Raw genomic sequence first — 57671 nt, 5'->3', positions numbered from 1 at the left:
TCCGCGACCACCCGCGCGGGCCCGTCCTCACCGGCCCGCCACCCCACCGGATCGTGACCAGGAGGCGCGGCGAATCGGCACCGCCCGCGCCCGCGCCGAGCGCTTTGCGCACCCGCAGGGGGGCAGCTCGGCAGCACGATCCCCACCCGACGGGGGTGGACCGGCCTGCGGCGGCCCGGTCCACCCCCGTCCGGCTTTCCCGCCTGGCTTGTCTCATCAGGCTTGTCCCGCCTGATTTGTCCCGCCTGACTTGTTCCCCGGAGGATTCCTCAGACCAGGTCCTCGGCGTGCAGCTGGGTCCGCGAGCCCACCCCGAGCTTGCGCAGCACCCGGGCGGCGTGCTGCTCCACCGTCCGCGGCGACAGGAACAGGACCTCGGCGATCTCCCGGTTCGTGTGCCCGCCCGCCAGCAGCCGGGCCACCTCCAGCTCCCGGGGCGAGAGCTCGTTGCCGTATCCGCGGCGCCCGCGCCGCGACGGCTTCCCGCCGCCGACGCCGCGCAGGTGGTGGCGGCAGCGGGCGGCGTCGCGGGTGGCGCCGAGGACGTCGAAGGCGTCCACCTGGGCGGAGAGCAGGTCGGTGGCGGCCTCGGGGTCGGTCGTCAGCAGGCACATGGCCTCGCGCTCGGCGACGCCCGCGGCCAGGTAGGGCGCGGGCAGGCCCTGGTAGCGCTCGCGGGCCTCCCGGTAGTGGGCCACGGCCAGGGCGAGGTCGCCGTCGTGCTCGGCCAGGCGGCCGCGGCACTGGGCCAGGGCGGCGTCGGCCATCGGGGTGTCGAGGCCCTCGATGCCCGCGGCGATCTCCCCGACGAGCCGCACGGCGTCCTCAACCCGCCCCGAGGCCAGGTACGCGCCCACCGCGATGGGGCCGATCTCGCCGCTCCAGGCCCAGATCCCCTTGGTGCGCAGGATGTCCAGGCCGCGGTCGACGTCCACGCAGGCGCGCTCGGCGTCGTCCTGGGACAGCAGGTTCCACGCCAGGCCCGCGCACCCGGCGATGGCCACCTGGGTGATGGCCTCCTCCGGCGCGAACGCCCCGGTCTCGGTGAACCAGCTCGTCGCCTCCGCCCACTCGCCCCTGGCCACGGCCAGGCAGCCCAGCACCAGGGCCAGCTCGCTGGCCACCGGGTAGAGGTCGCGGTACTCGTCGAGCAGCCTGGTGGTGCGCTCGGCCAGGCCGTTCCACTGGCCGGTGAACCAGTCCACCCTGGCCTGGGTCGCCCGCGCGGTGCTGACGACGAAGGTGGCCCCGCAGTCCGCGGCCAGCCGCAGGCCCGAGCGCAGCAGGTCGTTCGCCAGGCGCAGGTGCCCGGCCGAGGTGGCCGCGTCGCTGAGGTTGCACCGGGCGCGGGCGAGCTGGCGCTGCTCGCCGACGGTCTCGACCACCTCGGGCAGCTCCGTCATCCGCGCCAGCACCGTCGGGTCGCCGATGTGCAGCTTGGAGCCGTACTCGTTGGCCGTCAGCGACAGCCACAGCTCCCGGTCCACGCAGGCCGCCCGCATGGCGTCGGCGCGGGCGAGCCACGGCCGCACCTCCGCCAGCGGCACCATCCCCATGAACGGCTGGGCCAGCACGGCGGTGCCCTTGGCGGCCAGGTCGGGGCGCTCGGCGAGGTCGCCGACGGCCCGCTCGATCTCGGTGCGCGCCTCGCCGAGCCCGCCCGCCGCGCGCAGGAGCAGCAGGCCCCGGTACAGCCGCACCTCGCCGCGGGCCGAAGTGGACAGCCGGGCGTCGCCGAGCAGCCGCTCCAGCAGCTCCGTCGGGTCGCGCTGGTCGAGCCCGGTGTGCGCGACCTGCCCGAGCTTGATCGCCAGCCGGTCGACGTGCTCGGCGGGCAGGCTGGGCTCGCGCAGCAGCCGCTGCAGCATCGAGGTGGCCGTCGCCGCGTCGCCGACCTCGCTCGCCCGGTCGGCGGCTGCCTCGCCGTAGTGCAGCCACGCCGCGACGCGCCCGGCCCGCTCGCTGTGCTCGGCCAGCTGCACCAGCGGGCGCGGCTCAACCTGGTCGAGGGCGTCGATGGCCCGGTTGTGCAGGTGCGTGCGGTCGGGGCCGCCGAGGGTGTCGTAGACGGCCTTGCGGGCCAGGGAGTGCCGGAAGCCGTAGCGGCCACCGTCCACTTCGTAGAGCACGTGCCCGGCCAGGGCGTGGGTCAGCGCGGCCCGCAGCCGCGGCTCGGGCACCCCGGAGACCTCGCCGAGCAGTTCGGCGGGAGCGGGCGCGCCCAGCACCGCGGCGGCCTGGGCCAGGCGGGTCGCCGCGGTCGGCAGCGCGGCGAGCCGCTCGGCCATCGCGTCGCGCAGCAGCACCGGCACCTCGACGGAGTCCAGCAGCCGCCGGGCGGTGGCGCCGTCGGCGTGCACCGCGCCCGCGGGATTGCGCAGCGCGCGCAGCGTCTCCTCGATGACGAACGGGATGCCCGCGGTGCGCTCGTGCAGTTTCGCGGCGAACTCCGCCGACACCCCGTCCTCGTCCAGGATGGCCTCCGCCAGGGCCCGCACCTCGGCGACCTTGAGCGGCATGACCTCCAGCAGCACGCTGATCACCCCGGTCGGCGGCCGGTACGCGGTGCCGAGCGGCAGCCCGCCGGGCACGTCCTCGCGGCGGTAGGTGACCACTGTGGTCAGCGTCGGGGGCGGGTCGCTCATCAGGAACCGCAGCAGCTGGCGGGTGCCGTCGTCGGCCCACTGCAGGTCCTCCACCACCAGCAGCACCGGCCCGATCGCGCCCAGCAGCTCGCGGACGGCCCGGAACAGCCGGTGGCGCTCCGCGCGCGGGTCGCCGATGGCGGTCGGCTGCGGCGGCAGGAACTCGGCGATCTCGGGCAGCAGCGGGGCGAGCACGCCCGCGACCGGGCTCAGCGGCGGGTGGGCGGGCAGCCGGTGCCGGGCGCCGCGCAGCGCCTCCAGCACCGCCCCGTACGGGAACGGCTCGCCGACCTGGGCGCAGGTGCCCACCAGCGGCAGCGTGGGGCCGAGATCGCCCGCCAGCAGCTCCGCCAGCAGCCTGCTCTTGCCGACGCCCGCCTCGCCCTCGATCAGCACGACCGCCGGGTGCAGCACGGCCACCGACCGCAGCGAGGCGAACTGCTCGTCCCGGCCGACGAGCACCGGCGAGCTGGTCCGGATGCGCGGGTCGGCGGACCGGGCGGGGTGGGGCTTCGGCGTCCGCGTCATGAGCTCCCCCCGGGATCGTGGTGGCCGGGTCTCGCAGCCTAGGCGTCGGCGGCGTGATCGGGAACGCCACGAATCGAGAACGCGGAGAAGTTGATCATAATTGAAAGTCGGGTATCCCTACGTACCGATACCCGGATTGTTCGCACTGGGCTACCGCCCGATCGTGATTCCCGAGTGGCTGTCAGTAACCCAACCCTGCCCGACGGCCACCCCTCCGGTTGGTGTTCCCCAGCCGGTGGAGTGAATGGAGAAGCCCAGATGCGACATGATCGCAAGACCCGCCGGGCCGTGGCCGGTCTCGCGGCCGGTGCCTGCGCACTGGCCGCGGTGGCCGCCACGACGAGCCCGGCGACCGCCCAGCAGGCGACCGGCAGCGTCGTGGCCGCCGCCAACCCGGTCGCGGGTAGCTACATCGTCGTGCTGAAGGACGGCAACGCGAGCGCGCCCAAGACCAACAACGCCGCCTTCGGGCTGGCCAAGCAGTACGGCGGCGAGGTCAAGAACACCTACACCGCGACCATCCGCGGCTTCGCCGTGCGGCTCGACGAGGCGGCCGCCAAGCGGCTGGCCGCCAACCCCGCGGTCGCCTACGTGCAGCAGGACGGCATCGCGAGCATCTCCGACGAGCAGCTCAACCCCACCTGGGGCCTGGACCGCGTCGACCAGCGGAACCTGCCGCTGAACTCCAAGTACGCCTACGCGAACACCGGCTCCAGCGTGACCGCGTACGTCCTGGACACCGGCGTCGACAAGCGCCACACCGACTTCGAGGGCCGGGTCACCGACGGCTACGACTTCATCGACAACGACGGCGACGCCTCCGACTGCCAGGGCCACGGCACGCACGTCGCCGGCACGGTCGGGTCCAAGACCTGGGGCGTGGCCAAGAAGGTCAAGCTGGTCAGCGTCCGCGTGCTGGACTGCCAGGGCAACGGGCAGTACTCCCAGATCATCAAGGGCATCGACTGGGTCGCCCAGAACGCGGTCAAGCCCGCGGTCGCCAACATGAGCCTGGGCGGCGGCGCCGACTCCACCGTCGACAACGCCGTCAAGCGCGCCATCGCGACCGGTGTCACGTTCGCGGTCGCCTCCGGCAACAACAACGGCAACGCCTGCGGCTACAGCCCGGCCCGCGTGCCCGAGGCGATCACGGTCAACGCCACGGACAACCAGGACAACCGGTCCTCGTTCTCCAACTACGGCTCCTGCACCGACATCTTCGCCCCGGGCACCGCGATCACCTCCACCCGCAACGGCGGCGGCTCGCACTCCCTGCAGGGCACCTCGATGGCCACCCCGCACGTCGCGGGCGCCGCGGCGCTGTACCTGCAGACCAACGCGGGCGCGACCCCGCAGCAGGTCCGCGACGCGCTGGTCACCAACGGCACGACCGGGGTGGTGAAGAACGTCGGCTCCGGATCGCCGAACGTGCTGCTCTACACCGGTTTCCTCGGCGGCGGCGACCCGGGCTGCGCGGGCGGCACCAACGGCACCGACGTGTCCATCCCGGACAACAACACCGCGGTGACCTCCACCGTCACCGTCTCCGGCTGCTCGGGCAACGCCTCGGCGAGCACCCAGGTCAAGGTCGACATCAACCACAGCTACGTCGGCGACCTGGTGATCGACCTGATCGGCCCGTCCGGGGAGAGCCACAACCTGAAGAAGGCCGGTGGCGGCAAGGGCTCGGGCGTCCACGAGACCTACACCGTCAACGTCTCCGGCGAGGTCCGCAACGGCGCCTGGAAGCTGCGGGTCGTCGACATCTGGCGCTACGACGCGGGCACCATCGACTCCTGGTCGGTCACGCCCTAGCGAAACCCCGGCGCCCGCGGCGCGGTGCGATCGCGCCGCGGGCGCCGGACCCCGCAAGTCGAAACCCTGTCGGCTGTCCTCGTGGGACGGCTGTCGACCATCGCGGAAGGACTTCTCATGCAAGCAAAAGCTCGCCCGGTCGGGCGGGTGGCACTCGCCGTCGTGGGCGCCGCGTCCACGGTAGCGGCCCTGTTGGCCACGGCGACCCCCGCCGCGGCGGCGGAGGCGAACTTCGTGCCCGCCAGGAACCCGGCCCCCGGCGGCAGCTTCGTCGTCTCCCTCAAGTCAGGCGATGCCACCGCGTCGGCGGAGGCGACCCGCGCGACGTCGGCCTCGCTGGCCCAGACCTACGGCGGCTCGCTCGGCACCGTGCTCACCGCGTCCATGCGGGGCTTCATCGTCAGGGACCTGACCGCGGCCGAGGCCCGGCGCCTGGCCGCCGACCCCGCGGTGAAGCGGGTCTTCCAGGACGGCACCGCCCGCGCCCTGGACGTCCAGGACAACGCCACCTGGGGCCTGGACCGCACCGACCAGCGCAACCTGCCGCTGGACACCAAGTACAACTACGGCCAGACGGCGTCGAACGTGACGGTCTACGTCACCGACACCGGCATCAAGACCTCCCAGGCCGATTTCGAGGGCCGGGCCAGCGTCGGCGCCGACTTCGTCAGGGACGGCCAGAACGGCATCGACTGCTCCGGCCACGGCACCCACGTCGCGGGCACGATCGGCGGCAAGACCTGGGGCATCGCCAAGAAGGCCAAGCTGGTCTCGGTGCGCATGCTCGGGGAGAACTGCGGCAACAGCGCCCCGGACTCCGCGGGCGTGGAGTCCGTGGAGTGGGTGACGGCCAACGCGGTCAAGCCCGCGGTGGTCAACGCCAGCTGGACCTTCGACAACGCCGACATCGGGGACGAGGCCATCGCGGGCCTGCTCCGCTCCGGCGTGCAGTTCGTGGCGGCGTCGGGCAACTCCGGCACGACCTCGTGCAACACCGGCCCGGCCAACATCCCCGAGATCGTCACGGTGAACGCGACCAGCCGCAACGACGCCCGGGCGGGCTTCTCCAACTACGGGACGTGCACCGACATCTTCGCCCCCGGCGACGGCATCACCTCGGTGGGCCTGTCGGGCACCGGCGGCGTGAACATGTCGGGCACCTCGATGGCCTCCCCGCACGTGGCGGGCGTGGCCGCGCTGTACCTGTCGGTGAACACCGGCGCGTCCCCGCAGGCCCTGCGCGACGCCCTGGTGAACAACGCCACCGACGGCAAGGTCACCAACCCCGGTTCCGGGTCGCCGAACAAGCTGCTCTACAGCGGCTTCATCAGTGGCGGCCCCGGCCCGGACCCGTCCTGCGACGGCGGCGCCAACACCAACGACGTCGCCATCCCGGACACCAACACCGCGGTCACCTCGGAGGTGACCCTGGCCGACTGCACGGGCAACGCGACGGCGACGACCGCGGTCAAGGTGGACATCAACCACACCTACACCGCGGACCTCAACGTCGAGCTGGTCGGTCCCTCCGGCCGCGCGTACGCCCTGCACCGCGCCGCCGGGATCGGCTCCCCGGCGGGCATCCACCAGACGTTCACCGTGGATGCCTCCTCGGAGGCCAGGAACGGCACGTGGAAGCTGCGCGTGACCGACATCTACCGGCACGACACGGGCACGGTCGACGCCTGGACGCTCACCTTCTGACCGGTGGCGCGCCGATGCCCCCGGGGACGGGTTCCCCGGGGGCATCGGCGCGCGCCTTCCGGGGTTCACCAGTTCCGGGGCACACCAGTACCGGGTTCACCAGTTCAGGGCTCACCGGTTCCGGGCGCACCAGTTAGTTCGGGGACTCACCACTGCCAGCGGATTCCGACGATCGCCGACGCCGGTTCGCTGACCAGCGCGTGCACCCCGGAGAACGCCCCGATCCGCAGCACCCCGCCGCCCGTCTCCGGCGCCCAGGCGTCGGCCTGGGTGAAGGCGTGGCACCGCGTGGGCAGCGCCGCGGGGTGGAAGCTCACCTGCGCCAGGTACTCCCGGGGACCGCGCCGCATCCCCCGGCTGTAGCGGATCGCCGTCGACGTGCCGAACCACCGCACCTCGTACTCCACCAGCGCCGTCTGCCCGATCGAGAGCGTGCGGTCGAACAGGATCTCCGCCACGGTGAACCGCCCCGCCGACTGCGCCCGCACGCGTCCCACCGCGCACCCCGGCCCGGCCACCAAGACCGGTAGCGTCCGGTCGGTCTCCTCGGCCCGGTGCAGCACGACGCACGAGCGCAGCCCGTCGGCCTCGGCCCGCAGCACCATCCGCACGACGGTCCGGCTGTCGCGCCGCTCCTGGTCGACGTGGTGGTGGTCGTGGATGGTCAGGTAGGTCAGCGTTCCCGGCACCGGATCGTCCAATGCCGACAGCGCGGCCTCGACCCCGCCGCAGTCCCGCCACAGCAGCTCGGGGGTCCGCGTCGTCCCGGCCCGCGACGCCCACCGCCCCCGCGGCTTGCGCGGCCCCAGCAGGGCCGTCAGCCCGCCGGGGGGCAGCTCCAGCACGTCTTCCATGACCGACACCGCCTTCAGCGACTCCGGCCGCTCCGGGCGGGTTCGCCCCCTGCGCCAGTAGCTCAGGGTGGACAGGCTCACGCGGATGCCGTGCGCGGACAGGCGGCGCTGCAGGTGTTCCAGGCTCATGCCGCTGCGCTCGATGGTGCGGTCCAGGACAGCGGGAAAGGTGTCCGGGTTCACGGGGAACTCCCAACGCCGAAAAGCGAACGGCAGGCCCGGGGAAGTGCCCGAGCCTGCCGTTTCGCGGTGAACTGTGGATTACCAGGCCTTGGCGGTGTTGCCGCCCGCGGAGTACCCGAACCGGGTCACGGTCAGGGCGAAGGTGGTGGTGCCGGACTTGCCGTCGGCCGCGGTGGCCTTGATCGTCACGTTGTGCGTGCCGACCGGGGTCTGGAAGTTGGTGAAGAACCAGACCGCGCTGCTGCCGCCCTGGGGGATGGTGGCGGGGTTGTAGAAGACCTGGGTGCCCGCGGGGACGCCGCTGGCGCTCAGGGTCAGGTTGCCCGTGCCACCGGACGCGGTGACGCTGGTCTGGACCATCTGCCCCTGCTGGCCGGTGCCGCGGGATGGGTTGGCCGTCACCCGGACGTCGCCGACCGGGGGCTGGCCGCCTTCGACCGTGAGGGTGACCGTGGTGGTGGCGGACTTGCCGTCACCGGTGCGGCCGGTGACCGTCACCGTGTGGGTGCCCGCGGTGACGGAGCTGCCAGCGGTGAACGTCAGCTTGGCGTTGTTGCCCGTGGTGATGCTCGCGGGCTGGAACTCCGCCTGCACACCGGAAGGCTGCCCGGACGCCGACAGCGCGATGGTCTCCGAGCCGTCGCTGCCGGGGTCGCTGGTGACGGTGGTGGAGACCGCCTTGCCCGCGGCTACCGTCACCGAGCTGGGGGAGGCGCCGAGGCTGAACTCGCCGGGCACGGGGTTCTGCCCGTCGGTGACGGTCAGGCTGAACTTGCCGGACGCGCTGGCCCCGCCCGAGGCGCGGGCGGTGACGGTCACCTCGAAGGTGCCGTTGGCCGCGCTCGTCGAGGCGTCGAAGGTCAGCTTCGACTCCCCGCCGGTGGTCACGTCCGCGGGCTGGAAGACCGCCTGCACACCGGAGGGCAGGCCGGTGGCCGACAGCGTCGCCTGCTCCGGGCCGCCCGCGCCCGCGGTCGTCTTGACCTGGACGGACAGCGTGCCGCCCGCGGCGACCGAACCGGAGGCGGGGTTGACCGAGACGCCGAACTCGCCGGGGTTGGGGACCTCGCCGATCTCCTGCTTGACCCAGTCGCCCATCGCGTTGGTCAGGCGCCCGTAGATGCCGTACCAGCGGAAGTCCGACCGGCTCCAGGACGCCACACCGATGATCTTGTTGTTGACGATCAGCGGGCCGCCGGAGTCGCCGGGCAGGATGGTGACGCGGCCGTCGGAATACCCGGTGCAGATCATCGTGTCGGCCTTGAAGCCCGCGCCGACACCCTGGCAGACCGAGGCGCCGTTGACGATCGGCAGGGTGGCCTTGTCGAGGGTGACGTCGGCCGGGTTGTCGTCGTGGTTCTTCTTGCCGTAGCCGAAGCCCAGCCCGTTCTTGCCGGGGGCTTCCAGGCCCGCGTCGGCCGAGGTGGCCACCTGCGGGTAGGCGGCGCCGCCCGGCAGGGCGATGTCGCGGTCGACGGTGACGACGGCGACGTCGTAGCCCTGGTCGAAGTTGACGTACTGGGGGTGCTTCTTGTACTGGACGACCTTGGCGTGGAAGCCGGGGCCGCTGCCGCCGTTGTAGGCGTCGAGGTCGTTGAGGCCGTGGACGAAGCTCTTCTCGCCCTGGGCGTCGGCGCAGTGCGCGGCAATGAGGATCTTGCGGGGCGCGACGACCGTGCCGGTGCAGGTCTGCCCCTCGGGACGGACACCCCCGGCGCGAATGCCCGCGATGATGCCGGGGAACTCGCTGACGGTCGCGTTCTCGCCGTTGTAGAAGAACGCCCCGGCATCACCGCCGCGGGCAGGGACCGTGTCGCCCTCGAAGTTGGCCGCGGGCACGTTCGCGGGACTGTCCGCGGTCGGTTCGGCCGCCAGCGCGATGGTCGTGCCCAGCGGCACCAGCACCGTCGCCGCGGCCAGAGCCGCCAGGCCCCAGGACCGTGGTGTACGTTTCACGATGGTTCCTTTCCGGATCGGGAACAGCCGCCTCTAGGCAGGGTCGACGGCTACTCGCTGCAGGTCACTTTCGAGTGACGCCCGGTGAGGAACAATCAGGGTCGGCATCCGTAGGGGTACGGAACTTTATGGAGGCGGGCGCGACGGCCCGCCGCGGCCGGTGCGACGATCACCGCGTGGACAGCACCGACGCCACCCGGCTGCGGATGAGTCGGCAGAAGGCCCGCGACACCGGCACCGAGATCGCCCTGCGCCGGGCCCTGCACGCCCTCGGCCTGCGCTACCGGGTCCACCGCCGCCCGGTCGCCGGGGTGCGCCGCGAAGTCGACGTGGTGTTCACCCGGGTCAGGGTCGCCGTGTTCGTCGACGGCTGCTTCTGGCACGGCTGCCCCGAGCACGTCACCTGGCCGCGCCGCAACGCCGAGTTCTGGCGGGCCAAGATCGAGGGCAACCGGGCCCGCGACCGCGACACCGACGCCCGGCTGGCCGACGCGGGCTGGCGGGTGGTCCGGGTCTGGGAGCACGAGGACCCCGCGGAGGCCGCCCGGCGCGTGCGGGAAGTGATATGCACCTAGTTGCAGTGCCACGCGTTGTATAGGTAGCCTCCGGCGCATGGCGCTGGAGCACGCGATCCTGGTCTCGCTCGGGGAGCGGGCCGGGTCCGGCTATGAGCTGACCCGGCGGTTCGACAAGTCCATCGGGTTCTTCTGGCGGGCCACCCACCAGCAGATCTACCGCGTCCTCAAGCGGATGCTCGACGACGGCTGGGTCACCGTCGAGCCCGTCGCGCAGGAGGGCAAGCCGGACAAGAAGGTCTACTCCGTGGGCCGGGCGGGCCGCGTGGAACTGGCCCGCTGGCTCGCCGAGCCCGGCGAACCGGTCGAGCTGCGCACCGACCTCGCCGTGAAGATCCGCGGCGCGGCGTTCGGCGACCTCCCCGCGATCGCCGGGGAGGTGGCCCGCCACCGCGGGGTCCACGCCGAGCGGCTCGCCGCCTACCAGGCCATCGAGGCCGCCGACTTCCCCGACGGGGCCCGGCACACCGGCTCCACTCTGCACCAGTACCTGGTCCTGCGCGGCGGCATCGCCGCGGAGCGGGCCTTCGTGGACTGGTGCGACGAAGTGCTCACCGCGATGGAGTCCACATGAGCTACCCCACCCTGCTGTCCACACTGGACCTCGGTTTCACCACGCTGCGCAACCGGGTCGTCATGGGCTCCATGCACACCGGACTGGAGGACAGCGCCCGCGACACCCCCAAGCTGGCCGCGTACTTCGCCGAGCGGGCCCGCGGCGGCGTCGGCCTGATCATCACCGGCGGCTACGCCCCCAACCGCGTGGGCTGGCTCAAACCGTTCTCCGGCAAGCTGACCACGGCCGCCGAGGCCCGCCGCCACCGCGCCGTCACCGACGCGGTGCACGCGGAGGGCGGCAAGATCGCGCTGCAGATCCTGCACGCGGGCCGCTACGCCTACCACCCGTTCAGCGTCTCCGCCTCGGCGGTCAAGGCCCCGATCAACCCGTTCCGCCCGCGCGCGCTGTCCGACCGCGGGGTGCGCGCCCAGATCCGCGCCTTCGTCCGCTGCGCCGTGCTGGCCAGGCAGGCCGGGTACGACGGCGTGGAGATCATGGGGTCGGAGGGCTACTTCATCAACCAGTTCCTGGCCCCGCGCACCAACAAGCGCACCGACCGCTGGGGCGGCACGCCGGAGAACCGGCGCCGCGTCGCGGTGGAGATCGTCCGCCAGACCCGCGCGGCCGTCGGCGCGGACTTCATCATCGTCTACCGGCTGTCGATGGCCGAACTGGTGGAGGGCGGCCAGACCTGGGCGGAGATCGTCGCGCTCGGCACGGAGGTCGAGGCGGCGGGCGCGACGATCATCAACACCGGCATCGGCTGGCACGAGGCCAGGGTGCCCACCATCGTCACCTCGGTCCCGCGCGCGGCGTTCACCGACGTGACCGCCGCGTTCCGCCCGCACGTCGGCATCCCGGTGGTCGCCACCAACCGCATCAACATGCCGCAGGTGGCCGAGGAGGTCCTGGCCCGGGGGGCGGCCGACCTGGTCTCCATGGCCCGCCCCATGCTCGCCGACCCGGACTGGGTGGCCAAGGCCGCCGACGGCCGCGCCGACGAGATCAACACCTGCATCGCCTGCAACCAGGCGTGCCTCGACCACGTCTTCGCCAACCGCAAGGCGTCCTGCATGGTCAACCCGAGGGCGGCCCGCGAGACCGAGCTGGTCCTGTCCCCGGCCCGCAGGGCGAAGCGGGTCGCGGTGGTGGGCGCGGGTCCCGCCGGCCTCTCCGCGGCGGTCACTCTGGCCGGGCGCGGGCACCGGGTCGAGCTGTTCGAGGCCGCCGCGCACCTCGGCGGGCAGTTCGACATCGCCCGGCGCATCCCGGGCAAGGAGGAGTTCGCCGAGACGATCCGCTACTACGAGCGGCAGCTGGCGCTGACCGGCGTCGAGGTCCGGCTGGGAACCCGCGCCATGGCCGCGGACCTCGCCGGTTTCGACGAGGTCGTGCTGGCCACCGGCGTGGTTCCCCGGATGCCCGCCATCGCCGGGATCGACCACCCCAGTGTCCTGTCCTATGTGGACGTCGTCCGGCACGGCGCGCCGGTGGGCGCGCGGGTGGCCGTCATCGGGGCGGGCGGCATCGGGGTGGACGTCAGCGAGTTCCTCACCCACGCCGAGTCCCCCGCCCTGGACCTCGCCGCGTGGCGCGCCGAGTGGGGCGTGACGGAGAACGGGCTCACCACCGCCCGGCCTGCGAAGTCCCCGCGCCAGGTGTACCTGTTGCAGCGCAAGACCTCCCGCATCGGCGCGGGCCTCGGCAAGACCACCGGCTGGGTGCACCGCGCCGCGCTCAAGAGCAAGGGCGTCGAACAGCTCACCGGCGTCAACTACGAGCGCGTCGACGACGACGGCCTGCACATCAGCTTCGGCGAGAAGCGGGCGGACCCGCGCACGCTGGCCGTGGACACCGTGGTCGTCTGCGCGGGCCAGGAGCCCGTCCGCGACCTCGCCGACACCCTCGCCGACGCCCTGCCCGGCGTGCCTGTCCACCTCATCGGCGGGGCCGACGTGGCCGCCGAGCTCGACGCCAAGCGCGCCATCGATCAGGGAACGCGCCTGGCCACGCGCATATAGCAACGGACCCTCATGTGTTCCAGGTCACTACCAAGATCGTGCCGCCGGCCCATACTTGCCGCACTTCGACGGGCGGGAGGCTTGGATGGAACCCGGCAGGCGGCACCCTGACCGCTTCGCCACGGCGTTGTCGAGAGCGGTGGACGACAGCGGGCTGACCCTGGACCGCATCCGTGAGCGGCTGCGCGCCAAGGGCCTCGACGTCAGCCTGTCCACCCTGAGCTACTGGCGCCGCGGCCGCAGCCGTCCCGAGCGGCCCGCGTCCATCCGCGCGGTGCGCGAGCTGGAGGCGATGCTCGGGGTGCGCCCCGGCGGCCTGGTCGCCCTGCTGGGGCCCAAGCGCCCGCGCGGGCGGTGGGCGGCCGACCGCAGCGGCGTGATCGCCTTCGACCGCCTGTGGGGCGTGGAGCCCGCCGCGCTGCCCGAGGTGCTCGGCGGGCTGGTCGCGCCCGCCGTGCGCCGGGTCTCCTACCTCGCCGTGCACGACCAGCAGTTCGTCGACCGGGACGGCCTGGCCCGGCGGGTGCACAGCCGGGTGGTCGTGCGCGCGGAGGTGCCCGGGGTCGACCGGCTGCACGTGACCGCGGCCTGCGAGCCCACCGACCGCGAGTTCCCCCGCTTCGAGCGCGTCGTCTCCGGCTGGCTGGGCGCGGTCCGCACGCACGAGGACACCGGCCTGATGAACGCCCAGATCATGTTCGGCCGCCCGCTGCGCGCGGGGGAGACCGCGGTCGTGGACTACGTCATGGCCACCGCCCCCACCGAGCCGACCACCTATGTGGAGCGCCGGTTCGCCCGCAGCGCGCAGAACTACGTCCTGCAGGTCGTGTTCGACCCGGGCGCGGCCCCGGCGGCCTGCTCGGAGTACCGCGACGACGAGGAGCACGCCCTGGAGCGCACCCGCGCGCCGCACATCGTCTGCGGGGACGTGCCGCCGGGGATCACCGGCATCCGCTGGTCGTGGTGAGCCCCAAAACTGTGGAATACAGTGAAAGGCGCGCAGACGCCGGTCCACCTGCGCCGGACAATCACCGGCGCGGACGCGTTATCGCATGTGGATGACGTGTGGAGCTACAGTTCGGCGTCCGATTCGCTGGGGCTGTGCGGAGGCGGGAACTCACATGCCGGTCGATCAGCGGGAGTTCGCCGACGTCCTCGCCAAGGGGCCGTTCGAGGTGGCGCTGCGGGCGGCGATCCACCGCAGCGGGCTGAGCCTGGAGCGGATCAGGTCCCGGCTGACCGACCACGGCTGCGCGGTGAGCGTGGCCGCCCTCAGCCACTGGCAGTCCGGTCGCAGCCGCCCGGAGCGGCGGGAGTCGCTGGCCGCGCTGGGAGTCCTCGAACAGCTGGTCGGCGTGCCGCAGGGGGCGCTGGTCGGGCTGCTCGGCGCCCCGCGGCCCCGGGGCAGGCGCAGACGCGTCGACCTGTCCGTCGAGGCCGTCTGGCCGGAGGACAGCGTCATGCCGAAACTGGTCCGCCGCGTCGGCGTCGGCCACGACGAGCACCTGACCCGCATCAGCCAGCACGACCTGGTCCGCATCGGCGCGGACGGCGCCGAGCGGGTGGTGCGCGTGCGCCAGGTCCTGCGCGCCGAGCGGGCGGGCGTGCGCGAGGTGACCCTCGCCTTCGGCCTGGACACCCCGCACCACCTCGGCCCCCGCATCCGGCCCCTGCGCCACTGCGTCGTGGCCCGCTCGGTCTACGACGCCGCCCGCGGGCGCATGGTCGCCGCCCTGGCCTTCGACCGCGAGCTGGCCCGCGGCGAGGCGATCCTCATCGAGTACGAGGTGCACAGCCCGCCCACCGCCGTCCGCTCGACCCGCTACGAGCGCAAACTGCGCTACCCGGTGCGCGACCTGCACCTCGAGGTGGTCTTCGACCGCGCCGCCCGCCCGTCGCGCTGCCATTGGGAGCACCGCACCGCGGCGGACGCCGTCGACCGCGCCGACGTCCTGCGCCTGGACGCCTCGCACAGCGCCCAGTTGACCACCGTCGACGCCGCTCCCGGGCGCTATCTTGTGTGCTGGGACTGGTAAGCGCCCACGTTGATCAGCGGCTATGGTCGGAATCGTGCTGACATATGACGATGTCGGGTCAGGGCCCGCGGTTCTGCTGGTGCACGGGCATCCCTTCGACCGCTCCATGTGGGCGCCACAGCTGGTCGCGCTCCCAGCGCTGGGCTACCGCGCCATCGCTCCCGACTTGCGCGGTTACGGCGAAAGCCCGGTGACCCCGGGGACCGTGCCGTTCTCCCAGCACACCCAGGACCTCATCGAGGTGCTGGACTACCTCGACGTCGAACGTTTCGTCCTGTGTGGACTGTCCATGGGCGGGCAGCTGGCGATGGAGCTGCACCGGGCGCACCCCGAGCGCGTCCTCGGCCTCGTCCTCGCCGACACGACCCCGCACGCGGAGACCCCCGAGTCCCGCCAGAACCGCCTCGCGCTGGCCGAGCAGTACGACCGGGAGGGGATGCGGGGCTACGCCGACGACGTCGTCTGGCGGATGGTGTCGCCGAACAACCCCGAGGTGGGGGCCGTGGTCCTGGAGATGATGTCCGGCGCACCCGCGGCGGGCGCGGCCGCCGCCCAGCGGGGCCGCGCCGACCGCCCCGACTACCTGCCCAGCCTGCGCGCGGCCACCGTCCCGGGCCTGGTCCTGGTCGGCGCCGAGGATGACTTCACCCCGGTCCCCACCGCCCGCGAGATGGCCGACGCGCTGCCGGACGGGCGGCTCGTCATCGTCGACGGCGCGGCCCACCTGCCGAACCTCGAGCGCCCGGACGTCGTCAACGCGGCCCTGGCCGAGTTCCTGCGAGGGCTGTAGGCCGCAGCGCGGACAGCCCGAGCCTGCCCGCGCCGATTCCCAGGCTGCCAGTTCCGAAGCCGCCAGTAGTTCCGAAGCGCCCGGTTCCCAGACCGCCAATGCCCAGACCGCCGGTGCCCAGCGCCTGCGCGGCGGCGGGCGCGGCGTGCAGTTCCAGGTCCTCGGGGCCGTACCGGTGGCAGTCCCGGTGCCAGTTGAGGACGGCCGCCATCCAGTCGCGCAGCTCCTGGGCGTAGGTCAACAGCGTCTCCCGGGCCTCCGGGGCGAGGTCGAAGTCGGTGAACAGGATCGGCAGCTCGGTCTCGGTCACGTGCTGGAACTCCCGCAGCCGCGAGTTGAGCAGGTCGCCGACCACGTGCAGCGCCCGCGTGCGGTCGACGCCCAGGAAGTTCTCCACCACCAGCACCGCGTTGTGGATCTCGCCCTCGTACTGGATCTCCTTCTGGTAGGAGAACACGTCGTTGACGAGCATCGCGTAGTCCATGGCGGAGTTCTCCATGGCCCGCACCGGCCTGCTCCGGTAGATCTCCGGCGGCACCCTGCGGTCGTGCCCGATGCGCGAGAGGCTCATGGTCATGTCGGAGCCGAAGGTCCTGCGCCGCATCTCGATGTAGTCCACCGGGTCCGGGATGCGGTTCTGCGCCTGGTTGGCCAGCTCCCACAGCCAGCTGTCGAGCATCACCTCCACCGACCACCGGAACGCCGCCCTGTTCGCGTCGGTCATCGGCTGGGCGGTCCGCTCCCACAGGTCCACCAGCCCGCGCTCCAGCGCGTTGGCGGGGACCGGGGCGTGCTCGGTCATGATCGCCTTGAGCCGGTCGGTGAGCGCCTTGGCCGCGCCCAGGTTCGCCGCGCGCCCGAACACCACCGGGTAGTAGTCGTCCCCGTAGGTGCCCCAGGTGAGCCAGTCGGAGGCGACGTCGAGCTCCTCGGCCGTGGCGTCCGGGTGGATGCCCGCCCCGCACAGCGGCAGGTCGTAGGCGCGCAGCTTGCTCTCGTTCCACACCCCTTCGTCCAGCACCCCCATCTCCCGCGACCACTCGACGACGTGCTCGCGCGAGTGGTCCAGGTGCCTGCTGAGCCGCAGCGGGAACGGCATCTCGATCTCCGGCAGGCCGATGTGCCCCACCGCCTCGAACGGCACGTGCTTGAACCGCGCGAACCGCTGCGCGGACAGCAGCGAGGGGACGATGCGGGCCGCGGACGTGCCCAGCCCCATCGGCCCGGCCAGCGCTGAGGACCGGGTCTCGGAGTTCATGTACCGGCTGGAGCGCAGGTGCCACTCGTGCCCGCCGGACTGCCAGTCCTGCAGGCCCTTGATGTAGGCGAGCAGCGCCAGGTGCTCGGCGGGCCCGAGCCCGGCCTCCAGCGCCATGGCGGGCACCTCGGTGACCGCGGTGTGGTCGAACTGGTGCAGCCGCGAGGTCAGCAGGTCGTTGACCGCGTCGGCGGCCTCCTGCGTGCCGATGTCGAGGAACCGCTCGAACACCAGGACCCCGTTGGACAGCTCCCCTTCGTCGTGCACCTCCCGCTCGTAGGAGAACAGGTCGTTGCGCAGGTGGATGGCGTCGGCGAAGGTGTCCCGCAGGACCTGCATCGGCCGGGACGCGGCCACCGTGGCGGGCACCTCCGCGTCGGTGACGTGCTCGATCAGGTTGGCCGACCACGGCGCGCCGCCCACCTTGCGCCGCATCTCGATGTACTCGATGGGGTTGGCCACCCGGTCGGCGTTGATGTTCGCCAGTTCCCACAGCGACTCGTCGAGCAGGTTGGTGGTGCTCTCGATGAACCGCCGCCGCCAGTCGGCGGAGCGGTGCGGCACGGTCCGGTTCCACAGGTCGGCCAGCCCCCGCTCCACCGGGTTGGTGGCCTCGGCCTCGATGTCGCCCTCCGCGGGCATGAACAGCTTCAGCCGGTCGAGGTAGGCCTTGCCGCCCTCGATGTCGCGGGGGCGCTTGTAGAGCTCGAGGAAGTGGTCGTCGAAGTAGAAGACCCAGACGTACCAGTCGGTGACGAGGTTGAGGTTGTCCGCCGAGGCGTCCGGGTGGGTGTAGCCGCACAGCAACGCGTAGTCGTGCGCGTCGAGGTCGGCCTGGTCCCAGATCCGCACCCCGTTCTGCGGGACGTCGACCATGTCCATGGCCCGGGCCCACTCCCGGCTGTGCCTGCGCGCCTCCTCCAGGTGCTGGTTCAACCGGGCCGGGTAGGGAACGTAGAACTCGGGCAACTGGAACGGCTGCGGCACGACCACCCTCACATCCCCCGCCAGGCGCAGGCGGATTCTCGTGCGCCCAGGCAACCAGCCCGCCTCCTCCGCCGCCTAGCCCCGGCCACCCGGAGCACACCTTCGAGAACCGGTTTCCCCCATATGGCCCCTCGAAGATCGACTATGGGTAAACCTCGCGCCACAGGCCGCGGTTTCTGACCGTCCGTGCCGGACCAATCGCGTATTGTCGTCCGGTTGGTCCGGAACGGCCTACTCCAGATGGGTCATGTCGAGCGGGCCTTGTAGCCTTTTCCCACTGTGTCGCAGACCACGGCGTCGCAGACCACGGCGTCGCAGACCACGGCCGAAGGCGGCCAGGACAAATCCGAGGACGGTGTGGGCCAGGACGACCAAGAAGCCGCGGCGGAGGCGCTCCGCGCCGATCGCGAGGTGCGGCTGCTCATCGACGCGGGTCGCGCCGACGAGGCGAACGCGCTGTTCGACCAGCTGCTCGCCAAAGTCCCGCCCGGCCTGGCGCCGTGGACCCGCGCGGCCATCCTGACCCGCCGAGCGGTCTCGGCGTGGCGACTGCGGCGCATCCCCCTCGCCCTGGAGCTGGCCGCCGAGGGCTGGAGCGACATCGACGCCGAGCAGCCGCGCGGCTCCTTCGCCGCGGACACCCTGCACCGGCTGGGCTACCTGCTGGAGGGCATCGGCCACCGCCGCGCGTCGCTGGACATCACCAGGGTCGCCGTCGAGGTGGCCCGCAAGGGCGACGACGTCGAGACCCTGGCGCACGCCCTGCAGAACCTCGGCGGCACGCTCAACTTCCGCGCCTGCGAGCAGGGGCGGACCGAGGCCCAGGCCACCTACCGGGAGGCCATCGCCGCCTTCGAGGAGGGCCTCGGCCTGGTCTCCGAGGGCCGCGTCCACCTGGCCCTGCTCGCCGCCTACGGCGCGTCGCTGGCGGGCATCGGCGAGCTGGCCGAGGCCGAGCGCATCGCCAACCGCACGCTGGAGCTGGCCGAGGCGGGCCCGGACCGCTGGGCGGAGTCGGTGGGCTTCTGGGTGCTGGCCCGCATCCGCTGGCACACCGGCGACCTCGCCGCCGCCACCCAGCACGGCATCTCCGCGGTCGAGGCCGCCGAGCAGATCAACGACACCGCGCTCCTGCAGCGGTACTCCGAGGACCTGGCCGACATCTGCCGTGACAACGGCGACGCCGCGGGGGAGGCGGCGGCCCTGCGCCGCACGGTCAGCGCCCACCGCACCGCCGTGGAGACCCTGCAGGAGGGGCTGGGGCAGGCGCTGGAGCAGCGCCGCCTGGCCATCCGCGCCCAGCGCCTGGCGATGGCCGCGCAGGAGGCCGCCGCCCGCGACCCGCTCACCGGCCTCGCCAACCGCCTCGGCCTGGAGCACACCGCCCCCGAACTGCTCGAACACGCCGTGGCCGGCGGCAGGGTGCCGTGGCTGGTGCTCATCGACGTCGACTGGTTCAAGGGCGTCAACGACGCCGCGGGCCACGCCGCGGGCGACGCGGCGCTGCGGGAGATCGCCCAGGTCCTGCGCGCGGAGTGCCGCGTCGGCGACCTGATCGCCCGCTGGGCGGGGGACGAGTTCGTCGTGCTGCTCGTGGACAACCCCGCCGACCACGTCCAGGAGCGGCCGGTCGGCGTCGCCGTGGCCGAGCGCGTGCGGATGGCGGTCGACCAGCACGACTGGACCGCGGTGCTGGGGATGACCCAGCGCCCCACGGTCAGCATCGGGGTGGCGACCGGCGCGCACTCCCTGGAGAAGCTGTTCGCCAACGCCGACATCGCGCTCTACCGGGCCAAGCGCCGGGGGCGCAACCGCGTCGAGGTGCACTCGCTGGTCGAGGAGACCTACGCGATCAACCCGCCGCGGTAGGCCACCAGCGCGGCCTGCACGCGGTTGCTCGCGCCGATCTTGCCGAGCGCCGCGGAGACGTACCCCTTCACCGTCGCCTCCGACAGGTGCAGCTCCTGCCCGATCTCGGCGTTGGACAGCCCGCGCCCGATCAGCGCCACGACCTCGCGCTCGCGCTCGGACAGCGAGGCCAGGCGCGCGCGGGCGGGCTCGGCGGTCCGCTCGCCGTGGGCGACCGCGCCGATCACCCGCGCGGCGACCGTCGGGTCCAGGACGACGCCGCCCGCGGCCAGGTCGTGGACGGCCTTGAGCAGGTACCCCGGGTCGACGTCCTTGAGCAGGAAGCCGGACGCGCCCAAGCGCAGCGCGCGGCGGACGTACTCGTCCATGTCGAAGGTGGTCAGCATGCACACCGCGGGCGGGTCGGGCAGCGCGGTGACCGCGCGCAGGGCGGCGATGCCGTCGGTGGCGCCCATCCGGATGTCGAGGAGGACCACGTGCGGGCGGTGCTTCCGCACGGCGTCGGCGACCAGGTTCCCGTCGGCGCACTCGGCGACGACCTCGACGTCGGGTGCGGTGGACAGGATCGTGCGCAGCCCCGATCGGACCAGGTCCTCGTCGTCGGCGACGATCACTTTCAGCACAACGCCCTCCCCGAAGGGTGTCTTTCACTGAGCTTAGCGGGCGGTTCCGGAGCGGTTGGGACGAGAAATCCGAAGGTCTTTCGCGAATGCGGCACGCGGCGGTAGCGTGACCCAACGTCACCTCCGCGAGAGGAGCCCCACGGTGCGAGTCCTTCTCCCCGCGGCGGCGTGCGTGGCGGTCCTGGCCTCCTTGCTCGCGGCGCCCCAGCCCGCGACCGCCCAGGTCCTGCCGCCCACCGCAGCCGCCGTCCCCACCGACTACTGCCTCGACCAGTGCGCCGACATCGTCCCACCCGGCCAGAACGGCAGCGCCACGCTCGCCGAGATCCTCGCCCACCAGGTCTTCGGCACCCGGCCCAAGCACGCCGCCGACCAGCTCGGCAAGTACGACGCGCTGGCCACCGGCTACCAGGGCCTGACCACCGACAAGATCGCCGCCTTCTTCAACGACTCCTCCTTCGGCGTGGCCCCCAGCCAGGTGGAGAGCACCCAGCAGCCGCGCGCGGACGTGACGATCGTGCGCGACAAGGCCACCGGCACGCCGCACATCACCGGCACCACCCGCTCCGGCACGATGTTCGGCGCGGGCTACGCCGCCGCCCAGGACCGGCTGTTCCTCATGGACGTCCTGCGCCGCGTCGGCCGCGGCCAGCTCACCCCGTTCGCGGGCGGGGCAGCGGCCAACCAGCAGCTGGAGCAGGGCTTCTTCGCCGACGCCCCGTACACCGAGGCCGACCTCCAGCGCCAGATCGATGACGCCGCCGCGGCCGGTCCGCGCGGCGCGCAGGCGATGACCGACGCCCGGGACTACGTCGAGGGCATCAACCGCTACATCACCGAGGCGTACAACGGGCGGTACTTCCCCGGGGAGTACGTGCTGCTCGGGCACATCGACCCGATCACCAACGCCGGGCGCATCGAGCCGTTCAAGCTCACCGACCTGGCCGTGATCACCGCGGTGATCGGCGCCCAGTTCGGCGCGGGCGGCGGCGGCGAGGTGCAGGCGGCGGTGGCGAAGCTGGCCATCCAGGAGCGCTACGGCCTCGTCGAGGGGGAGCGGATCTGGCGCTCCATGCGCACTGCCGACGACCCCGAGCACATCCAGACGCTCCACAACGGACAGCGCTTCCCCTACGCCCTGCCCCCCGCCGACCCGCGCGGCGCGGCGATGCCCGACCGCGGCTCCGTCGCGCGCCAGGAAATGGTGTTCGACCGCAGCGGCGCGCAGGTGGCGGCCGTCGAGCGCAAGGACCTGTCGACGCCGAAGGCGGGCCCGCTGACGACGGAGGCCGCGCGCGGCATCCTCGCCGACGGCGTCCTGCCCGGCGACCTGCTGGAGAACAAGCACGGCATGTCCAACGCGCTGCTGGTCTCCGGCGCGCACACCGCCAGCGGCCACCCGGTCGCCGTGTTCGGCCCGCAGACCGGCTACTTCGCACCGCAGCTGCTGATGCTGCAGGAACTCCAGGGACCCGGGATCAGCGCGCGCGGGGCGTCCTTCGCCGGGATCAGCTTCTACGTGCTGCTCGGCCGCGGCCAGGACTACGCCTGGAGCGCCACCACGTCCTCCCAGGACATCATCGACACCTACGCCGTCGAGCTGTGCTCGCCGACGGGCACGCCGACCACCGCGAGCAACCACTACCTGCACCGCGGCCAGTGCCTGCCGATGGAGGCCATCGAGCGCCGCAACTCCTGGTACCGCTCGGTCGCCAGCCCGGTCGACGCGGGCGCCTACACGCTGCGCGTCTACCGCACGAAGTACGGCCCGGTGACCCACCGCGCGCTGGTCGGGGGCAAGCCGGTGGCCTACACCAGGCTGCGGTCGACCTACCTGCACGAGCTGGACTCCGTGATCGGCTTCCAGGAGTTCAACGACCCCAGCGCGATCAAGTCCGCCGCGGACTTCCAGCGCGCCGCCTCGCACATCGGCTACACCTTCAACTGGTTCTACGCCGACTCCTCCGACATCGCGTACTACAACTCCGGCAGCAACCCCGTCCGCAACCCGTCGGTCGACCCCGGCATGCCGGTGCTGGCCAACGCGGGCTACGACTGGGCCAACTGGAACCCCGAGGACAACCGCGCCTCCTACACCTCCTACGAGTCGCACCCGCAGGTCGTCAACCAGGACTACCTGATCTCGTGGAACAACAACCAGGCGCCCGGCACCGCCGCGTCCGGCCTGGAGCGCGGCGCCGTGCACCGCGGCGACCTGCTCGACGCCCGGGTGCGTGCGATGATCAACAACGGCGTTCCCGTCGACCGGGCGAACCTGACCAAGGCGATGGCCGAGGCGGGCCTGGCCGACCTGCGCGCCGAGCGGGTCCTGCCGCTGCTGCTGCGCGTCATCGGCGACTCGACCGGCGACCCCGCGGTCGACCGCGCCCTCACGTCGCTGCGGGAATGGCTGGCCGCGGGTGGGTTGCGCAAACAGACCGCCCAGGGCGCGCGGACATACCAGCACGCCTTCGCCATCCAGGTGATGGACGCCTGGTGGCCGCTGCTGGTGCGCGCCCAGTTCGAGCCCGGCCTGGGCGCCTCGGCGTACACCGAGCTGACCAGGGTGCTGAAGGTGGACGAGTCGCCGTCCAACGGCAACGCCCACCAGGGCTCGTCGTACCAGGCAGGTTGGTGGGGCTACGTCCACAAGGACCTGCGCGCGGTGCTGAACGAGCCGGTCGCGGCCCCGCTCGGCGCGGAGTACTGCGGCGCGGGCGACCTCGCCCGCTGCCGCCAGGTCGTGGTCGACTCCCTGCGCGCCGCCGCCGCCACCCCGGCGACAGCGGTCTACCCCGGCGACGGCGACTGCGCCGCGGGCGACCAGTGGTGCGCCGACGCGATCATCCACAACGCCATGGGCGGCATCACCCACGAGCCGATCACCACCCAGAACCGCCCCACCTACCAGCAGGTCATCGAATTCCCGGCCCGCCGGGGCGACGTGGTGGACAACCTGGCGGGCACCGCGACCGCCTCCAGCCACGAGCGCGGCCTCTTCACCAGCTACCCACCCCGGCTGGCCGTGGACCGGGACCCGGGCACCCGCTGGGCCAGCGACCGCAGCGACAACCAGTGGCTGACGGTCGACCTGGGCGCGACGAAGCCGGTCTCCCGCGTCCGGCTGCACTGGGAATCGGCCTACGGGAAGTCCTACCGCATCGAGGTTTCCACCGACGGCACCACCTGGCGCCCGGTCTGGTCAACGACCACCGCCGACGGCGGCCTGGACACAGCGGTATTCCCCTCCACCCAAGCACGCCACGTCCGCATGCAGGGCGTCTCCCGTGGCACCGGATACGGCTACTCCGTATACGAGATGGAGGTCTACTCCCACTGATGCCTGTGTAAAGGGGGGGCAGCAGGCTCCCCCTTTACGCATCACATGAGCCCCAACGCATCCCGCAGCTCGGCCTAGGTCCGCTGCGCCCGCCGCGTTGCTGATGTTTGCCGAAAAAGGGGAGCCGGCCGGCTCCCCTTCAACGTCAAGCCGCTTTGAGCGCGTCCCGCAGCTTGACCCGGCCGCCGCTGCGCATGACCGCGTTGCGGTACACCCGCCCCGACAGCCACACCAGCGCCGGGATGAGCGCGATGGTGAGCACGACCGCGAGGATCGCCTGCCACGCGGGCACCCCGCCCATCGCCAGCCGCATCGGCATCAGCGTGGGGGAGAAGACCGGGATCAGCGAGAGCACCTCGACCAGCCGGTTGCCGGGGTCGCTCGGCAGCACGGAGATGCCCACGACGTAGCCGAGGATGACGAACATCAGCGGCGGCGTGATCACCCCGCCGACGTCCTCCTGGCGCGACACGAGCGCCGCCAGCGCCGCGAAGAGCAGCGAGTAGGCGAGGAAGCCGAGCAGGAACCACACGACCAGCCAGACGACCGTGCCGATCGCCGTGGACAGCCCGATGGTCAGCACCCCGGTGGCCAGCGCGGCGGCGAGTCCGACCCCGCCGATCACCGCCATCTGCACCAGCCCCACCACGCCGATGCCGAGCACCTTGCCCGCCATCAGCTGCCAGGGCCGGATCGTCGCCAGCAGCAGCTCCACGACCCGGCTGGACTTCTCCTCGACCACCCCTTGCGCCACCATCTGCCCGTTGAGCAGCAGCGACATGTAGATCAGCACCCCGGCGACCATCCCGATCACCAACTGCTGCCCGTCGTACTCCCGCGGCGGCTCGATCGGCCGGACCTCGACCGCGGAACCCGCCACGGCCTGGTTCACCGCCTGCGGATCGCCCCCGAGCCTGCCGATCTCGTTGTTGAACGCCACCTGCCGGGAGAGCACCGTGAGCGTGTCCTTCAACGCCCCGTCGATGTCCTGCTGCACGACGACGGCGAACCCGTCCCCACTGGGCACGAGCAGCGCGTCGACGGCCCCCGCCTCCACCTCAGCCCGCCCCGCCGCCTCATCGGCGACCACCCTGGTCTCCACCGACAGCCCGATGCTCTCCGCGGTCGCCTTGAGCGGCTGCTCCAGCCCCGCCGTAGGCCCGCTCATCGCCACCGTGGCATCAGACCCACCGCTGATCATCTTCATCAGCAGGCTGAACCCAACCAACAACAGCAACGACACCACGGTAACCGCGATGAACGCCTTGGAGCGCAGCTTGATCCGGATCTCCCTGCCCGCGACCAACCCCACCGCCTGCCAGTTCCCCAACCGCACATCCGGCAGCCCGCTCATGCCCCCACCTCCGTTACCACGCGCACATCGCGCATCCCACTCATGTCTCCGACCCGGTCCCCGCGCTGCGCGCTGGACAGCCCGCTCATGCCCGCGCCCCCGTCGCTACGCCATGGAGCGGCCAGCTTGCTCCTGCCTCCGTCTTCGTGCGCACGCCGAGCGTCGGGCAACCCGCTCATGCCCCCGCCTCCGTCACCACGCTGCGGAACAGCTCCGTCAGGGATTGCCTGTGCCTGCTGAACTCCGTGACCGGCCCGGTGGCCAGCGCGGCCCTGAGCACCGCCTGGTCGTCGGCGCCCGGACCCAGCTCCAGCACCGTGCGCCCCTGTTCGTGCTCGTGGACGGTGATCCCCGGAATCCCGTCCGCCCACCCGGCGGCCGCGTTCGGCGCCTCCACCACCAGCCGCACGGTCCCACCGGCCCGCAGCGAGTCCACGTCGTCACACGCCACCATCTGTCCACTCCGGACGATGCCGACCCGGTCGCACAGCCGTTCCACCAAGTCCAACTGGTGGCTGGAGAACACCACCGGCACCCCGTCGCGCGCCTTGTCCTTGAGCACCTGGCTCATCACGTCCACCGCCACCGGGTCCAGCCCCGAGAACGGCTCGTCCAGCACCAGGATCTCCGGGTCGTGCACCAGCGCCGCCGCCAGCTGCACCCGCTGCTGGTTCCCCAGGCTCAGCTTCTGCACCTCGTCCCCCTGCCGCCCGGCCACCCCCAACCGCTCCGTCCACTCCGCAACGGACCGCCGCGCCGCCTGCGCCGACAACCCGTGCAACCGCGCGAGGTAGACGAGCTGCTCACCCACCTTCATCTTGGGATACAGCCCCCGCTCCTCAGGCATGTACCCGATCCGCCGCCGCGTCATCGGCGTGATCGGCGCCCCATCCCACCGAACCTCCCCCGCGTCAGCCGCCAACACCCCCAACGCGATCCGCATCGTGGTGGTCTTCCCAGCCCCATTGCTCCCCACGAACCCGAACAGCTCCCCAGCCCGCACCTCGAACGTCATCCCCCGCAACGCCACAACGTCCCCATACCTCTTGGAGACCCCGTCAATCTCCAGCAGGCGACCCATGCGCCTCTCCCCTCAACCATCCCACCAGCGAGAACCCGACCACCCCATCCTGCCCGCCCCCCGCCAGGGTGACATCAGGAACACCCCCTAGTGGCCCACCCAACCCCACCCACCGGGTAAGGTTGCCCCCGCACGCCCTCGTAGCTCAGGGGATAGAGCATCGGTTTCCTAAACCGTGTGTCGCAGGTTCGATTCCTGCCGGGGGCACTCGCTCTGACCAGGCCAGACCACAGAATCATGATCACTGATCATGGTTCTGTTGAGTCACGTGTGGAGCCAACGGGCTATCTCGGCTCCGAGGACCGCTCCGCCAGACCGTGCGGGGCGAGGTGGAGACGTTGCCCGATGGGTTGCTCCAGGTGCGTGCGTACGCCGGGCAGGTCAGTCACGCTGTACTCCGGGTTGGAGACCAACGGGGAGGCACGGGTGGCTGGGGCGGAGCTTTACGACGGCATCGGTGCCGGGTACTCGTTGGGACGGCGCACTGACCCGCGGTGGATGGCCGCCATCCTCGCCGCGCTCGGGGACGCGCGGTCGGTCGTTGACGTAGGGGCGGGCACCGGGTCCTACGAGCCAGGCGGGCGGACGGTGCTCGCCATTGAGCCGTCCGCCGAGATGGTTCGCCAGCGCCCGCGCACCGCCGCGCCCGTTGTTCGGGGGGTTGCCGAGGCGCTGCCGGTTCGCGACCAAGCGGTCGACGCCGCGCTGGCCGTGCTCACCGTCCACCACTGGGGCGACTGGCGAGGCGGGCTTGCCGAGTTGCGGCGGGTGGCGCCGCGCCAGGTCGTCCTCGCCTACGACACCCGCCTGCACGCTGAGTTCTGGCTCGTCCGCGAGTACATCCCCGAGGTCGCCGACTTGGAACTGTCGCGCCCCTCCGCGGACGACATCGCTACCGAACTGGGCGCCGACAGCGTCACGCCCCTGCCGCTGCCGTGGGACTTCACCGACGGGGTGTTCCCCGCCCACTGGCGACGCCCGGCCGCCTACCTCGACCCCCAAGTCCGCCGCACGTGCTCCGCCCTCGCCCGAACCGACCCCGACGCCGTCGTCCGGGGCATCCGCCGTCTCCGCGACGACCTCGAAAGCGGCCGGTGGCACGAGCAACACCAGGACCTTCTCGCCCTCGACCAGTGGGACGCGGGCTTCCGCCTCATCGTCTCGCGAGGTCATCGAGGTCCGGTCTCCGCCGCCGGTCAGGTCCGGTAGACCCGGCCCGCCGGTTTGTAGACAGCCAAGGCGGTGGTCACGACCAGCACCAGGGCGGCGGCCACGGCGTGCACGAGATCGCGGGACGTGCCAAGGGTTTGGGTGTACAGGAGCAGGACCGCGGTGGCGAGGACGGTCAGCACCAGCTTGATGAGGACCCAGTAGTGGCGCACCAGCCCCCACGGGGTGATCAGCGAGCAGACCACGCCGCTCGCCAGGCTGGCCAGGCTCAGCGGCACGATGGTCGACCACACCGCCAGTCGCAGCACGGGGGTCAGGTCGGGGTCGGACTGGGCTGCCGCGGCGAGGGGAATGAACGCCAGGACGGCGCCCAGCCAGCCCACTGACGTCGTGATGTGCACGGTCAGGGCGAGCTTGCGTGACGAGGCCATCAGCGGTGCATGTCGGGGCCGTGGTCCACGCCGGAGGCCAGCAGGACGATGACCAGCGCGGCGCAGACGGCGGCGAACACCAGGACCCAGCGGGGGATAGGCATGGCGTCAGCTTTTACGAGACACTGTGTCGCTGTCAATACGCGGTGCCTACGCTGGTCCCGTGCCAAGGCTCTGGAACGACACGATCGACGAGCATCGCCGGGCGGTGCGGGAGGCGATCCTGGACGCCACGGGCGGGCTCGTGGTCGAGCGCGGGCTGCGGGGGGTGACCATGTCGCTGATCGCCGAGCGGGCCGGGATCGGGCGCGCGACGCTGTACAAGTACTTCCCCGACGTCGACTCGATCCTGCGCGCCTGGCACGAGCGGCAGGTCACCGCGCACCTCGCCCAGCTCACCGCGCTGCGCGAACAGCCGGGAACGCCACGTGAACGAGTGAAAGCGGTGCTCACTGGGTACGCCTTCATCGTCCGGGAGGCCGGGCGGCACGACTGGGAACGGGTCGCGGAGTTACACCGGGGCGGACACGGACAGCGGGACCTCCACGCCCTGATCCGCGACCTGGTCGCCGACGCGACCCCCCGCGTCCCGCCCGACGAGCTGGCCCGCTTCTGCGTGCACGCCCTCGGCGCCGCCGCCGAACTCGACTCGGCCGACGCGGTCCGCAGGCTGGTCGACACCATCGTGGCCTGCCTTGACGCGGGTACCCCCTAGGGGTACAAAGGTACCCATACGGGGTATCCGTGACCGCGTCGGGAGGAGTGTCGTGCGAGGCTACGCGCAGGACAAGGACGAATACCTGAAGCGGTTGCGGCGCATCGAAGGGCAGGTGCGCGGCCTGCACCGGATGGTGGCGGACGACGAGTACTGCATCGACGTGCTCACCCAGGTCTCCGCTGTCACCAAGGCATTGCGGTCCGTGTCCATCGGACTGATCGACGAGCACCTCAAGCACTGCGTCGCCGAGGCCGTTGCCGAAGGCGGCGAGACCGCCGAGGCGAAGGTCGCCGAGGCCAGCGCCGCGATCGCGCGGCTGGTGCGCTCATGAACGAGAAGGGAAACCCATGACCGAGACCACCTTCACCGTCACCGGCATGACGTGCGGGCACTGCGCCGCCTCCGTCCGCGAGGAGGTCGGGACGATCGACGGCGTGCAGAACATCGACGTCGACGTGCCGACCGGCCGGGTGACCGTGACCAGTGGCGGGCCTCTCGACCCGGAGCGCGTGCGCGCCGCGGTCGAGGAGGCGGGCTACCAGCTGAGCGCGTAGAGGACCGACATGAACACAGCAGGGAAGCTCGCCGCCTACGGTGCGGCCGTCGTCCTGGTCGCCACCGGCGCCTGGGCGGTCGGCGCGGCTGTCGGCCCCTTCCCCGGCCCGGCCGGGGTGTCCGAAGCCGAGGGCGCCGGACACGGGGGCGCTCACAGCGACACCGTCGCGGAGGCGCCCAAGGAGCCCGCAGGCCTCGCGTCGTCCAGGGGCGGTCACACCCTCACGCCCACCTCGACGACGCTGACCGCCGGGCAGCGCAAGCCGTTCGCCTTCACCATCACCGGCCCCGACGGCCACGCCATCACCGCCTTCGACACCGCCCACGACAAGCGGATGCACCTGATCGTCGTGCGCCGCGACCTCACCGGCTTCCAGCACGTCCACCCGACGATGTCCGCCGACGGCACGTGGACCGTTCCCCTGGCGGTCGCCGACCCCGGCGTCTACCGGGCTTTTGCCGACTTCGTCCCCACCGGGTCCGACCCGCTCACCCTCGGCGTCGACCTCTTCGCCGACGGCGAGACCACCCGCGTGGAGCACACCGACCAGCGAGTGGCCACTGTGGACGGCTACCAGGTGCGCCTCGACGGCGACCTGGCGGGCTCGTCGACGGTCACCGCGACGGTGACCAAGGACGGCGCGGAGGTCACCGACCTGGAGCCCTACCTCGGCGCCTACGGGCACCTGGTCGCCTTGCGCGCCGGTGACCTGGCCTATCTGCACGTCCACCCGGAGGACACCCCCGGGTCGGGGCCGCGGATCGGGTTCGGGGTGGAGGTCCCCTCGGCGGGCGCCTACCGCCTGTTCCTGGACTTCCAGCACGAGGGCAAGGTCCGCACGGCGGCGTTCACCGTCACTGTGGACGGACACCGCGAGCACGGGTGAGGACGACATGACATCGGATCTACGCGCGGCCACCGGCGAAATCGAGCTCTCCATCAGCGGGATGACCTGCGCCTCCTGCGCCAACCGAATCGAGCGCAAGCTCAACAAGCTCGACGGCGTCACCGCCACGGTCAACTACGCCACCGAGAAGGCCAAGGTCGCCTACCCGCCCGACCTGGACCCGGCGGTCCTGATCGAGCAGGTCGAGGCCGCGGGCTACTCGGCCACCGTGCCCGCTCCCCAGGAGGAGGCCGCGCCCGAGGAGCCAGACGCCACGCACGCGTTGCGCCTGCGCCTCATCGGCTCGGCCGTCCTGTCGGTCCCCGTCATCGCCATGGCGATGGTCCCCGCCCTGAAGTTCACCTACTGGCAGTGGATCTCCCTGGCGCTCGCGGGCCCGGTCGTGCTGTGGGCGGCCTGGCCGTTCCACAAGGCGGCCTGGGCGAACCTGCGCCACGGCGCGGCCACAATGGACACCCTCATCTCCATCGGCACCCTGGCGGCGCTCCTCTGGTCGCTCTACGCCCTGCTGTTTGGCACCGCGGGCGTGCCGGGGATGACCCACCCGTTCGAGCTGACCATCCAGCGTATGAGCGGTGACGCCAACATCTACCTCGAGGTCGCCGCCGGGGTCACCACGTTCATCCTCGCCGGGCGCTACTTCGAGGCCCGCTCCAAGCGCCGGGCGGGCGCGGCATTGCGCGCGCTGCTCGAACTCGGCGCGAAGGAGGTCGCGGTCCTGCGCGAGGGCCGCGAGCAGCGCGTTCCCGTCGACCAGCTCGCTGTCGGTGACGAGTTCGTGGTGCGGCCGGGGGAGAAGATCGCCACCGACGGCGTCGTCACCGACGGCTCGTCCGCGGTGGACGCGAGCATGCTCACCGGCGAGTCCGTCCCGGTCGAGGTCGCCCCGGGGGCGGCGGTCGTCGGCGCGACGGTCAACGCGGGCGGGCGCCTGGTCGTGCGGGCGACGAAGGTCGGCGGGGACACGCAGCTGGCGCGGATGGCCACGCTGGTCGAGGAGGCCCAGAACGGCAAGGCCGAGGTGCAGCGCCTCGCCGACCGCGTCTCGGGGGTCTTCGTGCCCATCGTGATCGCGCTGGCCGCCGCCACGCTGGCGTTCTGGCTGGGCGCGGGCGGTTCCGCGGCGGCGGCGTTCACCGCGGCGGTCGCGGTGCTGATCATCGCCTGCCCGTGCGCCCTGGGCCTGGCGACCCCGACCGCGCTGCTGGTCGGCACCGGCCGCGGCGCCCAGCTCGGCATCCTCATCAAGGGCCCCGAGGTCCTGGAGTCGACGCGGCGGGTGGACACCGTGGTGCTGGACAAGACCGGCACCGTCACCACCGGTCAGATGTCCCTCGTGGACGTCCACGTCGGTCAGGGCGAGGACCGCGCCGAGGTCCTGCGCCTGGCGGGCGCGCTGGAGGACGCCTCCGAGCACCCGATCGCCCAGGCCGTCGTGCGCGGCGCCCGCGATGAGGTCGGCGAGCTGCCCTCGGTCGAGGAGTTCGCCAACGTCGAGGGGCTGGGCGTGCGGGGCGCGGTCGACGGGCACGCGGTGGTCGCCGGTCGCGCGGCCCTGCTGGAGCAGTGGGGCCAGCGCCTGCCCGATGACCTGGCCGAGGCGAAGGCCGCCGCCGAGCGGCGCGGCCACACCGCCATCGCGGTCGGCTGGGACGACGTGGCCCGCGCGGTCCTCGTCGTCGCCGACACGGTCAAGCCGACCTCGGCGGAGGCCATCACCAGGCTGCGCGGCCTCGGCCTCGCCCCGGTCCTGCTCACCGGCGACAACACCGCGGTCGCGGAGTCCGTCGCCAAGGTGGTGGGCATCACCGAGGTCATCGCCGAGGTCCTGCCCGCGGACAAGGTCGACGTCATCAAGCGCCTGCAGTCCGAGGGCCGGACCGTGGCCATGGTCGGCGACGGCGTCAACGACGCGGCGGCCCTCGCCCAGGCCGACCTCGGCCTGGCCATGGGCACCGGCACCGACGCCGCCATCGAGGCCGCCGACCTGACCCTGGTCCGCGGCGACCTGCTGGCCGCCGTCGACGCCATCCGGCTGTCCCGGCGGACGCTGGCCACCATCAAGGGCAACCTGTTCTGGGCCTTCGCCTACAACGTGGCCGCCCTGCCGCTGGCCGCGGCCGGGCTGCTGAACCCGATGCTGGCGGGCGCGGCGATGGCGGTCAGCTCAGTGTTCGTCGTCACCAACAGCCTGCGGCTGCGCGGTTTCCGACCAACTCATTGATCGGCACGCGGATTAGCCCCTCACCAATGGTGAGGGGCTAATCCGAAGTTCACTCAAGAGCGAATTGCGCTACCTCAGATGAGGGTCACGCGGGTCGCCTGAGGGCCCTTGTTGCCCTGGCCGATCTCGAACTCCACGCGGGCGTTCTCGTCCAGGCTGCGGAAGCCGTTGCTCTGGATCTCCGAGTAGTGCACGAAGACGTCGGCGCCGCCGTCGTCAGGAGAGATAAAGCCGAAGCCCTTCTCGGAGTTGAACCACTTCACGGTGCCCTGGGTCATCTATATTCTCCACATCACAAATAAGTATTACCGCACGCTCATTGAGAACGTGCCAGGTTAGTCGCGGGGTATGGGGATTCAGAAGAAGACCCAGCACGTCCGCGCAGAAATCCTGCGAGCGCTGGTGACGCCACAAAACTCTCGAACCGTGATGCAAGTTCAGCACGGGCCGCCCGCCCCTGTCAACCCGGACCGCTCGCTCGTGAACACCCGGGGAAGTGACGGCGTCATCGGGCGGGGGCCCGAGGAGCCGGGGTACGGTGTTGGCACCGGGGCACGTCGAGTGGCGGCGATCCGGATGGAACGCCTGAGCCGGTGGTGGCCGCAGCACGGCCCGCAGGCAGCGTGCGGGTGCCCTTCCGAGTTCCGGCGTGGCCTGCTGGGCGCCACCTCCCACCCCCTCGGAACCACGTCCGACCTGATCTGAGGCCGTTGGAACTTTGACCCAAACACTGCGCGGCAGCGAGTACGCCGAACTGGCCAGGACCATCAAGCAGGGCGGGCTGTTGCGCCGCCGCCACGGCTACTACGCCGTGCGCATCTCGGTGAACTTCCTCATGCTGGGCGCCGGGCTGACCGCCTTCTTCCTGCTGGGCTCGTCCTGGTGGCAGATGCTCACCGCGGCCTTCCTGGCCTTCGTGCTCACCCAGTTCGCCTTCATCGGCCACGACGCGGGCCACCGGCAGATCTTCGGGTCGCGCCGGGCCAACGACGCCGTGGGGTACCTGCACGGCGCCATGGCGGGGATCAGCTACGGCTGGTGGGTCGGCAAGCACACCCGCCACCACGCGAACCCCAACCACGAGGACGCCGACCCGGACATCGACATCCCGGCCCTGTCCTTCAGCCGCGAGCAGGCCCTGGCCAAGCGCGGCCCGCTGCGCTGGGTGACGAAGTACCAGGCGTTCCTGTTCTTCCCGCTGCTGATGACCGAGGCCGTCATACTGCGCCTGGCCAGCTTCGACGCGGTGATCCGCGGCGAGGTCAAGCGGGCCCGCGCCGAGGGCGCGATGCTGGTGGCGAACACCGCCATCTACCTGACCGCGCTGTTCCTGGTGCTCACGCCGCTGCAGGCGATCGTCTTCATCGTCGTCCACCAGGGGCTGATGGGGGTCTACCTCGGCTGCGCGTTCGCGCCCAACCACAAGGGCATGCCGGTCTTCGCCAAGGAAGACGAGCTGGACTTCCTGCGCAAGCAGGTCCTGACCTCGCGCAACATCGAGGGCCGCTGGTGGGTCGACTACCTGCTCGGCGGGCTGAACTACCAGATCGAGCACCACCTGTTCCCCAGCATGCCGCGGCCGAACCTGCGCCGGGCCCAGGCGATCGTGCGCGACTTCTGCGCCGCCCGCGAGATCTCCTACACCCAGGTCGGCCTGCTGGCCTCCTACGCCTGGGTCGTGCGCTACCTCCACGAGGTCGGCGCCCCCCTGCGCCAGCCCGTGCCGCAGTCCTGAGAGTGGGATTCCTGGTCGGCCCCTCGCCTGCATCGACCCCCGTCGTGAAGCAGGTCAGGGGCGGACCCAGGTCCGCGGGTCCGCCGGGGTCTGCGCCCCGCTGCCCATGTCCTTGACCTCGTGGGGCTTGCCGTCCTCGAACGGCGGGAACCAGACGAACGGGATGCCCTTGCGGGAGGCGTAGCGGATCTGCTTGGCCAGCTTGTCGGCCTGGTGGTACAGCTCGGTGTTGAGCCCCCGGGCCCGCAGCGTCGCCGCCACGGCGGTGGCGTCGGCGCGGCGCTCGTCGGAGGGGACCACGACCAGGACCTCGCTGGGCGTGCTGGCCTTGGTCTCCAGCAGGCCCTCGGCGACCAGCTTGGCGAAGATCCGGGTCAGGCCGATCGACAGGCCGATGCCGGGCAGGTCGCGGCGGATGAACGAGCCCGCCAGGTTGGCGTAGCGCCCCCCTGAGCAGATGCTGCCGTAGCCGGGCCAGTCGAGGAACTTCCCCTCGTAGACGGTGCCGGTGTAGTAGTCCAGGCCGCGCGCGATGGACAGGTCGGCGACGAGGCTGCCCGCGGGCAGGTCCGACAGCGACTCCAGCACGAAGCCCAGCTCGTCCAGGCCCTCGGCCAGCAGGTCGGACTTGACGCCCAACCGGGTGATCTCGTCGACGACGCCCGCGTCGGTGCCGCGGATCTGGGCCAGGTCGAGGCACGCGGTGGCCTGCTCGGGGCTGAGCCCGGCCTTCGCCAGCAGCTCGCCGACGCCCGCCGTGCCGATCTTGTCCAGCTTGTCGGCGATCCGGATGACCGCCAGCGGGTCGGCGATGCCGAGGCCCTCGTAGAAGCCCTGGAGGACCTTGCGGTTGTTGATGTTCAGCGACCACGCGGGCAGGCCGAGGCCGGTCAGCACCTCGTGGATGATCCGCGGCAGCTCGGCGTCGAAGTGCAGCGGCACGCTGTCGACGTTGATCACGTCGATGTCGCACTGGGTGAACTCGCGGAAGCGGCCCTCCTGCGGGCGCTCGCCGCGCCAGACCCGCTGGATCTGGTAGCGCTTGAACGGGAAGACCAGATCGTTGAAGTGCTGGGCGACGTAGCGGGCGAAGGGCACCGTGAGGTCGAAGTGCAGCCCGAGCTTGGCGTCGCTGGTGTCGCGCGGGTCGGCCTGCAGCCGCCGCAGCGTGTACACCTCCTGCGAGGTCTCGCCCTTCGCGGTCAGCACGTCGAGTGACTCGACCGACGGCGTCTCCACCGAGGCGAAGCCGTAGCGCTCGAACGTGGCCCTGATCCGGTCCAGCCAGGCCAGCTCGACCAGCCGGACCTCTGGCAGCCACTCGCTGAAGCCGCTGATCGGAGCCGGTCGGACCACCTGCTGGTCGCTCATCTGCTGACTCTCTCCAACGTCGGGGGATATCGCAGATGGTATTAGACCCGGTCGCGGGCTCAGAGCTGCGTTGAGCCGTCTGGCGAGTCCCGCCACTGCTCGAAGGGGCGGTCCAGGTGCCAGCGCCCGCCCGCGAAGGTCAGCACCCGGTGCTCGCAGTGGGTCGGGTTGGACAGCGACTCGAACAGATCGATGCTCCAGGAGAACATCCGCCTGCACAGCAGGCGCGTGGTGAGTCCGTGCGAGACCACCAGCGCGGTCCTGGGGTGGGAGCTGTCGTACTCCACGCGCTGCTCCAGCTCGTTGAGGAAGCTGGCGACCCGGTCGTCCACGTCGGCGCCGGACTCCCCGTGGGCGAGCCGGTAGAAGAAGTGGCCGAACTCGTGGCGCTTGCGCTTCTGCACCTCCTGCTCGACCGGGTCCTGCAGGTTGCCCCAGTCCTGCTCGCGCAGCCGCGGTTCCTGAACCCGCCGTACGACGCGCTCGCCGAGGTCCAGCAGTGCCAGCGTGCGCACGGCGCGCACGTAAGGGCTCACATAGGCCGCGACGCGCTCGTCGCCCAGCAGGGCGCGCAGCTCGACGCCCGCGGCCCCGGCCTGCTCCTCGCCGCGCTCGGTCAGCGGCAGGGCGTGGTCGGGGACGCGGCAGTAGGCCAGCTCGTCGATGTTGCCGAGGCTTTCCGCGTGTCGCAGGAGAATGATCCGCACACCACCATCGTGCCGGTTGTGGGCGGCGAGTGGCCGGTCAATAGGGTGCAATGACCGGATGTACCAAAGGAGCGTCACACATTGAGACTCCCTGACACCGTCGCCGTGGTAGGTGGGGGAACGATGGGCGCGGGTATCGCCCATGTGTTCCTCGCCGCGGGCTCCCGAGTAGTCCTCGCCGAGGCCGACAGCGCCCGTGCCGAGGCCGGTGCGGCCGCCGTCGCGGCGTCCCTGCGCAAGGCCCAGGACCGCGGCAAGCTGGCCGACGCGGCCGCCGCGCTGGCCAATCTGACCACAGTGGACACCCTGGCCGCGCTGCCCGCCGACACCGGCCTGGCCGTGGAGGCCGTCCCCGAGGACCTGGCGCTCAAGCAGACCGTGCTCTCCCAGATCGCCGCCGTCTGCCCGGACGCGGTCCTGGCCTCCAACACGTCCTCGCTGTCGATCACCGCGCTGGCGTCCGCGCTGCCCGGCGACCGCGTGCTGGGCATGCACTTCTTCAACCCGGTGCCCGTGCAGGCCCTCGTGGAGCTGGTGCACCACGACGGGCTCGGCGCCGACGTGCTCGCCCGGGTCTGCGGCTGGGCCGAGGCGCTGGGCAAGACCGTGATCGAGGTCCGCGACTCGCCCGGGTTCGCCACGTCCCGGCTGGGCGTGGCCGTCGGCCTCGAAGCCATCCGGATGCTGGCCGAGGGGGTGGCCTCCGCGGAGGACATCGACACCGGGATGCGGCTGGGCTACGGCTGGCCGATGGGCCCGCTGCGGCTGACCGACCTGGTCGGGCTGGACGTGCGGCTGTCCATTGCCGAGCACTTGGCCCGCGAGCTGGGCCCGCGCTTCGAGCCGCCCGCGCTGCTGCGGGAGAAGGTCGCCCGGGGTGAGCTGGGCCGCAAGTCCGGCCAGGGCTTCTTCGCGTGGTGACCGTCCGCCCGTTCGACGCCGCCGACACCGACGCGGTGCAGCGGATGCGGCGGCTGGCCTTCGGCTCGACCGGCCCGCTCGGGCCCGCCGAGGCATGGTCGGGGCTCGTCGCCGAGGACGCGGGCGGCGTGGTGGGCGTCACGCGGGTGTGGCGGTACCAGCAGTTCTTCGGCGGGGTGGCCGTGCCGTGCGGCGGGATCGCCAGCGTGGTCGTCCTCCCGCACGCGGGCGGGCAGGGGGTCGCCGGGGAGCTGCTGCGGGCCGCGGTGGGCCTGATGCGGGAGGACGGCCAGCCGGTCTCGGCGCTGTACCCGACGCTGCCCGCGGTCTACCGGCGCCACGGCTGGGAGCACGCGGGCACGCTGGAGCGGCTTCCGGTCCCGATGGACGCCCTCGCCCGGCTGCGCGCCGACCGGCCCGTGCGCCCGGCTGTCGAGGCCGACCTGCCGCACCTGCGCGCGACCTACCTGCGCACCGCCGCCGCGGTGAACGGGATGCTCGACCGCTCCGGGCCCGCCTTCGACGTGGCCGAGGTGCTGGAGCTGGACATCGTGCACGTCGTGCCAGGCGAGGACGGCCCGCGCGGCTACCTCGGCGCCGAACGCCGCGGGGACTCGCTGGTGGTGCACGACGTCGTGGGCGACGACGCCGACACCGTCCGCGCGCTGCTGGGCAGCCTGGCGGCGTGGTCGTCGGTGGTCGGGGAGGTCACGCTGCGGCTGGCCGACCCCGCCGTCGAGCTGATCCTGCCGCGCACGGCGACCCCGGTGGACGTGCGTCCCTGGATGCTGCGGGTGGTCGACCTGCCCGCCGCCGTGGCCGCCCGCGGCTGGCCCGCCGTCGACCACGCGCGGCCGTTCAGCGTGGACATCGAGCTGGCCGACGAGGACGCGCCGTGGCACTCCGGCAGGCACCGGCTGGTGTGGGACGGCACGGCGGTCTCCTGTGAGCCCGGCGGTGGCGGCGAGGTGCGGCTGCACCCGCGCGGGCTGGCGGCCTGGTACGCCGGGAGCGCGGACTCGGCGACCCTGCGCCGGGCCGGGCTGTTGGCGGGCGGGCAGGCCAGCGGTCTGGACGCCCTGATCGGTGGGGCCCGGCCCGCCCGGCTCGCCGACGAGTTCTGACTCTCAGGTGCGTCTCAGCAGCAAGGGGAACACTGGCCTCATGCGCATTCTCGTGGTCGACGACGATCGGGCCGTGCGCGACTCGCTGCGCCGCTCGCTGCAGTTCAACGGCTACCAGGTGGACCTGGCGGGCGACGGGCAGGCGGCGCTGGAGCTGGTCTCCGACACCGGCACCAGGCCCGACGCGATGGTGCTCGACGTGATGATGCCCCGCCTCGACGGGCTGGAGGTGTGCAGGCGGCTGCGCGGCGTCGGCGACGACCTGCCGATCCTCGTGCTCACCGCCCGCGACCTGGTCTCCGACCGGGTGGCCGGGCTGGACGCGGGCGCCGACGACTACCTGCCCAAGCCGTTCGCCCTGGAGGAGCTGCTGGCCCGGCTGCGCGCGCTGCTGCGCCGCGCCACCCCCGAGCAGAGCGGCCCGTCCGAGGGCGGCCTGGCCTTCGCCGACCTGCACATGGACCCCGGCACCCGCGAGGTGCGCCGCGGCGAGCGGCCGATCAGCCTCACCCGCACCGAGTTCGCGCTGCTGGAGCTGCTGCTGTCGCACCCCAAGCAGGTGCTCACCCGCAGCCGCATCCTGGAGGAGGTGTGGGGCTACGACTTCCCGACCTCGGGCAACGCGCTGGAGGTCTATGTCGGCTACCTGCGGCGCAAGACCGAGGCCGAGGGGGAGCCGCGGCTGATCCACACCGTGCGCGGCGTCGGCTACGTCCTGCGGGAGACCCCACCCTGATGACGGCTCCGAACGGCGTCAAGCTCCGGGTCTCGATGCGCTCGCGGATCAGCCTGCTCGCCGCGTTCTGCGTGGGCGGGGCCGTGGCGCTGGTCTCCCTCGGCGCCTACATCACCGTGTACCGCGGGCTGTACCAGCAGATCGACGACAACCTGATCGAGCGGGCCAACGCGCTGCTGAACAACACCACGGTGATCACCGAGGGGCGCACCGAGATCCCGGTGTTCTTCCTGGAGCTCTCCGACATCAAGTTCGACGTGGTCGACGCCTCGGGCAAGTCGGCCATCAACATCAACCGGCCGCTGGTGCGCCCGTCCATCGGCGAGCACGAGCTGCGGGTCGCGCTGGGTTTCCAGGCCACCAGCGTCCGCACCGACCAGGCCACCGACACGCGCGTGTACGCCGTGGAGTACCCGTTCCTGCCCGGGAACGCGCTGGTGCTCTCGCAGTCGCTGGAGTCGACCAAGAGCACGCTCGCCAAGCTGTCGGTGGTGCTCATCGTGATCGGCGGCTCGGGCATCCTCGTCTCCGCGCTGGCGGGTCTCGCGGTCGCGCGCGGGAGCCTGCGGCCCGTCCAGCGGCTGACCGCGGCCACCGAGCACGTCACCTACACAGGTGATCTTCGGCCGATCCCGGTCGCCGGGGACGACGAGCTGGCCCGGCTCACCCTGAGCTTCAACACCATGCTCGGCGCGGTCGCCGAGGCCCAGGAGCGGCAGCGGCGCCTCGTCGCCGACGCCGGGCACGAGCTGCGCACCCCGCTGACCTCGTTGCGCACCAACCTCGAGCTGCTGCTGGCCTCGGAGAAGCCCGGCGCGCCGAACCTGTCGGCGCAGGACCGCGCCGAGATCCAGGACGACCTGCGCGCCCAGCTCGACGAGCTGACCCAGCTCATCGGCGACCTCGTCGAGCTGGCGCGCAGCGACGCCGCCGCCGACGTCCACGAGCACGTCGAGCTGACCGAGGTCGTCGAGCAGGCGCTCGACCGGGCCCGGCGGCGGGCCGGGGACGTGCGCTTCGAGGTCAACCTGCGCCCGTGGCACCTCATCGGCAACGCCGCGACGCTGGAGCGGGCCGTGCTGAACCTGTTGGACAACGCGGTCAAGTTCAGCCCGCCGGAAGGCACCGTCCGGGTGACACTGGACGACGCGGGCACCGGGTACGCCTTCCTCCAGGTGGCCGACCAGGGCCCCGGCATCAGCGACAGCGACCTGCCGCACGTGTTCGAGCGCTTCTACCGCTCGGAGGAGGCGCGGACCCTGCCGGGTTCGGGGCTGGGGCTGGCGATCGTCAAGCAGGCCGCCCAGCGCCACGGCGGCGCGGTGTACGCGGGGCGCTCGGTGGAGGGGGGCGCGCTGATGGCGCTCCGCCTGCCCGGTCACCCCGGGTGACAACAACAAAATCAACCGTTCGAGTGTGTAGCATTGTGTTGTGCTTGCCCGTCAGCGCCAGGAGGTGATCCTGGACGAGGTCCGCCGCAGCGGAGCTGTCCAGGTGCACGCGCTCGTCTCCAGGCTGGGTGTCTCGGACATGACCATCCGCCGCGACCTCGACGTGCTGGCCAAGCGCGGGCTGGTCGAGAAGGTCTACGGCGGCGCGACCTCGGTGGTCGGGCGCAGCACCGACGAGCCCGGCTTCGAGGCGAAGTCGGTGCGGGCGCTGGCGGAGAAGGACGCGATCTCCGCGCGCGCGGCCTCGCTGATCCGGCCCGGCACCGCGATCGGACTGTCCGCGGGCACCACCACGTGGACGTTCGCCCACCATCTGGCCGATGTGTCCGACATCACAGTGGTGACCAACTCGATCCGGGTGGCCGACGTCCTGCGCAGCACCGACCGTCCTGACCGGACCGTCGTGCTGACCGGCGGCGTGCGCACCCCCTCCGACGCGCTGGTCGGACCGGTCGCGGTGCAGTCGCTTCGGTCGCTGCACCTGGACGTGGTGTTCCTCGGCGTGCACGGCATGGCCGACGGTCCCGGCTTCACCACCCCGAACCTCAACGAGAGCGAGACCGACCGCGCCCTGGTCGAGGCGGGCAGCAGGCTGGTCGTCCTCGCCGACCACACCAAGTGGGGCACGGTCGGCATCTCCACCATCGCCGACCTCCACGAGGCGCACGTGCTGGTCACCGACGAGGGTTTGCCCGAGGACGCCAGGGAGATCCTGAGCGACCGGGTCGGTGAGCTGATCATCGCCGACGTGCCCGAGAGTGCCAGGGCCGCCGAGTGAGGCGCACGGTCCGGGCGCTGGCCGACGGCCGCGAGATCCACTACTACGACGAGCCCGGCGCCCCGCCGCGGGAGGCCGTCGACAGCCGCGACCTGCCCCCGCAGGACTCCGCCTCGGAGATCCGCCGGGACCCGCTGACCGGCGAGTGCGTGGCCTTGGCCGCGCACCGGCAGACCCGCACGTACAAGCCGCCCGCCGGGAAGTGTCCACTGTGCCCTTCCGAGCCGGGGCGCCCCAGTGAGGTGCCCGAGTCCGCTTATGACGTGGTGGTGTTCGAGAACCGCTTCCCGTCGTTCTCCGGGGGGCGCGGGCGCTGCGAGGTCATGTGCTTCACCTCCGACCACGCCACGTCGTTCGGCGAGCTGTCCCCTGAGCGCGTGCGGCTCGTCGTCGACGTGTGGGCCGACCGGACGGCCGAGCTGAGCGCGCTGCCGGGGGTGGCGCAGGTGTACCCCTTCGAGAACCGCGGCGACGAGATCGGCGTCACGCTGTCGCACCCGCACGGGCAGATCTACGCCTACCCGTTCATCACCCCGCGCACCGAGCGGATGCTGAGCACGGCGGCGGCGTACCTGGCCGAGAACGGGCGCCCGGTGATGGGCGACGTGCTCGCCGCCGAGCGGGCCTCCGGCAAGCGGGTGGTCGCGGAGTCCGCGCACTGGACGGCTTTCGTGCCCGAGGCGGCGCGCTGGCCGGTCGAGGTGCTGCTGGTGCCGCACCGCCAGGTGCCCGACCTGCCCGCCTTGACTTCCGCGGAGCGCGCCGACTTCGCCGCGCTGTACCTGCGGGTCCTCGGTCGGCTGGATGGCCTGTACGACCGCGAACTGCCCTACATCGCCGCCTGGCACCAGGCGCCGGTGTCCGAGGGGCGGGACCTCGCGTGGCTGCACCTGCAGGTGTTCTCCATACTTCGTACCGCGGACAAGCTGAAGTACCTGGCGGGCTCGGAATCCGGCATGGCGGTCTGGATCAACGACGTCACGCCGGAGAGCCTGGCGGAACGTCTCCGCTCGGCCCCGCCCCGCTATGGGCGCTAGGACTGGGTTTTCCAGACTCACGGCGGGTGCACAGGCCCATCTCAGGTGCTTCTCAGTCAGGAAGCGCAAGGTGGAGACATGACGGAGAACAGGCCCGACGAGAACCCCGCCGAAGATGGCCCGGTGTCGGGTTTTGATCGTCGGGATTCGGGGAACTTCACAGATACAGGCCACGGTTCGCTTGGGGAGCAGGGCCCCGGGCAACCGTCATCCGGCGACCGGGTGGCCGGGGAGCAGGGCCCCGGCCACCCGGAAGCCGTGAACACAGCAGCCGTGAACCCAGTCGATTCTTCCGACGGTACGTTCGAGAACGCTTCGGACAGCACTGCCTCGGACAGCACTGCCTCGGACAACAGTGCCTCGGATGACAACGCCTCGGGCATCGCCGCCAGGGAGGATGACTCCGGGAGCGACGACCAGGCCACCCCCGCGCACGGCTTTCCCGCGCGGTCGGGCAGCGAGTGGGCTCGCCCGCAGGCTCCTTCCTCGCATCAGACCCCCTTCGGCCACAACCCTTCCGGCCATACGCCTTCCGGCGGACAGGTCCTGTACGGCACGGCGGCAGGACAGGGCGCGCAGGGGGCGCCGAGGTCCTACTCCGGGTACGGGCACTACGGCCCCGGGGCGCAACCGCAGGCGGCGCAGGCGCCCAAGCGCTCCCGCGGGCTCGTCGCGGGCATGACCGTGCTGGCGCTGCTCGTCGGCGGTGGGGCGGGCGCGGCGGGCGGGTACCTGGTGGCCGACTCGCGGCCGTCATCCTCGGCCAGCGCGCTCGACCTGCCCAAGCCCGCCAAGCAGGCGTCCACCCCCGCGCCCGACGGCTCGGTGGAGGCCGTCGCGGCGAAGGTCTTACCCAGCGTCGTGCAGTTACAGGTGCGCGGGCAGAACTCCGGCGGGGAGGGCTCCGGGTTCGTGATCAGCGCTGACGGGCTGATCGTCACCAACAACCACGTCATCGAGGGCGGGGCCAAGGGCGGGCAGATCACCGCCGTGTTCCAGGACGGCCGCACCGCGCAGGCCACCGTCGTCGGGCGGGACCCGACCTCGGACCTCGCGGTGGTCAAGGCGCAGGACATCGACGGCCTCGTCGTCGCCGAACTCGGCCGCTCCGACGACCTCAAGGTCGGGCAGGCCGTGGTGGCCATCGGCTCGCCGTTCGAGCTGTCCGGCACCGTGACCTCCGGCATCGTCAGCTCGCTGCAGCGGCCCACGCGGGCGGGCGGGGAGGGCGGCAGCCAGACCACCGTCATGGACGCCATCCAGACCGACGCCGCGATCAACCCGGGCAACTCCGGTGGCCCCCTGGTCAACATGCAGGGCCAGGTCATCGGGATCAACTCGGCGATCTACAGCCCCGGCGCGGGCAGCGGCGACGCGGGCTCGGTCGGCATCGGCTTCGCCATCCCGATCGACCAGGCACGCCGCACGGCCGACGAGATCGTCAAGACCGGCAAAGCCACCCAGACCGTCCTCGGCGTGACCGTCCGCGACAACCCCCAGGGCACCGGCGCGCTGATCAACGAGGTGCTCCCCGGTGGTGCGGGGGAGAAGTCGGGCCTGAAGCCCGGCGACGTGGTCACCCGCCTGGGCGAGCGCCGCATCGACAACGCCGACGCCCTGGTGGCCGCGGTCCGCTCCAAGGCCCCCGGCGACACCGTGAGCCTGTCCATCGCCGAGGGCGACCGCACCGTCGAAGCCACCCTGGGCGGCCAGGTCGTCGAACCCGAGTAACCACCACCGTCCGACCCGTTTGCCCCCGGGCCGGAAGCTCCTGGGGACCGGAGCAAGCCGCGGCAGGCGCTTAGCCCATCAGCGCCTGCCGCGGCTTCCTTGTGTCCGCCCCATCTGGTGGTCGCGGTGCGCCCGCGCCGCGCTCGTGGTGGACCATCTGGGGTGACGGACGGGTGAGAGGCGGGCCGATGGGACGCGTGCTGGTGGTCGATGACGACCTGACGGTGTCGGACGTGGTGCGCCGCTACCTCGAACGCGGCGGGCACGAGGTCGCCTTGGCCGCGACCGGCGAGGACGCGCTGCGCTGGATCGACGAGCACCGCCCGGACCTGGTCGTGCTGGACCTGATGCTGCCGGGGATCGACGGCCTGGAGGTGTGCAGGCGGCTGCGCGGCACGGTCCCGGTGATCATGCTGACCGCGCTGGGGGAGGAGGAGGACCGCATCGTCGGGCTGAGCCTCGGCGCCGACGACTACGTCACCAAGCCCTTCAGCCCGCGCGAGCTGGCCCTGCGGGTCACCTCGGTGCTGCGCAGGGCCACGACCGCGCCCCCGGCCCGCGCGCTGGCGGACGGCGGCCTGCGGGTGGACCCGGCGGCGCGCCAGGCCACCCTCGACGGCGCCGACCTCGCCCTGACCATCCGCGAGTTCGACCTGCTCGCCTTCCTCATCGCCCACCCCGGCGAGGCGTTCACCCGCGAGCAGCTGCTGCACGAGGTCTGGGGCTGGGACTTCGGCGACCAGTCCACAGTGACCGTCCACGTGCGACGGTTGCGCGAGAAGATCGAACGCGTCCCCGCCGCGCCCGACCGCATCACCACCGTCTGGGGCGTCGGCTACCGCTACGACAGGACCGCCTGATGCTCGACGATGACGAGACCCTCAAGCAGATGTTCGGCCACGTGCTGGAGATCCTGCCGTTCGCGCTGATGTTCGTGCTCCCCGTGGTCCTGCTGGGGGCACTGCTGCTGCACGTGCTGCGCGACCACGCGCTGTCCACGTCGATGACGGTGCTGGTCCTGGTCCCGGTGGCCGCGATGGTGACCGGCGTGCTCGGCATCAGCGGCTTCATGTTCAACCCCACCCTGTACACGATGCTGCTGGTCTGCCTCCTGGTCATGCTGGTCACCGTCCCGGTGGCGGTGTTCCTGGGCCAGCGCACCGCCGCCCGCACCGTCTGGGAACGCGAGGCCCGCGCCCGCGAACGCGCCGCCGAGGCGTCCCGCCGCGAACTCGTCGCCTGGATCAGCCACGACCTGCGCACCCCCTTGGCAGGCATCCGCGCCATGTCGGAAGCCATCTCCGACGGCATCGTCGCCGAGGACACCGAGGTCCGCCGCTACGCCGACCGCATCGGCGACGAAACCCGCCGCCTGGCAGGCATGGTCGACGACCTGTTCGAACTCTCCCGCATCACCGCCGGAGCCCTCCGCCTGACCCTCTCCGCCGTAGCCCTGCGCGAGGTGGTCAGCGACGCCCTGGCCACCCAAACCCCCGTGGCCCACCGCAAACGCGTAGCCGTCCACACCCAGGCAGCCGTCTGGCCAGTAGTCCTCGGCAGCGACCCAGAACTGGCCCGCGTAGTCCGCAACCTCGTCTCCAACGCCATCCGCCACACCCCACCAGACGGCACAGTGGCGATCCAGGTAGGCGTAGAGGGCAAGGAAGCCATCCTGGCCGTAGACGACACCTGCGGCGGCATCCCCGAAGCCGACCTCCCCCGCGTCTTCGACGTCGCCTTCCGAGGCACCCCCGCCCGCACCCCCCACCCCCCCGACCTGGACCCCCCAGGCGGCGGCCTGGGCCTGGCCATAGCCAAGGGCCTGGTAGAAGCCCACCACGGCCACATAGCCGCCCAAAACCACCCCCAAGGCTGCCGCTTCGAAGTCCGCCTCCCCCTAGCCACGACTTAACCCAACGCAACCACCAACAGCCTCCACCGACCGACTCACCATTCCCACCCACCCCCCCACCCACCCACCCACGCAACACCACAAGCATCTTCTACTCAGCCCAACCACCCACAAACGCAACGCGCCCCACCCAATGTCCGATGGGGTGGATTCCCTTTTGTGGGGAGAAAAGCGGTGCTACCCTCGCCGGTCGTGGACGGCTCCGCCGCTCCACGCTCTTCCACGACCGCGCCGCTTTTCTTAGGGGCCCCGCAAAAGGGAATTCACCCCATCGGACCTGCATAGCAAATCGCGTTCCACCGAGCGACGGCACGGGAGATGGCCGCCCAAATCTGACCCAGCTCATCGCCCCAAAGAGGCAACCGCCCGCCGGGCCCATAGCAATCGCGTTCCATCAGGCGACGGCACAGGAGATGGCCTCCCCAATCCGACCCAGCTCATCGCCCAACAGAGCAACCACCCATCGACCCCACCACACCTACCGAGGCGGAGGCACAACAGTGGGCACTGTCTCCGGAGCCACCTGCACCACAGTGCTCCCCGGCATCCGAATGGTCGTGACCACCGGCACCGGCCGCCACACCCACCCCAACAAAGCGATCACGAACAACACGGCAACCGCCACCCCCAGCGCCCCCCGCTGCGCGTCCAACCGCCGGTCAAACCGATCCAACCGCTGCCGGACGTCATACCCCAACGGATCTTTCTGCGCCAACAACACCCGCAGGTGCCGGACCATGAAACGGCGATCACCAACAGTGAGATCCTTGCGCTCCAACTCCAGCAGCGTCTCCTCCAGCCCAGGCCCATCCCCCACCCCCACCTGAACCGGCTTCGGCGCCCGCACCTCCTGCGCCGGTTCCTCCACCACAGCGGCCTTCACCCGAACTGGCGCAGGCTCGCCCGACCCCATCAGCCTCTGAATCCGCTCAGCCCGCCCCGACAACCCGGACACCGCACGACGGATCGCCGTCGGATAAGTGGACGAATCCTCCGCATACCGCGCAACCAGGTCAACAGCCAACTGCGTCACGGCGTCATCATCCAACCGCTGACCAACATCAACCCGCTGGCGATGACTCTCCCCGTACCCGGTACCCCGCAAACACCAGAACCGCGGCGACCCGTCCACATTGGGCGAAGCGGGCGAGGTGGTGTCCGAGTCCTCGTAAGTCGAGAACGTCCAGTCATAAGCCGAATGCCCCGTCGACAGCACCGGGTCCAAGATCTCCTGCGCCAGGATGAGCAACGACAGCGGCTCGTCCCGGGTGATCGGCGCGAAATACGCGGCGTCATCAGCCAGCACAGCGCGCACCATGTTCACCACGGCGACCTGATGAACAGCCAGCTCAGCGCGGGCCGCATCCAGGGCGCCCATGCGCAGCTCATGCCAGTCAGCGAAGTCGATCTCGTGGAAGCCGCGACCGTCGGCCACCGGAATCCACCCCGACCACCCCGACACGAACGGCGCGAAAGTGGCCAAAGAGTGCGCGGGCCCAAGCACGGCATGGGAGTTGTTGCGCCCAGGATCGTCGTCGGTGTCCCCGAAGCGGGCGATCAGCGCGGCTTTGCCGTCGGAGAACTGCAGGAAGGACAAGGCCCGCTGCGGCACCCACGGCCGCCCGTCGCCGTTGTGATTGGTCGGCGTCAGCCGGTAGAAGCGCGAGAGCCGGGCGTCCCACATGCGCGCCGAGGGCCAGTCCATCCCCGCCGAGACCTGCAGCGGTCCTATCCCGCCCTCCCGGCTGAGTCCGAAGAGGATCTGGTCGAGGCCGTTCATCTGCCCACCCGTTCGGCGTCCGGTCCGGTGATCACGCCTGCCATGGCGAACAGCGCCAGCAAGGGCGCCAGCACCCGCGCGGGCCGGATGCCCGCCGGGTAGCGTTGGTCGGCCGCGGCGCCCCCGGTCGCGGACACGAAGTGCATGGTGCAGCGCTGGAACTCGTTGTACAGGCGCAGTGTGCTGCTCGCGTTCGCGCCGTGCAGCAGCGCGTAGATGTCGCGGCTCTCGGCCAGCAGCCGCTCGGGGGAGAGCCTGCCGCCGATGTCCTCGCGCAGCCAGCGGTCCACGGGGGCGAAGTAGCGCAGCCGGTCGGACTTGGTCAGCGCGACCGCGGTCGGCAGCGAGCGCCCGCTGTTGGGCAGCCTGCTGATCGCCTCCTGGAAGTACTCGTTCGTCGCGCCCGCGCCCATCGGGTTGGCCAGCGAGGTGTCCCGGCGCAGGTCCTGCTCCTCGGCGGCGTTGCGCACCACGTGCGGGGCGTCCTCGACGAACAGCAGCGCGCCCGCGTTCAGCAGGAACCGCGTGCGCCTGCCGTTCTCGTCCGGGGAGCGGAAGTCCTCGCCTGCCACGTCGAAGAACACCAGCGGGCGCTTGACGCTGCCGTGCTCGACCACCAGCCACGCCAGGTAGGTGCCCAGGCCGTGCGCCGTGCCCGCCAGCTGCACGCCCGCCTCGAACGGGTCGAGGAAGTCGCGCTTGAACACGACGTGGCGGTAGTAGTCGATCGCCTTGGCGCGCAGGCCGTTCTCGACGGCCGCCGTCCCGCCGAGCAGTTCCCGGATCATGGCGACCACCAGGTGCGTCTTGCCCGAGCGCGGCCTGCCGATGGTGGCGACGACCAGCGGGTCGTCGTAGTCGGCGTACTGCGTGGGCAGGTAGTGGTTCTCGCTGTCGCCCGAAGGGTTGGGGCAGCGCACGTACAGCCGCTCGCGGGCGTCCCTGATCTTCTCGGCGTTGCCGCCGGCGGGCAGCTTCGCCGGGTTGTACTTGCCCTCGGTGGCGGAGTACTCCAGCAGTTCCGATTCATCCCAGGTGAACCTGTCCAGGCACAGTGGACAGGTCACCCGGCGGGCCTTCTCGGTCACGACACCACCTGTACGACGCCGAAGACGATCACGGAGATGAGCAGGGCCAGGCCGACCGCGAGCAGGAGCCAGCCGGGTTTCCTGGTGGTCTTCTTGTTCTGCTGCGCCGGTTGCGTGCGCAGCGTGGGCGGTTCCGGGGGCAGCTTCCGCTTGCGCGCGGCGTCAAACGCGGCGCGTCCGCGTTCCAGCTCGGCCCGGGTCGGGTCCCGTGGCGCGGCGGCGCGGCCGAAGCGGCGCAGCACCTCCGCGGCGGGCGGGCGCCGCCGCGGCTCGTCGAAGATCCCGGCCAGGTAGCCCTGCAGCCCGGCGACGTCCTGCAGGTCCGGCTGCTCCGACCGCACCCCGGTGTACGCCTCGTACACCAGCCGCCCCGCGTCGGGCAGGTCGTCCTGCGGACCGGCGACGCCCCCGCGCGCGGTGCGCTCGCCGACCAGCGCGGCGTGCTCGAACGTGGTGATCTGCACCGACGAGCCCGACAGGTGCACCACGCCCAGGTCCAGCCCGTTGTGGGTCAGCTCGACCGAGGCCAGGTGCGCCAGCGCGTCGAACACGCCGATGGTGAGGTCGAGCAGCCCCGGCCGCAGCAGGCTGTCCACCGCGGTCCGGGCGGGCGCGCCGCGGTACTCGGTGACCAGTGCCCACGGGTCGGTGCTGTCGACGTCGTAGGCGAGCAGCTGCGGGAACGGCCGCCCCTCGTCGCGGAACGCCCGGTTGAGCCGGGCCAGCGCGCAGATCTCGTTGTCCAGCGCTGTGCGCGCGGTACCGGCGCGCAGGCTGCGCCGGATCAGCACCGTGCCATCGGCGGTGCGCACCCGCTGAGTGTCCAGGGCGGACCCCGGGACGGCCACCATCTGGTCGCCCTTGACCTCGAAGCGGCTCGGCCGCCCGTCGATGTCGCGGCCCGCGAGCGTGGCCGAGTCGGTGATCTCAGTCATCGGCGCCTGCGTCCCGGTCGGTGTGGGTGGGGTGCTCGTGGGCGACCCGGCCCGCGCCCATCGGCACCAGCCGCAGAATGCCGATCATGTCGGTCTCGGTGGTGATGATGTCGCCCGACGCCGTGGCGCCCAGGACGATCTGCTGCACCGAGGCCGGGGCGAACCGCAGCACGGCGACGTCGCGCCAGGCCACGTTCAGCGCGCGGATGTCGCCGATCTGGCACAGCTGGGCCAGTTCCTCGCGGCCGTCGCCGCGCAGCACGCGGCGCGCGTCGTCGGAGCGCTGCCACAGCACCAGGCGCAGCAGGTCGCGGGCGGGGTTGTCCTCGACCATCGGCGGCGGGCTGTGGACGCCGTGGGCGTCGAGGTGCTCGTGGTAGTCGCGCAGGTCGCGGGCCGCCTCGGCGACCAGCGCCTGCGACTCGGTGGCCAGCGGGGAGTCCCCGCCGATCGCGGCCAGGTAGCGCTGCAGGGCGCGGACCACCAGCTCCACCAGGTCCCCGCGCAGGACGGCGGCCAGCTCCGGCACCGGCCCGCGCGGCACCGCCGCCTCGCCCGCGCGGTCGGCCGCGGCCCGCTCGCCGTAGAGCCGGGCCAGCTCGGCGCTGCCGGAGGCCAGCAGCAGCGCCGCGTCGACCAGCCGCCGCCGGTGCGTCAGCGACCGCACGTGGTCGCGCACCCGATCATCCACGATGGACTCGATACGGCCCGCGATCTGGCCCGCGTCGTCCAGCCGCAGTTCCCTTACCCAGGTGGTCACCACGTGCCGCCACAGCGCGAGGACCGTCGCCACGGCGATCGCCATGGCCGCCCCGGTGACCAGGACGGCTCCCACGGTGGGCACGTCGGCGACGGGCAGCAGGGACCCGACCAGCGCCCCCGCCAGCGCCGCCAGCGGCGCGGCGCCGACAGCGAGCAGGTGCTCCGGTGTGAGCGCGCTCCGACCGGGCAGCCGCCACACGAGCAGTGCGACCAGTACCGTCCATAGAAGACTGACGCCCGCACCGGCCAGGGCCGAGCCCGCCAGCCACACCGTCGCCGCCGTGGTCAGCGCCGCCAGCGCGCTGATCACCGTGAGGGGGCCGGGCAGCAGCGGCGGAGGCGCGGGCGCCCGCAGCCGGTGCTCCAAGGTCACGCGCAGGCGCGCCAGCTCCGCTCGGGCCGTCCCGGAGGACTCCTCCTGGTTGGACAGCCGCCGCAGGTGCGTGGCCAGCCCGCGCAGGGACCGCCCGGCCCGCAGCTCCACGCGGACCAGCGCGCGCAGGTCCTCGGCCAGCTCCGGGTTCCTCGGCGGATCGGCGGGCGGCACGCCCAGCAGGTCGAGCCGCCCGCCGCCGGTGCCGGTCGCGGCCCGGTCCAGCCCGTCGAGCAGCTCGTCGAGGTCGGCCAGGTGGGTGCTGAACGCCTGCCCGAGCGCCGCGGGCTCCACCCGGGGCGTCCCGGAGACCAGGCCCTGGAAGCCGGGCGCCCGCATGGCGGCGTCCAGAGTGGACCGCACCGCGCGGCGCACCGCGGCGCGGCCGTGCCACAGGCGCGAGTCCGGCGAGATGAGGTCGCGCGCGGCGTCCACCGGCTCGTCGGCCCGCGCCGGGACGGGCGGGGGCGGCCACTGGTGGACCGCGGTGTCGTGGTCCACCAGGTCGTCCAGGGCGGCCGCGCGCAGGTGGCGCAGCTCGTCGGCGGACACCGTCGGGCGCACGACCGCCAGCCCGGGGCACACCGTCTGGTGCGGCACCTGGCGGACGGTGGCCACGACCCGGTCGAAGACCTGCGGGCTGCGCAGCGCCGCGGTCAGGTCGGGCAGGTTCGGCGGGTCCTCGGTGATCGGGTGCGGCCGGTCGGTGCCGCCCGCCCACCGGCTGCCCCACTCGTCGCCCACCCACAGGGTCACTCCCGTGGTGCCCAGCGCGGAGGACTGGCGCAGCACGACCTCGCCGTCGACGTCGATCGGGCCCACCGCGACGCAGACCACCGCGCGCACGTGGCTCAGCGACACCAGCCGCTGGTAGCGGTCGTGGTTGCCCACCAGGGACCCGGTGTTGTCCAGCAGCACCACCCGGTCGACCACGCCGAGGCGGTGCGCCGTGCGCTTGTCGAGCTTGTCCAGGAAGGACAGGTCCGGGCCCTGCTCCCGGATGTCCAGGACCATGACCTGGTCCCTCACCGCAACACCCACTCGTAGAGGTCGGCGAGGTTGTCCTGGTGGGCGTCCTCGGCGCCGCGGAAGTCGAGGCGCATGGCGTCGGCGAAGGTCGACGCCCAGAACTCGTGCACCGACTCCAGCTTGCGCCTGCCGGAGGTCTTGCCCTCGGCGAGCAGCTTCGCGGTCTCCTCGGCCTCGCGCTCGGCCAGCTCCACCAGCATCCGGAACACCTCGTGCGGCGGGCGCAGGTCCCGGTTGAGGCCCAGCGGCTTGGTGTCCATCAGCCGGTCGCAGAAGTCCTGGCGGATCTGCTCGCTGTCGGCCAGCACCCAGCGCTCGTACTCGGTGATCAGGCTGCTCCAGCTCGACAGCCGGTGGTACGGGGCCAGGTCGAGCCGCATGTTGACCTGGGAGTCGCCCAGGTAGAGGTTGATCGAGTCCGGCGAGGTGATGGACCCGGTGTGCTGCAGGTAGCCGTTCCAGGCCGCGCACAGGACGTGGTGCAGGATGCGGGCCCGGTCCTCCGGGGTGGTGGCGAGGTAGCCGAACCGGTACCCGGTGCGCTGGCGCCACTGCAGGAAGTCGTTCTTGCGCTGGTCGGCGACCGCGTCCGCCCAGTGCACCAGCACCTTCTGCACCTCGGGCACCTCGGTCATCCCCATCGACGACCGGAACAGCACGACCACGACGGACTCCGCGTCGATCGGGCGGAACTCCGGGATGGCGTCCACCTCGCGCGGCAGGTTCACCTCCCCGCGCAGGAACTTCTCCAGCTCCACGTCGCGCTTGCCCGCGGGGGATGGGTAGGAGAACAGGATCTTGAGCCTGCCCCGGCCGCTGGGGGAGAACCCGCCGGGCACCAGCCCGGCCAGCTTCTCCCGGAACTGGCCGAGGTCGTCGTCGTTGACCATGCCGCGGGTGCGCCCGGCGGCGGCGACCAGCAGGTCGTTGAGGCTGGGCAGCAGCGGCAGGGTCATGTCGTCGCGGTAGCGGAACAGCTTGACGATCTCGGACTTGACCTGCGCGCGGACCTTGGCCACCGCGCGCGCCGGGCCGTCGAGCACGCCGTGCTCGGCGAACTCGGCGTAGGCGCTGCTCCAGCCCTCCTTGCCGATGATCGCGTCGACCACCTGCGCGGCGGTCGCGGTCGGGTGCAGCCGGTTCTGGGTGACGTAGACCGTGACGAGCCTGCGGATCACCGCGTCGTGGAAGGCCATCAGCTGGCCCTGGCGGGGCAGCAGGTACGACACGCCGACGCGCGGCTCGTAGAGGGCCTTGGCGCGGCGGGCGAAGCGGGCGTCCTCGGTCCTGGCGTGCTCGCGGAACCCCTCCACCAGCGCGCCGATCTCCCGCTCGACGGTGCGCAGCTTGCGCTCCCACTGCGGCGCCTGGGCGTTCCACGCCGTGTGCCACGCCCGCTGCGCCCGCCAGGCGAACCAGTCGTTCTGCCGCTGCAGGGAGCCGCGCACCAGCGGGTCGGAGAACCGGATGCGCCGCCACCAGCGGCTCTTGCGCACGTCCGGCGTCGGCGCGGCGAGGGTGATCCCCTGCGGCGCGGGCGGTTCCGCGCGCCGGCTCTCCACGAGCTTGAGGAAACCGGTCTTGCTCAGCGGGTCGCTCAGGCTCGGCTCGCCCAGCGCGACCCTGGCCACCCGGAAGGCGCTCTGCGGGCCCATCGCCATGGCCACCGCGCGTCGCGGGTCGAACTCCGCGGCCAGTTTCGGCACGTCCTGGGCGAGGGCCTGCTCCAGCGACTGCACGCTGGACTCCATGGTGCGCCTGCGGGTGTTGAGCATCGCCAGGACCGCCTTGGCGCCGTTGACCGCGGGCGGCTCGGCCATCGGCAGCGGCGCGCGGCGCAGCAGCGGGTCGATGTTGGCGTTCTGGAACATCTCCGCGACCAGCTCGCGGTTGTTCTCCCCGGCCAGCCCGCCCGGGTTGGCCATCTCGGTCACCGCGTCGGCCAGCAGCCGCGAGCTGACGATGTCGGCCAGGTCGTCGACCGGCACCGTCATCGAGGCCACCGCGCTGGTGGACACCCCGCGCTTGCCGATGCCGGTGGCCGCGGGCGTGCCGCGCTCGCTGGCGCTGTTGACGAAGCTGTCGGCGAAGGACTGGAAGTTGCTGTCGGTGTACTGCACGCCGTTGAGCTCGTTGGGCAGGTTCGTGCCGATGAGGGTGAGCAGCAGCGAGACCACCGAGCGGTGCAGGTCGTCGCGGTGCATCCCGGCGGTGAGGCTGAACAGGAACGCCGTCTGCACCGTGGAGGGGCGCAGCCGGATCTCATCGCCGCCGGGGTAGTGCACCGCCAGCGACCCGCTGATCCCGCGCCGGTCCAGCGCGGTGCCCGCGACCTGGGAGTTCTGGTCGTCGACCAGGCCGAAGAGGTCCAGCAGCGCGCGGGCGGCGTTGAGCTCGGCGGCCCGTCCGCCGCCCAGGCCCTCCTGGAACGCCGAGGGCATCAGCACGAGCGGGAAGATCCGCGCCTTGTACTTCTGCTCGTTGAGCACGTCGCCGACCAGGTGCAGGTAGTCGAAGAACAGGCCGGCACCCGTGCCGCCCGCGACCGAGAACGCCACGAACACGTCGACGGAGTCGCGCAGCTTGCCGCCGAGGCGCGAGAGCTGCCCGCCGGAGTTGCTGATCTGCCCGACCGCCTTGAGCAGCGAGGTGCGCGCCGGGGCGAGGCCGGTGCGGAAGGTCTCGAACAGCGCCGCCCGCCCGACCGTCGGCAGCTGGCCCGCGCCCTTGGCCAGCGGGCCGACCCTGGGCTCGTCCTGCGGCGGCGGCAGCCACGAGTCCACCGCGCTCGCGGCGCTGAGCCGCAGGCTGCGCGCGACCTCCGGATAGGTGTCGTAGGGCGGCACCAGCTCGCGGACCATGGTGTAGGTCCGCTCGGCGGCGGGCAGGTGCGCGCGGTCGGGGACCGCGCGGTTCTCGATGTGGCCGAACTCGTCCTCGGCGAGGTCGGCGTAGACGAACTGCAGGCAGCCGGGCAGCTGGTAGGGCAGCATCTGCTCGCCGGGCATGAGGTCGCGCAGCCGCGTGCCGTCCGGCCCGCACAGCTCCTCGCGCAGCTTGCGCTCCAGCTCAGCGCCGATCCGGCACCCGGTGCCGCCCAGTCCGACGAACATCATCGGCTGATAGATCTGCATGTCTTACCCTTCCGCCGGGCGGTCACTCATACGGGTCGCGCATGGTCTGCGTCGGGCCGGTGCCGTAGTCCGTCCCGCTCGCGGGCGGGGTGCCGTAGTCGGTGCTGTAGTCAGCGCCGTAGCCCGCGGCGACGGGTTCGGCGTAGGCGGAGTCGTCGGTGACCACGATGGTCAGCCCCTCGCCCACCTCCACCTCTTGGCCGAGGTGCGCGCTCAGCACCTCGCCGTACGGCGTGCGCAGGCGCAGCCCGGCCTGCGAGCGGGTCAGCACGTACGCGCTGGGGTCACCCGGCTGGGCCAGGTCGAGGCGCGGCACCGGGGTGCTGGTGTCGACGACGAACCGGAAGCTCTTGGCCTTGCGCGCCTCTGTGGACAGTCCGACGCGGTTGCCGCTGCGGATGGCCTGCACCGTCAGCCCCTCCACCTCCTGCGCCCGCCTGCGCGCGAACAGGAAGGCCCCGAGGCTGAGCAGGGAGATGGCCAGCAATCCGACGATGATCCAGCGCAACCACGGGAACGGCAGCGCCACTTCCACGGTGAACGGCTTCTCGTGCAGCACCCGGCCGCCCGCGTCGACCACCCGCACCACGCCGGTGGTCATGCCGAGGCGGGTGTCCTCGCCGAAGGCCAGCGGGAAGTCGAACGAGCTGCTGCCCGGGTCGACCGAGCGGACCGCGTCCTCGGCCGGGATGGTCACCACGGCGCCGTTGTCGGCGGTGACCTGGAGCCGGATCTCCTGGCGCGCGCCGGAGTTGTTGGAGACCGCGACGGTGGCGTCGACCTCCTCGCCGGGGGCCACCCGGCTGGCGATGGTCGGCAGGGTCGCCGTGGCCAGCAGCGTCGGGCTGCCCTCGGACACCTCGACGACGGCGACCGCGTCGGCGGCGCTGATGCCCAGCCCGGTCACCCGGCCGCGGAAGGTGGCCCGCTCGGCGTCGGTGGGGATGGTCAGCCTGCCGGTGTAGGTGCCGTCGGCGGCGGTGTCGGGGTCCTGGCCGCTGTCGGACAGCGGGACCGCCCTGGGGGTGGTGTCGTCCTCCAGTTCGAGGGCGAAGTCCAGGCCGCGCAGCATGTCCGGCTCGGTGACCGGTCGGCCGCCGCGCAGCACCACCCGCAGCGACAGCGTCACCGGCTCGCCCGCGGCGGGCGACGGCGGGTCGACCACCAGCGTGATCTGCGCGGCGCCCTGCCAGGTCACCGTCGTCAGCACCGTCTGCGGCGGGATGTCGGGCAGCGAGGTCACCCGCACGGTCCACGTCCCCGGTTTCGGGTCGACGATGCGCAGCACCTCCACCGCGCTGCTCTCGCCGCTGACCTCGAACGACCCGCTGTCGTTGGTGCCCGCCTTGGGCGCCGCCTTGCCGTCGGGGTCGAGGTACTCCACGGCGATGCGCGGGTCGTGCTTGACCACGATGATCGAGCCGTTGGTGGCGATCGGCGGGATGATCACCGGGATCTCGACGTTGTCCCCCGAGCCGAGGTCGGTGTTCTCCACCGGGCCGGTCCCGTTGCAGCGCCCGGTGGCGAAGGACTTGAACAGCGCCTTGGTCACGTCGGCGGAGTCCCGCACGACGGTGGTCGACGGTCCCGGCACGGTCGGGCCGCAGTCGCCCTGGTGGCCGCCCGCGGCGAACTCGTCCAGCGCGGGCTTCTGCACCGAGCCGAAGCCCAGCGGCCAGACCTGCACGCCCGCCGCCTTGGCCTTGACCAGCTCCTGGCGGATGATCTCGTGCGCGGCGTCGTTGCGCTGCTGGCCGGACTTGTCCACGCCGTAGCGCGTGCTGCCGCGCACGTCGAGGTCGCCGTCGGTGAGCAGGAAGATCAGCTTGGGGCCGTCGGCGGGCGCGCCACCGGTCAGGAAGCTGAGCGCCTGCTGCAGTGCGGCGGCGTGGTCGGTCCCCTCACCCTTGCCGGGCGCGCGTTTGCGCAGGTTGCCGATGCACTTGGTGAGCTGGTCGCGCTCGGCGGCGCCCGCGACCTTCGTCGGCCTGCACACCACGTCGACCGGCGAGGCCGCGCCGTTGTCGCTGGCGAAGCCGACCACCGCGATCGTCGACTCACCCGACAGCTCGGACTTGGCGATCACCTCGGCCGCGGACCGCTCGCGGACCATGTCCTGCTCGCTGATGCTGCCCGACTCGTCGACCAGGATGACGATCCGAGCCGCTTTCACATCGACGTCGCTCTGCGTGGCCGTGTTTTGTCGAGCGATGTCCTGCTTTTGTCCACTCGCCGCGGCGACACCACTCGAATGGCTCAGCAACACAGCGGCGAACACCGCGATCACCAGCGCAAACCGAAGGTTCCTCCGGTTTTCTGCCTTGCTCGTCACGGATTCCTCCACCGTCGCTTCCCGCATCCGGCCGAACCGGTCTAATCCCGGTAGTCGATGCCAAGGGCTCCACTGTTACCGGGCGAGATGGATTGGCGGCAGCGGCCACTCGTGGTAGCCCGTCCGGCCGTATCGCGCCTACGATCATGCCGCATCGTGACGGTCGGCGGTAGCGACTTCAGCAGGTTGGCGCGGGATTGGAAACCCTGAGTGACCAACTCCAGTAGGTGAGCTTCTGTCACCATTACTGCCGCGCTTGTGTCACCGGGTCGAGTTCGGGGCTTTCAGCGGGTCGTCGCGAGGATTCGTCATATTGGCGGAAGCGGGTTTTCCGGGACGGTCCGGAAATGCCGCCAACACCGCTGACCGGGTAAAACTGGGAGTGCGAAGGCCGCTTCCGTTCTGGAGTCCACTATCCGCGCCTGGCGGGTGGCCGCAATGGGGTTCGAACAAATTATGAGAAGTCCTCGGAAAACGACGCGCAAGCGTGAAGGTCGACGCCGAGACAGCGCCCACCCTGGCGCGCCCCGACCGCGCCCGAGGTCACGAAT

Annotated in this window: 43 protein-coding genes and 1 tRNA gene; 27 read left to right on the top strand and 17 right to left on the bottom strand. The window is 71.9% G+C overall.

Annotation, left to right across the window (positions count from 1 at the left end; genetic code table 11):
* Positions 1-269: 269 nt before the first annotated feature.
* Positions 270-3173 (bottom strand): ATP-binding protein, encoded by a 2904-nt coding sequence (locus ACTG9Q_RS10225; protein ID WP_455572424.1) that lies wholly within the window; start codon positions 3171-3173, stop codon positions 270-272.
* A gap of 258 nt (positions 3174-3431) precedes the next feature.
* On the opposite strand from ACTG9Q_RS10225, the gene ACTG9Q_RS10220 reads away from it, so the two are divergent.
* Both ACTG9Q_RS10220 and ACTG9Q_RS10215 read left to right on the top strand, forming a co-directional pair.
* On the top strand, positions 3432-4988 hold the full coding sequence (locus ACTG9Q_RS10220) for a S8 family peptidase (RefSeq protein WP_455572423.1): 1557 nt from the start codon (positions 3432-3434) through the stop codon (positions 4986-4988).
* Between the two features lie 117 nt (positions 4989-5105).
* The gene (locus ACTG9Q_RS10215) at positions 5106-6692 is read left to right on the top strand and encodes a S8 family serine peptidase (RefSeq protein ID WP_455572422.1); all 1587 of its coding nucleotides are present in this window, start codon (positions 5106-5108) and stop codon (positions 6690-6692) included.
* A 146-nt stretch (positions 6693-6838) separates the two neighbouring features.
* Here the strand turns inward: ACTG9Q_RS10215 and ACTG9Q_RS10210 are convergent, their stop codons facing one another.
* Both ACTG9Q_RS10210 and ACTG9Q_RS10205 read right to left on the bottom strand, forming a co-directional pair.
* A complete protein-coding gene (locus tag ACTG9Q_RS10210; protein WP_455572421.1) occupies positions 6839-7729 on the bottom strand; it encodes a helix-turn-helix domain-containing protein in 891 nt (296 codons plus the stop codon).
* 78 nt (positions 7730-7807) lie between these two features.
* A complete protein-coding gene (locus tag ACTG9Q_RS10205; RefSeq protein ID WP_455572420.1) occupies positions 7808-9685 on the bottom strand; it encodes a trypsin-like serine protease in 1878 nt (625 codons plus the stop codon).
* Between the two features lie 206 nt (positions 9686-9891).
* Between ACTG9Q_RS10205 and ACTG9Q_RS10200 the strand changes: the two genes are divergently transcribed.
* From ACTG9Q_RS10200 to ACTG9Q_RS10175, 6 genes are all read left to right on the top strand, one after another.
* On the top strand, positions 9892-10260 hold the full coding sequence (locus ACTG9Q_RS10200) for a very short patch repair endonuclease (protein ID WP_455572725.1): 369 nt from the start codon (positions 9892-9894) through the stop codon (positions 10258-10260).
* 37 nt (positions 10261-10297) lie between these two features.
* Positions 10298-10834, top strand: coding sequence for a PadR family transcriptional regulator (locus ACTG9Q_RS10195; RefSeq protein ID WP_455572419.1), 537 nt, complete (start codon positions 10298-10300; stop codon positions 10832-10834).
* A complete protein-coding gene (locus ACTG9Q_RS10190; protein ID WP_455572418.1) occupies positions 10831-12840 on the top strand; it encodes an oxidoreductase in 2010 nt (669 codons plus the stop codon). Before ACTG9Q_RS10195 ends, ACTG9Q_RS10190 begins: the two co-directional genes overlap by 4 nt.
* An 85-nt stretch (positions 12841-12925) precedes the next feature.
* The gene (locus ACTG9Q_RS10185; RefSeq protein ID WP_455572417.1) at positions 12926-13807 is read left to right on the top strand and encodes a helix-turn-helix domain-containing protein; all 882 of its coding nucleotides are present in this window, start codon (positions 12926-12928) and stop codon (positions 13805-13807) included.
* A 154-nt stretch (positions 13808-13961) separates the two neighbouring features.
* A complete protein-coding gene (locus tag ACTG9Q_RS10180; RefSeq protein WP_455572416.1) occupies positions 13962-14876 on the top strand; it encodes an XRE family transcriptional regulator in 915 nt (304 codons plus the stop codon).
* 34 nt (positions 14877-14910) lie between these two features.
* A complete protein-coding gene (locus ACTG9Q_RS10175; RefSeq protein WP_455572415.1) occupies positions 14911-15666 on the top strand; it encodes an alpha/beta fold hydrolase in 756 nt (251 codons plus the stop codon).
* Here ACTG9Q_RS10175 and ACTG9Q_RS10170 read toward each other — a convergent pair.
* Positions 15629-17911 (bottom strand): terpene synthase family protein, encoded by a 2283-nt coding sequence (locus tag ACTG9Q_RS10170; RefSeq protein ID WP_455572724.1) that lies wholly within the window; start codon positions 17909-17911, stop codon positions 15629-15631. The two genes, ACTG9Q_RS10175 and ACTG9Q_RS10170, sit on opposite strands and share 38 nt — an antisense overlap.
* Positions 17912-18190: 279 nt before the next feature.
* On the opposite strand from ACTG9Q_RS10170, the gene ACTG9Q_RS10165 reads away from it, so the two are divergent.
* Positions 18191-19780, top strand: coding sequence for a diguanylate cyclase (locus ACTG9Q_RS10165; RefSeq protein WP_455572414.1), 1590 nt, complete (start codon positions 18191-18193; stop codon positions 19778-19780).
* On the opposite strand, the gene ACTG9Q_RS10160 is transcribed toward ACTG9Q_RS10165, so the two are convergent.
* The gene (locus ACTG9Q_RS10160; RefSeq protein ID WP_455572413.1) at positions 19756-20403 is read right to left on the bottom strand and encodes a response regulator; all 648 of its coding nucleotides are present in this window, start codon (positions 20401-20403) and stop codon (positions 19756-19758) included. The two genes, ACTG9Q_RS10165 and ACTG9Q_RS10160, sit on opposite strands and share 25 nt — an antisense overlap.
* A 142-nt stretch (positions 20404-20545) precedes the next feature.
* Here ACTG9Q_RS10160 and ACTG9Q_RS10155 point away from each other — a divergent pair, with 142 nt between their 5' ends.
* Complete coding sequence (locus ACTG9Q_RS10155; RefSeq protein ID WP_455572412.1) at positions 20546-23743, top strand: penicillin acylase family protein; 3198 nt, start codon at positions 20546-20548, stop codon at positions 23741-23743.
* A gap of 145 nt (positions 23744-23888) precedes the next feature.
* On the opposite strand, the gene ACTG9Q_RS10150 is transcribed toward ACTG9Q_RS10155, so the two are convergent.
* Both ACTG9Q_RS10150 and ACTG9Q_RS10145 read right to left on the bottom strand, forming a co-directional pair.
* Positions 23889-25097, bottom strand: coding sequence for an ABC transporter permease (locus ACTG9Q_RS10150; protein WP_455572411.1), 1209 nt, complete (start codon positions 25095-25097; stop codon positions 23889-23891).
* Positions 25098-25272: 175 nt separating this feature from the next.
* The gene (locus ACTG9Q_RS10145) at positions 25273-26178 is read right to left on the bottom strand and encodes an ABC transporter ATP-binding protein (RefSeq protein WP_455572410.1); all 906 of its coding nucleotides are present in this window, start codon (positions 26176-26178) and stop codon (positions 25273-25275) included.
* Between the two features lie 134 nt (positions 26179-26312).
* Here ACTG9Q_RS10145 and ACTG9Q_RS10140 point away from each other — a divergent pair.
* Both ACTG9Q_RS10140 and ACTG9Q_RS10135 read left to right on the top strand, forming a co-directional pair.
* Positions 26313-26385: transfer RNA gene (locus ACTG9Q_RS10140), tRNA-Arg, on the top strand.
* Between the two features lie 291 nt (positions 26386-26676).
* A complete protein-coding gene (locus tag ACTG9Q_RS10135; protein WP_455572723.1) occupies positions 26677-27387 on the top strand; it encodes a class I SAM-dependent methyltransferase in 711 nt (236 codons plus the stop codon).
* Here ACTG9Q_RS10135 and ACTG9Q_RS10130 read toward each other — a convergent pair.
* Positions 27375-27779 carry a DUF2269 domain-containing protein gene (locus ACTG9Q_RS10130; RefSeq protein WP_455572409.1) on the bottom strand — a complete coding sequence of 135 codons (405 nt, stop codon included), beginning with the start codon at positions 27777-27779 and terminating at the stop codon, positions 27375-27377. The two genes, ACTG9Q_RS10135 and ACTG9Q_RS10130, sit on opposite strands and share 13 nt — an antisense overlap.
* Before the next feature lie 163 nt (positions 27780-27942).
* Between ACTG9Q_RS10130 and ACTG9Q_RS10125 the strand changes: the two genes are divergently transcribed.
* Genes ACTG9Q_RS10125 through ACTG9Q_RS10105 form a run of 5 tightly spaced genes read left to right on the top strand, consistent with a single transcriptional unit; the run spans position 27943 to position 32184 of the window.
* On the top strand, positions 27943-28494 hold the full coding sequence (locus tag ACTG9Q_RS10125; RefSeq protein ID WP_455572408.1) for a TetR/AcrR family transcriptional regulator: 552 nt from the start codon (positions 27943-27945) through the stop codon (positions 28492-28494).
* 52 nt (positions 28495-28546) lie between these two features.
* Positions 28547-28828, top strand: coding sequence for a metal-sensitive transcriptional regulator (locus tag ACTG9Q_RS10120; protein ID WP_455572407.1), 282 nt, complete (start codon positions 28547-28549; stop codon positions 28826-28828).
* Positions 28829-28844: 16 nt separating this feature from the next.
* Complete coding sequence (locus tag ACTG9Q_RS10115) at positions 28845-29051, top strand: heavy-metal-associated domain-containing protein (RefSeq protein ID WP_455572406.1); 207 nt, start codon at positions 28845-28847, stop codon at positions 29049-29051.
* 9 nt (positions 29052-29060) lie between these two features.
* Complete coding sequence (locus ACTG9Q_RS10110) at positions 29061-29939, top strand: hypothetical protein (RefSeq protein ID WP_455572405.1); 879 nt, start codon at positions 29061-29063, stop codon at positions 29937-29939.
* A 7-nt stretch (positions 29940-29946) separates the two neighbouring features.
* On the top strand, positions 29947-32184 hold the full coding sequence (locus ACTG9Q_RS10105; RefSeq protein WP_455572404.1) for a heavy metal translocating P-type ATPase: 2238 nt from the start codon (positions 29947-29949) through the stop codon (positions 32182-32184).
* A 74-nt stretch (positions 32185-32258) separates the two neighbouring features.
* Here the strand turns inward: ACTG9Q_RS10105 and ACTG9Q_RS10100 are convergent, their stop codons facing one another.
* A complete protein-coding gene (locus ACTG9Q_RS10100; protein ID WP_455572403.1) occupies positions 32259-32462 on the bottom strand; it encodes a cold-shock protein in 204 nt (67 codons plus the stop codon).
* A 440-nt stretch (positions 32463-32902) separates the two neighbouring features.
* On the opposite strand from ACTG9Q_RS10100, the gene ACTG9Q_RS10095 reads away from it, so the two are divergent.
* A complete protein-coding gene (locus ACTG9Q_RS10095; protein WP_455572402.1) occupies positions 32903-33919 on the top strand; it encodes a fatty acid desaturase family protein in 1017 nt (338 codons plus the stop codon).
* Between the two features lie 54 nt (positions 33920-33973).
* On the opposite strand, the gene hisS is transcribed toward ACTG9Q_RS10095, so the two are convergent.
* Both hisS and ACTG9Q_RS10085 read right to left on the bottom strand, forming a co-directional pair.
* The gene (gene hisS / locus ACTG9Q_RS10090) at positions 33974-35290 is read right to left on the bottom strand and encodes a histidine--tRNA ligase (protein ID WP_455572401.1); all 1317 of its coding nucleotides are present in this window, start codon (positions 35288-35290) and stop codon (positions 33974-33976) included.
* 59 nt (positions 35291-35349) lie between these two features.
* On the bottom strand, positions 35350-35997 hold the full coding sequence (locus tag ACTG9Q_RS10085; protein ID WP_455572400.1) for a histidine phosphatase family protein: 648 nt from the start codon (positions 35995-35997) through the stop codon (positions 35350-35352).
* Positions 35998-36078: 81 nt separating this feature from the next.
* Between ACTG9Q_RS10085 and ACTG9Q_RS10080 the strand changes: the two genes are divergently transcribed.
* The 9 genes from ACTG9Q_RS10080 to ACTG9Q_RS10040 all read left to right on the top strand — a co-directional run bounded on the left by ACTG9Q_RS10080 (position 36079) and on the right by ACTG9Q_RS10040 (position 45687).
* Positions 36079-36918: a 3-hydroxyacyl-CoA dehydrogenase family protein gene (locus ACTG9Q_RS10080; protein ID WP_455572399.1), complete on the top strand. Its 840-nt coding sequence runs from the start codon at positions 36079-36081 to the stop codon at positions 36916-36918.
* The gene (locus tag ACTG9Q_RS10075; protein WP_455572398.1) at positions 36915-38042 is read left to right on the top strand and encodes a GNAT family N-acetyltransferase; all 1128 of its coding nucleotides are present in this window, start codon (positions 36915-36917) and stop codon (positions 38040-38042) included. The genes ACTG9Q_RS10080 and ACTG9Q_RS10075 overlap by 4 nt, the downstream gene beginning before the upstream one ends.
* Positions 38043-38082: 40 nt before the next feature.
* Complete coding sequence (locus ACTG9Q_RS10070) at positions 38083-38778, top strand: response regulator transcription factor (protein WP_455572397.1); 696 nt, start codon at positions 38083-38085, stop codon at positions 38776-38778.
* Positions 38778-40169, top strand: coding sequence for a sensor histidine kinase (locus ACTG9Q_RS10065; RefSeq protein ID WP_455572396.1), 1392 nt, complete (start codon positions 38778-38780; stop codon positions 40167-40169). The genes ACTG9Q_RS10070 and ACTG9Q_RS10065 overlap by 1 nt, the downstream gene beginning before the upstream one ends.
* Positions 40170-40209: 40 nt before the next feature.
* Entirely contained in the window at positions 40210-41007 is a 798-nt protein-coding gene (locus ACTG9Q_RS10060; protein WP_455572395.1) for a DeoR/GlpR family DNA-binding transcription regulator, read from the top strand.
* On the top strand, positions 41004-42044 hold the full coding sequence (gene galT, locus ACTG9Q_RS10055) for a galactose-1-phosphate uridylyltransferase (RefSeq protein ID WP_455572394.1): 1041 nt from the start codon (positions 41004-41006) through the stop codon (positions 42042-42044). Before ACTG9Q_RS10060 ends, galT begins: the two co-directional genes overlap by 4 nt.
* Positions 42045-42425: 381 nt before the next feature.
* Positions 42426-43775 carry a S1C family serine protease gene (locus ACTG9Q_RS10050; RefSeq protein ID WP_455572722.1) on the top strand — a complete coding sequence of 450 codons (1350 nt, stop codon included), beginning with the start codon at positions 42426-42428 and terminating at the stop codon, positions 43773-43775.
* A gap of 188 nt (positions 43776-43963) precedes the next feature.
* Complete coding sequence (locus ACTG9Q_RS10045; RefSeq protein ID WP_455572393.1) at positions 43964-44635, top strand: response regulator transcription factor; 672 nt, start codon at positions 43964-43966, stop codon at positions 44633-44635.
* Positions 44635-45687 (top strand): sensor histidine kinase, encoded by a 1053-nt coding sequence (locus tag ACTG9Q_RS10040; protein WP_455572392.1) that lies wholly within the window; start codon positions 44635-44637, stop codon positions 45685-45687. Before ACTG9Q_RS10045 ends, ACTG9Q_RS10040 begins: the two co-directional genes overlap by 1 nt.
* A gap of 478 nt (positions 45688-46165) precedes the next feature.
* Here the strand turns inward: ACTG9Q_RS10040 and ACTG9Q_RS10035 are convergent, their stop codons facing one another.
* Genes ACTG9Q_RS10035 through ACTG9Q_RS10010 form a run of 6 tightly spaced genes read right to left on the bottom strand, consistent with a single transcriptional unit; the run spans position 46166 to position 56961 of the window.
* Positions 46166-47467, bottom strand: coding sequence for a hypothetical protein (locus ACTG9Q_RS10035; protein ID WP_455572391.1), 1302 nt, complete (start codon positions 47465-47467; stop codon positions 46166-46168).
* The gene (locus tag ACTG9Q_RS10030) at positions 47464-48555 is read right to left on the bottom strand and encodes a hypothetical protein (protein WP_455572390.1); all 1092 of its coding nucleotides are present in this window, start codon (positions 48553-48555) and stop codon (positions 47464-47466) included. The genes ACTG9Q_RS10035 and ACTG9Q_RS10030 overlap by 4 nt, the downstream gene beginning before the upstream one ends.
* Positions 48552-49490, bottom strand: a complete 939-nt coding sequence (locus ACTG9Q_RS10025) for a hypothetical protein (protein WP_455572389.1) — start codon at positions 49488-49490, stop codon at positions 48552-48554. The genes ACTG9Q_RS10030 and ACTG9Q_RS10025 overlap by 4 nt, the downstream gene beginning before the upstream one ends.
* Entirely contained in the window at positions 49483-51654 is a 2172-nt protein-coding gene (locus ACTG9Q_RS10020) for a hypothetical protein (protein WP_455572388.1), read from the bottom strand. Before ACTG9Q_RS10020 ends, ACTG9Q_RS10025 begins: the two co-directional genes overlap by 8 nt.
* Positions 51651-54788 carry a tubulin-like doman-containing protein gene (locus ACTG9Q_RS10015; protein ID WP_455572387.1) on the bottom strand — a complete coding sequence of 1046 codons (3138 nt, stop codon included), beginning with the start codon at positions 54786-54788 and terminating at the stop codon, positions 51651-51653. Before ACTG9Q_RS10015 ends, ACTG9Q_RS10020 begins: the two co-directional genes overlap by 4 nt.
* Before the next feature lie 22 nt (positions 54789-54810).
* On the bottom strand, positions 54811-56961 hold the full coding sequence (locus ACTG9Q_RS10010) for a VWA domain-containing protein (RefSeq protein ID WP_455572386.1): 2151 nt from the start codon (positions 56959-56961) through the stop codon (positions 54811-54813).
* Positions 56962-57671 lie beyond the last annotated feature (710 nt).

This window comes from Actinokineospora lacus, assembly GCF_053813445.1.
This window is presented reverse-complemented; position numbering and strand designations above follow the sequence as displayed.

What these genes read in the sequence shown, in the direction of transcription:
- ACTG9Q_RS10040 (WP_455572392.1), top strand. Translation starts at nt 44,635, where the DNA reads ATGCTCGACGATGACGAGACCCTCAAGCAGATGTTCGGCCACGTGCTG.
- ACTG9Q_RS10045 (WP_455572393.1), top strand. Translation starts at nt 43,964, where the DNA reads ATGGGACGCGTGCTGGTGGTCGATGACGACCTGACGGTGTCGGACGTG.
- ACTG9Q_RS10035 (WP_455572391.1), bottom strand. Translation starts at nt 47,467, where the DNA reads ATGAACGGCCTCGACCAGATCCTCTTCGGACTCAGCCGGGAGGGCGGG.
- ACTG9Q_RS10135 (WP_455572723.1), top strand. Translation starts at nt 26,677, where the DNA reads ATGGCCGCCATCCTCGCCGCGCTCGGGGACGCGCGGTCGGTCGTTGAC.
- ACTG9Q_RS10220 (WP_455572423.1), top strand. Translation starts at nt 3,432, where the DNA reads ATGCGACATGATCGCAAGACCCGCCGGGCCGTGGCCGGTCTCGCGGCC.
- ACTG9Q_RS10215 (WP_455572422.1), top strand. Translation starts at nt 5,106, where the DNA reads ATGCAAGCAAAAGCTCGCCCGGTCGGGCGGGTGGCACTCGCCGTCGTG.
- ACTG9Q_RS10065 (WP_455572396.1), top strand. Translation starts at nt 38,778, where the DNA reads ATGACGGCTCCGAACGGCGTCAAGCTCCGGGTCTCGATGCGCTCGCGG.
- hisS (WP_455572401.1), bottom strand. Translation starts at nt 35,290, where the DNA reads ATGAGCGACCAGCAGGTGGTCCGACCGGCTCCGATCAGCGGCTTCAGC.
- ACTG9Q_RS10025 (WP_455572389.1), bottom strand. Translation starts at nt 49,490, where the DNA reads ATGACTGAGATCACCGACTCGGCCACGCTCGCGGGCCGCGACATCGAC.
- ACTG9Q_RS10180 (WP_455572416.1), top strand. Translation starts at nt 13,962, where the DNA reads ATGCCGGTCGATCAGCGGGAGTTCGCCGACGTCCTCGCCAAGGGGCCG.
- ACTG9Q_RS10100 (WP_455572403.1), bottom strand. Translation starts at nt 32,462, where the DNA reads ATGACCCAGGGCACCGTGAAGTGGTTCAACTCCGAGAAGGGCTTCGGC.
- ACTG9Q_RS10015 (WP_455572387.1), bottom strand. Translation starts at nt 54,788, where the DNA reads ATGCAGATCTATCAGCCGATGATGTTCGTCGGACTGGGCGGCACCGGG.
- ACTG9Q_RS10185 (WP_455572417.1), top strand. Translation starts at nt 12,926, where the DNA reads ATGGAACCCGGCAGGCGGCACCCTGACCGCTTCGCCACGGCGTTGTCG.
- ACTG9Q_RS10145 (WP_455572410.1), bottom strand. Translation starts at nt 26,178, where the DNA reads ATGGGTCGCCTGCTGGAGATTGACGGGGTCTCCAAGAGGTATGGGGAC.
- ACTG9Q_RS10150 (WP_455572411.1), bottom strand. Translation starts at nt 25,097, where the DNA reads ATGAGCGGGCTGCCGGATGTGCGGTTGGGGAACTGGCAGGCGGTGGGG.
- ACTG9Q_RS10200 (WP_455572725.1), top strand. Translation starts at nt 9,892, where the DNA reads ATGAGTCGGCAGAAGGCCCGCGACACCGGCACCGAGATCGCCCTGCGC.
- ACTG9Q_RS10105 (WP_455572404.1), top strand. Translation starts at nt 29,947, where the DNA reads ATGACATCGGATCTACGCGCGGCCACCGGCGAAATCGAGCTCTCCATC.
- ACTG9Q_RS10195 (WP_455572419.1), top strand. Translation starts at nt 10,298, where the DNA reads ATGGCGCTGGAGCACGCGATCCTGGTCTCGCTCGGGGAGCGGGCCGGG.
- ACTG9Q_RS10110 (WP_455572405.1), top strand. Translation starts at nt 29,061, where the DNA reads ATGAACACAGCAGGGAAGCTCGCCGCCTACGGTGCGGCCGTCGTCCTG.
- ACTG9Q_RS10225 (WP_455572424.1), bottom strand. Translation starts at nt 3,173, where the DNA reads ATGACGCGGACGCCGAAGCCCCACCCCGCCCGGTCCGCCGACCCGCGC.
- ACTG9Q_RS10130 (WP_455572409.1), bottom strand. Translation starts at nt 27,779, where the DNA reads ATGGCCTCGTCACGCAAGCTCGCCCTGACCGTGCACATCACGACGTCA.
- ACTG9Q_RS10070 (WP_455572397.1), top strand. Translation starts at nt 38,083, where the DNA reads ATGCGCATTCTCGTGGTCGACGACGATCGGGCCGTGCGCGACTCGCTG.
- ACTG9Q_RS10190 (WP_455572418.1), top strand. Translation starts at nt 10,831, where the DNA reads ATGAGCTACCCCACCCTGCTGTCCACACTGGACCTCGGTTTCACCACG.
- ACTG9Q_RS10115 (WP_455572406.1), top strand. Translation starts at nt 28,845, where the DNA reads ATGACCGAGACCACCTTCACCGTCACCGGCATGACGTGCGGGCACTGC.